Genomic DNA, 57,671 nt, shown 5'->3' with positions numbered 1-57,671 from the left:
CTTCAAGGCAAATGAGATAATCAGGAAATACTGAACGCTTCGGATTAACGGCAGGCCTTTGTTTTTCAACTTCGACTTCTGTTAACTCTAGATTCCCTGCTTTACGAAAAGCAGCATGGACATCAGCAATTAAACTTGGCACTTCAGTCGGTCGAATAGAATTATTACTCACGTAGGCAGCAACAATATCAGCAACCAATGTAATAACTAAATTGCTTTCAGTCTCTAAGACTGCACGATGTTCCATTCTTGTTTCCTTTAATTTAAAATTGAGTAATTCAAAATCGAGATATAGTGCATATACTCATGATATAAAGATCTCATGCACATGAGTTTCATATTGTACAAAAATCTTTTTTGTCAATTCAATTATTCTATAAAATTGCCAAAACACAAAAAAATCAAATAAATACCCATTTTTTGTCATAATATACAATAAGAAAAACGAAATTATTACATGATAAAATATATTTTTACCCTATAACATATCATACATAATATATAATACATCACAAATATAAAAAAATATATGATAAAATTTATTTATTTTTTTTGAGAACGTAAAAATAAAATTACTAATTATAAAAAATATAATATATAAATTATTATATTTTGTTTTGAATACTTATAGTTTAGTAAGTTTATGTTTAATAAGTTTTAAATTTATTTTTATTATTTATATTTATAAAATTTAATAATAAAAACATACTATATTATAAATATGACATAATAGTATTGTTTATAATATAAAACTATTCGTTAAAAGGAGATGGAACATTTTTATTTTTTATACAGTAATAATAATATTTTAGATATATTTATTCCTTTCTGTAAAATTATGCGATTATACTGTTTCAAAAAAAATCAATTCTTTTTCTAATAGTTTAATTGTTTTACCCGTCACTTTCATTATAAAAGTGGTATTATATCCCTAGAAAACAATAGCTGTGATATGTAATGAACAGAAAGGTATTAGTTTTAAAAATTATCATGGTGCTATTTTTGCAAGTGAATAGAACTTATAGATTTTTACACTTTCATCAATCATTGTGATTCTAACATATAAACGAAGCTATTAACATATTTTAATATAGGATTGTGTATGACTCGCACTTTTGCAATTCCTCCCAAAGCATCTAGAATCACTCATAAGGAAATATATCATGGTATTTTTCGTGATGATCCCTATCATTGGCTACGTGCGTCTAACTGGCAAGATGTTTTTAAAGATCCTAACTGTCTTGACCCCAATATTCGACAGCATCTTGAAAAAGAAAATGCTTATCAATCAGCTCAAATGGCTGATACAAAATCATTACGAGATTTGCTTTTTACAGAAATGAAAAACAGGATACAAGAGAATGATAGTTCTGTTCCTATAAAACATGGTCCTTTTGCTTACGGATTCTCTTATGTTACCGGAGGCCAACAACCACATTATTTTCGGACACCAAGGAATGGCGGAGAAAAAAACGTGTACCTTAATGGTGATGTCTTGGCAGAAGGCAAAGAATATTTTAAATTTGGTTCAGTTCAAGAATCTCCTGACCATACACATGTGGTATGGACCTATGATGACAAAGGATCAGAATTCTATACAGCTAAAATTCGTAATTTTGAGACATTGTCTGACTGTACGGACACAATTACTGATACATCTGGTCAAATTGTATGGGATGCTAGGTCTGAAGGTTTTTTCTATACTAAGATGGATAAAAACCACCGACCTTCAGAGCTCTATTATCACCAATTAAACACAGATCAATCACAAGATAAGCTTATTTTTCGTGAAGACAATCCAGGTTTTTTCTTAGATGTAAGCGGTTCTAAGCTTAATGATGTTATTTATATTAATATTCATGATCATGAAACATCCGAGATCTGGTTAATTCCTGCTGAGGCACCTTTTACTGTTCCCCAATGTGTACGGAAACGACAACAAGGTATTGAATATTCACTTACAGAGGGTGGTGATGTCTTTTATATTCTAACCAATTTAGATAATGCAAAAGATTTCAAAATTATGGTAGCGCCATATACATCTCCACAATCAGAAAATTGGTCTGAGTTTGTCCCACATCAGCTTGGGTGCCTAATATTATCCCATGATGCTTATCAAGATTTTCTTGTCTGGATCGAACGTTTTGAGGGGCTTCCACGTATAAAAGTAATGGAACGTACCACTAAACAAGTTAATTCCATCGCTTTTACTGAAGAGGCTTATTCTTTAGGTCTGCAAGGAGTTGCAGAATATAACAGTCCAACTATTCGTTTTTCCTATTCGTCTATGACAACACCTGATCAAGTGTTTGATTATGAGATGAAAAGTTGTAAACGAATGCTTTTAAAAACGCAAATAATTCCCTCTGGGCATAATAAAGATGCATATGTAACACGACGGATTATAGCAATAGCAGACGATGGTGAGAAGATTCCTATTTCACTTTTTTACCACAAAAACACTCCCCTTGATGGTGGTGCGCCTTGTCTGCTTTACGGTTATGGTGCTTATGGGATTTCTATTCCTGCCAGTTTCAATAGTAATGTACTTTCTCTAGTAAACAGAGGTTTTATTTACGCTATTGCTCATATTCGCGGAGGAAAAGAAAAGGGAGTAGAGTGGTATGAGAAAGGAAAACATCTCTTTAAGCACAATACATTTACAGATTTTATTGCTTGTGGGCGTTACCTTGTAAACAATAAATTCACTTCTCACGACCGGCTGATTGCCCATGGTGGTTCAGCAGGGGGGATGTTGATGGGAGCCATTGCCAATATAGCTCCCCAGGATTTTGCTGGGATCGTAGCGAATGTGCCTTTTGTTGATGTCTTAGCGACAATGTTAGATGCTTCATTGCCACTCACACCTCCAGAATGGGGCGAATGGGGGAACCCTCTTGAATCAGAAGAAGATTATAAGCTTATTGCTTCCTATTCCCCTTACGATAATGTCAAAGCTCAAAACTATCCCCCTATACTTGTGATGGCAGGATTAACAGATCCTCGTGTAACTTACTGGGAGCCTGCAAAATGGGTGGCAAAATTACGAGACCTAAAAACAGACGATAATGCAGTTTTATTACGTATTAATATGGATTCAGGGCACGCTGGTGCAGCTGGACGTTTTTCAAAGCTAGAAGAAGTTGCCTATATCTATGCATATATTCTAAAGATAGCAGGAAAAGACTTTTGCTAATCCATAATACTTCTGTATGAAAGTCTCCGATAATTTATTGGATTATAGAGACTTTCATACACTAAAAAGTTATCTAGATAGTTTAAAATTCACATTCTTCATAAAGTTCTAAAACATAGTCCCAATTAATTAAATGGTCTACAAAGGATTCGAGGTACTTCGGTCGAGCATTGCGATAATCAATGTAATAGGAATGTTCCCACACATCGACACCCAAAATAGGGCGAGCATTGTGCACTAAGGGATTTTCACCATTAGGGGTTTTCATAATTTCAAGCTTGCCATCTTTAACAGCAACCCACGTCCATCCAGAACCAAATTGGGCACTAGCAGCAGCAATAAAATCAGCGCGGAATTTGTCATAACCACCTAGATCAGCGTCAATAGCTTTTGCTAACTTTTCAGGAAGTTTTTGGCCACCACCATTTTTTTTCATCCAAAGCCAAAAGTGGTTATGATTGTAATACTGCGCTGCATTATTAAACAAACCAATATTTTTTCCAAAACTTTTTTTAACAATATCTTCAAGGCTTTCATTTTCTAAGCCTAACTCTTTCACAAAATTATTGGTGTTGGTAAGATAAGCAAGGTGATGCTTATCATGATGATATTCAAGTGTTTCGCGTGACATATAAGGCGAAAGGGCATCGTAATCATAAGGCAACGGGGGCAATTCAAAAGCCATTTAAAAATCTCCTCGATTCTAATTGTTAAGCTTATTTCATAAGCCTAATTTGCCATTTACCGAATTTAAAAGCAAATGTTGAATACCTAGTTTGTATGAAATAGTTTTAATGTCTCTCTTTTTGTAAAAGAAGCTTTTAGGAAATGTATATTCATCAATCAAAAAGGGTATTGGTCTACATAAAGATTGCTTCTGAAGATTTTTTATATCTATGAGCGGGTAATGAATATCATTATCTTTTGAATAAAAAGTAAATGGAAATAGCTATTATTCCTTGTTTTTGTATATCTATTTTTTCAAATACCATATAAAATGTTTTTAATTTTTGCAAAACTCTTCCAGTTTATTGGTGTATCATAATGTTTTCAACAGAATATTAAGTGTTATTTTTTAGGAAATATTTTTCAATGTGCTTGATTTTATTTTATGGTGCTACCCATGAATAATATAATGTAAAAATTAGTGGACATTACCATCTTTATGCTTAATGCAAGAGCACAGCAGCACTATCATACACTTACCGGTTACCAATGTGGTGACAGCTTTTTTCTTAAATTGAGCAAGATGAGATTTTAATATATCAAGAAAATTAAATCATATGCAAATTTATTAGATACATGAGTAAACTGAAAGATTTTCATGTTCTGTTCCTAAGACATCAATACAAAGAGCAAAATAATTGGTGGATAAATGGTTGCTACTTATGTTAAAATCACAATTGTATATCAGTTTCTGCTACGAATTTGTATCGATGGCAATGCCATACAAGACTCAGAAATTTTATGATAAAAAAGTAAGGTCTTTGATTTTCAGATATTGCGTCCAATCACAGGAATCGCTATAAGGTGCAGGAGTCGCTATAAAGCGTGTTTTTTTGGGGTATAGCCAAGCGGTAAGGCACCGGTTTTTGGTACCGGCATTCCCTGGTTCGAATCCAGGTACCCCAGCCAGTCTTTGGTGAAATGAATCAACCATAAACTTGAGAAATCATAGAGTTGAGAGTGGATTAAACCTCTTAATTATCTTTAGCCATTCATATCGGATTGGTCAGAGGGGAAATACGCGTCTGTAGCGGAGTGGCTCTTACTATAACTATAGTCAAAATAGTTATTTTAGGGATTTTTCTTTATAAGAGTGGGGCTTAAATGGTTTATGCGCACTTGCTTTAGAAAAACTATTTGGCTGGATTTTGCGCTCTATAGCAACACCAGCGTGCAATTTTTCGTATTCCACCATCTTCATTACGTCGTACAGCATAACAATAACGCTGATCAGGAAATATATTTCGTTGCATATCACGTACAATATGAGCAGTATGGCCATAAGGTGCTACACAATCAATAAACCATACGTATTTTCCATTTTGCCAATTGGCATCGGGTAAAAATTCTCCCTTTTCAAGCATAGATTGATGATTTTTCTCATCTAAAAAAGCCCAAGTGATAAAGGCGCAAAATTCTCCACGTTCATTTTTATAGAGCTTGTATTGCCCAGTCTGTAAAGCTGGACCTAAGTTTCGGTCTATATCCCAAATTCGCCAGCGGCGGTATAAGGGAGATGTAAGCATTAAAACAACCATGGCACCCAAAGCCGTAAGAGGATCTATGAATGATGGTGATGGATTTTCATTTACAGACATTATCTTTCCTTTAGAGATTGTTCTAAAATTTTGGTGATAGGTTCAAAGAAATAAGAAATGAGACGCCGTTTTGAGGTAATGACATCCGTTGTTACAGTCATGCCAGGGATAAATTTAAATTGTTTGTTATTCAAAGTGATGTGATCTTGGTCAATTTTGATTAAAACAGCATAGACACCATTAATTTCTTTATTATAGCGCGCTGTAGCGCCTACATTAACGACTGTACCGTGGATAACACCGAAACGTTCAGGTGGAAAGGCAGAAAACTTGATGTAAGCACGTTGACCCTTTTCTAAAAAACCAATATCTCGATTATCAAAAAACGCTTCAACAATGAGACCACCTGCATCAGGGACAATACGCATAAGCGTTTTACCAGCTTCTACAAAGCCGCCCAAAGTATGGATACTTAAATCATCGATACGTCCATCAACAGGCGCATAGAGTGATAAGTGGTCAAGATGGTATTGAGTGCTATCAAGTTTTGCTTTTAATCCTTGAAGATTCAGTTCTGTTTCACGCGAAAGTTGGCGATAGCGGGCGATTTCATCGGAAATGAGACTTTTCCGTTGTTGGCGGAGGGTGTTTATTTCGGCGGCATTTTCTTCCAAACGTCTTTGATTGGTTAAAATTTCATGCTCGACATTTTTAAAATCATGTAAACGCTCTAAATAAACGGCTTGGCTAATGACTTTTGTTTCCATCAGGCTTTTTGCAGCTTTTAATTTTCCTTGGCTTAATTGACGATCATCTTCCAACCTATCTAATTGCGCATGTTGTGTTGCACCGCTGCGCTCGACGCGGTCCGCTTGTGCTTTTAGCGCTCTTAATTTATCTTGGAGAGATTGAAGGGTAGCGCTAATGAGTTTTTCACCTTCTATTCTTGCAGTCGTGTTGCCAGAAGGAGGAGCTGGCAGATAGGCAAGCCCTTTGGTCACAAAATCTTTATCCAAAGGATCACTTTCATGCAAAGCTGTTAAAATAGCTGTTGCGATTTGTGCTTGAAGAGTTTGTTGCGCGATATCTGCTTGAACACGTGCGCACTCATTGAGGGCTTCACGGGGATCTAATTGAATAAGGAGATCGCCTTGATGAACAAATTGCCCTTCTTTTACAAGGATTTTTTCAATGCGTCCTGTATTTTGCGCTTGGACAAGCTGAACGTAAGCGGTGGGAATAACACTTCCTTGCCCCCGTGCAACAATCTCTGTTTTTGCGATAAAGCTGCCGATCACAATAAAGAGAAATAAAGCAATCAAAACAGCAACCACCATATGAAGCGTTGGTGACAAAAGGCGCAAATAAGGAGCTTTATCTGCCATTTTTTGCCTCCAAATCAGTAAAGTTTAAGACGGTTGCATGTTGAGGAAAGAGGTCACTTTTGTGGGTAATAACAAGAACAATACGATCTTGCGAAAGTTTATATAAATGCTCAACAATTTGTGCACTGACAGCGTCATCCAATGCGGAAGTAGGTTCATCCAAAATAAGAAGGCTTGGGTTTATCAGAAAAAAACAAGCCAAAGCCAAGCGTTGGCGCTGACCACCTGATAAAAAACCACCTTGCTCTCCTACTTGAGTATGGAGTCCTAGAGGTAATTGAGTGATCAAATCATGGCAAGCACTAATATATAGTGCAGCGTCGATTTCATCTTTAGTGGCATCTGGTTTTGCAAGAAGCATATTCTCAAGAATGGTTCCGGAAAAAAGGCAAGGATTTTGAGGAAAGTACGCGATTGTTTCACGCACGCTACGGACATCAAAATTCTGTAAAGGTTGGGCGTTAATCAATATCTTTCCGCTTGTTGGGGGATAGAGTCCACAAAGGAGCTTCGCCAAGGTTGTTTTTCCGCACCCTGAAGGACCAAGTAACATAATTGGTTGCCCAGGTTGTAAACAGATATCAAGATGATTGATAATGGACTTATCTCCATAAGAAAAACAGAGATCGTTGGCTTCAAGATGAGGAGGAGCACTGAGTTGAAGAGGCGGTTTTTCTTCTTCCCATTCTGGAGGGGAGTTAAGAATATCGCCCAAACGAAGACGAGAGATTTTCAAATGCTGCCATTCTTCCCATAGGGATGCAAGGCTTAAGAAAGGCAATAAGATAATAAAAATAGTGAAAAGATCACCAAAAATATGGCTCATGGCTCCATTGAGAAGATGCAATTTACTGGTTGTAAGGCTTTGATCTAAACTACGAGCTAAAGTTTCTTGCATGCGTACCGTATGAGCAGATTCTTTTACGTGTGCTTTAATGGCTTCAAGATTGGTAAAACTTTCAATAAGGCGCGATTTATGGACAGCTTGCAGAGTGAAAGCACGGCGTAATTGGCGGCGCAAGAAGGGACCGACCAACGCTAAAGACCCCATTTGTAAAGGTAAAATGATAAGGACAATGAAGGTAAGTTTCGGACTAATGGAAAAGAGTGCAACAATATAAATAATGGCAAACAGAACATTTAGCACAGTTGTGGCGATGGTTCCTGTTAAAAAACCGCGAATTGTATCAACCTCTCCAATACGTGAAAACAATTCTCCCACTTGCCAACGGCGTAAAGTGGGCAAGGAGAGACTTAAAAGATGGGTGTAAATGCGCCGTCCAAATTCTAGCGTAAGCCGATTGGCTAAATAGGCACCTAAGTAACCTGAAAGAGTGCTAAGAGCTGTGCTAAACAGCATGATAGCAACCATCAAGACAACGATAGCATAGAGACTTTCAATACGCTGAAAAGGGAGAATACGGTCGATAATCGCTTGAAAAATAAAAGGATTTACCAAGCCCAACAAACGCAAAACAACAGCAACGCAACTGAGTTCGATGACATAATAAATATATTTCTTTGTTGTTCTTGTAAACCAAGAGAAGGCTACAGGTTTTTCTTGTGAATGACTCATTTGAATTTATGATTTTGTTTAAGAGAAAGAGTGATGGATGCCGCATATTTTAACAGTATTGTAAATAGTATTATTACTAAACAAAATATACATTTTGTATGAATATAATATAAACATAATGTATTTATTATTTATACAGTATTTTTATTGTTATTTATACAAATTATATTTACTTATTATAAAGTAAGCAGTAGATAATTTCTCACTGCATCATTACGATACAGTATTTTAAATATATATATAATGGATAATAAAAAGGGTAGTTCAAGCTCATCGCATGATTCAAATAGTAGTTCACATCCAAAAAGTTGGCTTTTTCCAGAAGAAGATGATTGTAGCGCAGGTGCTCATTCCCAAGCAGCAGGTGCAGGTGGCATCGTAGGAGAATTAATAGGAGGTATTGCTGGTGCAGTTGGAGGTCTTTTTTCTGGACCGGGAGGTGTTGGTTCTGGCTTTGTCAATGGAGCAATAGGAGGTGGACTAGCAGGAGCTGGTGACGCTGTGGTAGATAAATACAATGCATGCTATACGGCACCAAGTTGTGAAACAAGCGATTATGTTGAAGCAGCTGCCATACACGGAGGCATAGGACTAGCATCTGGTGCATTATTTGGTCCGGAAGGAGCAGCAATAGGCGGATTAGGAGGAGCGGCTGACGGTTTTATAGATAAGTACAATGAATGCCATCCGAATCCAAGTTGTGAAGTAAGCGATTATGTCGAATCAGCAGCCATAAAGGGAGGCGTAGGAGCATTAATTGGTTTATTAGGTGGTCCGGAAACAGCAGTAGCAGGCGGAGTAATGGGAGCTGTTAGCGGTTTGATAGATAAGTACAATCAATGTCATCCGTAAAGTGGAGGGACATTGTTTCTAATTTATTTAGAAAATAGCTAGTAAGATATTTCTGAGATCAGTGATATTGTAAACATACTTTAAAGCTATGGCTAAACTGATTTCAGGGATATTTTTGTGTGTAATAATAGATATTTTATTTTGGATTTTTTTGTTATGAATACTTTTACTGGCTCCTTATTGGCAACGTTTATATGTGGATTTTTAATGTTCTCTTACAATAGATTTAAAGGTGAGAACTGGAGTATAAAAAGGACAATATTATCAACAATTATGTTTTTTATATTATATTATTCTGGAAATCTATTAGTTAAATATATGGGAATTTTATAAAAATTATTTATATATAAAATTATAATTATTTGAATTATAATCTATTGCTCTCTCTTAAATCATTCATAAAGTAGATGAAATTTCAGTCTGGATTTTTTGTTATGCATACTTTTACTGGCTCCTTATTGGCAACGTTTATATATGGATTTTTAATGTTTTCTTATAATAGATTTAAAGGTAAGAACTGGAGTATAAAAATGGAAATATTATCAACAATTAGGTTTTTTATACTATATTATGCTGCAAATTTATTAATTGAATATACGGGAATTTTAAAATAATATAGAATTACGTTATTATCAGCATTTTATTATTTATCATAATTTATACATTTTACAAATTATATTTGATTTTTTTGCTAAATAGCATGCATCATCAGATGATTAAAGTAGTAACTCACATCCCAAAAGTTGGCTTTTTCCAGAATAAGATGGTTGTAGCGCAGGCTCTTATGCTCAAACAGTAGGCACAGGCGGTCTCGTGGGAGCCTTATTAGGAGGGGGGGCTGGGTGCAGTAGCTGGTCTACCTAGAGTAGTAGGAGGCGGATTATTAGGAGCTGCTACAGGTTTAATAGATAAGTACAATGAATGCCATCCGTAAAGTGGAAGAACACTGTTTCTAATTTATTTAGAAAATAACAATAAAGATATTTCTGAGATCAGTGATATTATAAACATACTTTAAAGCTATGGCTAAACTGATTTCAGGAATATTTTTGTTTAAGACAATAGATATTTTATTTTGGATTTTTTTGTTATGAATAATTTTACTGGCGCCTTATTGGTAACGTTTATATATGGATTTTCAATTTTTTTACAATAGATCTAAAGGTAAGAACTGGAGTATAAAAAGGAAAATATTATCAACAATTACGTTTTTTATATTATATTATTTTGGAATTTTATTAGTTAAATATATAGGAATTTTAAAATAATATAGAATTATGTTATTATCATTATTTTATTATTTATTATGAGTTATATATTTTTACAAATTATATTTGATTTTTTGCTAAATAGCATGCTTATCAAATGATTAAAGTAGTAACTCACATCCAAACAGTTGGCTTTTCCAGAAGAAGATGATTGTAGCGCAGGCTCTTATGCTCAACAGTAGGCACAGACGGTCTCGTGGGAGCCGTATTAGGAGGAGGGGCTGGTGCAGTAGCTGGTCTACCTAGAGCAGTAGGAGGCGGATTAGGAGGAACTGCTAACGGTTTGATAGATAAGTACGATCAATGCTATCCATAAAGTGGAAGAACACTGTTTCTAATTTATTTAGAAAATAATGATAAAGATATTTCTGAGATCAGTAATACCGTAAACACACTTTAAAGCTATGGTAATTGATTTCAGGGATATTTTTGTTTAAGACAATAGATATTTAATTTGGATTTTTTTGTTATGAATACTTTTACTGGCGCCTTATTGGTAACGTTTATATATGGATTTTCAATTTTTTTTTACAATAGATCTAAAGGTAAGAACTGGAGTATAAAAAGGAAAATATTATCAACAATTATGTTTTTTATATTATATTATTTTGGAATTTTATTAGTTAAATATATGGGAATTTTATAAAGATTGTTTATATATAAAATTATATTTAATTAAGTTAAGTTTATTATTTGAATTATACTCTATTGCTCTCTCTCTTAAATCATTCATAAAGTAGATGAAATTTCAGTCTGGATTTTTTGTTATGCATACTTTTACTAGCTCCTTAATGACAGCAATTGGATTTGGACTTTGCATGTTTTTTTACAATAGATTTAAAGGTAAGAACTGGAGTATAAAAAGGACAATATTAACAACAATTAGGTTTTTTATATTATATTATGCTGCAAATTTATTAATTGAATATATGGGAATTTTAAAATAATATAAAATAAAGTTGTTATCAGTATTTTATTATTTATTATAATTTATATATTTTTACAAATTATAGTTTATTTTTTGCTAAATAGCATGCTCATCACATAATTCAATTAGTAACTCACATCCAAAAAGTTGGCTTTTTCCAGAAGAAGATGATTGTAGCGCAGGCGCTCATTCCCAAGCAGCAAGCGCAGGCGGCATCGTAGGAGCATTAGTAGGAGGTGTTGCTGGTGTGCAGTCGGAGGTTCTATTGCTAAACTAGGAGGTGCAGGTGCTGGCTTTGTGAGTGGAGCAGTAGTAGGTGGACTAGAAGATCTGGTGACGCCATGGTAGATAAATACAATCAATGCCATCCGAATCCAAGTTGTGAAGTAGGCGATTATGTTGAATCAGCGGTCATAAAGGGAGGCACAGGAGCATTAATTGGTTTATTAAGTGGTGTCCGGAAGGAGCAGCCGCAGGCGGAGTAATGGGAGCTGTTAACGGTTTAAAAGATAAGTACAATCAATGCCATCCGTAAAATGGAGGGAGGCTGTTTCTAATTTATTTAGAAAATAGCTAGTAAGATATTTCTGAGATCAGTGATATTGTAAACATACTTTAAAGCTATGGCTAAACTGATTTCAGGGATATTTTTGTGTGTGATAATAGATATTTTATTTCGGATGTTTATTATGTATATTGGTGATAATATTATTTCACTATTAATGAGTAATGTTTTTGATAATGAGTAATGTTTTTGATGTGTTGTATTCAATATTTATTTTTATATTTTTATTTGCATTAATTTATAGATACAGTGGTGACAGTTGGAAAAATAGTATAAAGGAATCGCTTAAGACATTTGGTTTGTTCTTTTTGTTCTTTTTAGGATTTTTTTATTTATTTTTCTTTTAAATATATTAGATATTAGTATCTATATTTAACTTATTATAAAAAATAACTTTCATATAAATAAGTTTATATTATTTTTAATTATATATATTATGTTTTTGACTTTCTTATTGTGTATAATTTAAAAATTTTTTCTTATATACTTATATTAAGAAGTTGAAAAGAATATAAAATTAGATTTATTTGAGTTAAGTTTATTATTTATAGCATTCTAAATTTCTATCTATATCTCTCTATATATAAAATCATTCGTAAAATAGATAAATTATTTTAAATTAAAATATTATTATATATGATATGTTTTTTATCAGGTTAAATAAGATTTATTTTTAGTATTTGTTTTATATCTATGTAGACTTTTTACATTTCAGAAAATGAGCTGACTTAGTTAAAAAGAGATAGAAAAAGCAACATTCTATACGAAAATTCTATTTTTTGTTATAGATTGTTTGCGTATCTATAAATTTATGTAGCTATAAGTTTATTTTTTTACAGAGTTTTTTCTTAAAAAACACGAATTGTATTAATCTTTCCAATACGTGAAAACAGTTCTCCCATTTGCTAATGGCGTAAAACAGGCAGGAGAGCCTTAAAAGATGGGTGTAAACGCGTCGTCCAAATTCTAGCGTAAGCCGATTGGCTAAATAAGCCCCTAAGTAGCTTGATAGAGTGCTAATAGCCGTGCTAAACTGCATGCTAACCATCTTAATTGTATCGTTCTGATATGTTTTTTTACAAAATATAAAGGGGGATTTATATGTTTGGTTCATTTAGTTCTATTTTTTCTAATGGTTGGTCTTATGTTTCTAATACGTGGTCAAATATTTCATCAATGAATTTTTCAAGCAGTGAATCACGACCTGGGTGTACTGTTGGAGATTATCTCTCAGCAGGATTTTCAATGGGACGTAGGGGATAGAATATGGGAGTGGTAATTGGTGGAGTTATGGGGGGGACAGTTGGAGGACCAATAGGCGCTGTGTAAGGTCTAATGTTAGGAGGAAGAGTTGGCTCTGCAGTAGGATTTGGTACAGGTTTGGGATATACAGCCTATGAATGTTATCGCTAATATAAAAATTAGCAGATATTTCTAAAATGAACAAGCTTGTAGGCATAATTATGTGTCTACAAACTTGACTGGAAGGTTTAGGTGCATAATTTTACAAAATTATATATTTATTTTGGATTTTTTTTATGAATGAGCTTATTAGTATTATTGTAGAATTATTATTTTCTATAGGTGCTTTATTTATATTTTTCTATACATTGTTTTCATATTATAAATCTAAAGGTTATAGTAAAAAAGAAATTTGGAAAAAAATTTTGTTAAGAATATTTTTGTTCTTTATATTATTTTCTATGACATTTTTTATTTATATACGTTATTTCTATGAACAATGATTATTCATTATTAATTTATAATTATAGATTAATTTGGAAATTTTATTTGTTATCTATATTTTTAATATATTTTATGAATTATTTTTTGCATTTTTTGTTTAATTATATTTATTTAAATTGTATTATGTATCTAAGGTATGTAATGAAAAAAATATTAAAATTAAATCATTAATTAATAATAAATTCGTTTTTTATATTATTTTAAATTATTAATTTTTATATGAAATAATATATATTAATGTTTATTGTTTTTATATGTTTTTAATTTGGATTTTTTATGATTGATATTATTCGTATTATTTCAGAATTATTATCTTCTACATTTTTTTTCATTATATTTACTATATTACTTTCTATAACAGTTTTTATTTGTATACGTTATTTATATGAAAAATGATTTTTATAATAATTTATAATATTAAACTTTAAAAAATATTTACTGATTACATTTAGACAGAGACTTTAATATTATTATCAATATTTCTGTTTTTTTATTTCCTATTTTTTTAATCTTTTTCATTATTTCAAGAATGGTTAGGTTTAAGAATATTATCTTTTGTATAAGAATTTTTAGTTTATAGTTTTTGAAAAGTGATTATTTCCTTATATATCATAATTTATTGAAAAATAAGCTGATTTACTAATATAACTTACTATACTTCTAGTTTCTACTCATCATCTTGAGAAAGAGGAAGTGACGAGATTTCTGTATCAAGCGCATCCATAAAATCGATAATAAAAGCAGCATTGGTTCCCAAATCTCTTGGCAAATAACGAGAAGCAGAACGCATATCAACAAAAGTTGTATCCCCTTCATTCGTTAAACGAATAACAATATCTGAAATAAAGCCAAGGTAAAAAGTTTTGGCCATTGTTTCAATATAAAGCGCATCTTCTTCACCTTTAAACTTTTTTTGAGCTACAACAGGCCAATCATAGGCTTCTAAAACATTGAGAACAGATTCGCGAATACGGTCAGGTGATCCATCATAACGGCGCCCTGACATTTCTGGCCATTGTGAGATCTGTAATGTTGCTTGTTCAGTCAAAACACTTTTGAGCGGTAAAGCATCGCTGGGACGTATTGTGCGAAAAAAAGCCGGTGGTCTTTGTGTATCGGTAGAAATATCGTAAAGAGCTGGTAAGGTAAACCAAAGTCCAAAAAAGAGCATCAATGGTGTCGCAGTTATTAATGAATAAATGATCCCTTTTAAAGCTTTCATTCCCCCTAGAGCACCATAGACCCACAAACTATGAAGTGCTTTAATAGCCAGAAAAAGAGAAATAATTACACAGCCAGTAGAGATACCTATCAAGATTATGAAGTCGCTTACGTTAAGTACGGAAAAACGTTGTAAAATGACCGAAAATAATAAAATAAAGAAGGCTAAACCACCAAATCGAGGGGACCATACTGCTGCTCTTGAAACGAACCGAACATATCTCTTCTTCATGAAGTTTTTCCCCTCAATTGTAAACTATAAGCCAAGTTTTTTCAGAGTGCCTATCGTACAAAAAGCTTCTGCTCATAAACCAAAAATAAAGCACTTATTTTTGAGGTCAAGGATGCGTAATGTCTTATAAGTTTCCAGCGGTTATTTTAGCACTTCATTGAAGGTAAACAATATTTCTTCTATAATTTATCATGTCATTGATGCGAATTTTATGGGAATTTTTGTAAATAAAAAGAAGTAAACTCAAATAACAAGTTCTACGGTTGTTAGCAGCATATATTTTTAGAACTTTACTCTTGATTTTTCTCTTCTAATGGCGGGGAGTTTTTTCTGTCAGATAATGCGTCTCAAATAGGATATGATTATGTGCAATAGAGATTTCATTCTACCTCAATAAAAAATTTAGGGATCTACAATCAGATAAATCTGAATTCGAATATTTGATTAATAGAGAAAAAAGATAACCATTTTGATAGGCTTCATGTATTTTGTACAGAAAGTAAGGTATTGTACAAATGAGAGGTTAGTCCGTTTTTATTCATAAAATATGCGACAGGTCGCAGATGAAAGAAAAGCTTCACTTTCTTTTTTTGCAAGGGAAGAAGGGACAAAAATACGTAAAATAACAAACCCTTCATTCAAATTTTTAGCAACCAAAACTGAATTGGCATTTTTTTTAGGTTTTGATTTTTTGAGTTCTATGATTTGTATTGGTTTTCCAATGATAAGATCAAGTGTCGCATCAGGGGCTGTTCGGTCATTAAGGCTATAGAAAATAATTCCGTCGTGTGTGTAGGCTGCTAGTGACCAAAATTGTTGTGTTTTCAAAGCTTTTAAATGAACAGGTCCATTTTCAAGATTAAATCTGCAGACTTTAAGAAGAAAGAGTGGATCAGTAGATTGCTGAATAGGATTATTGGGCGTAAAATCGACAAATTGATAAGAGGTTCCAGATTTTTTTAGTGCTGTCCATATATTATCTTGTGCCCAATAGGGGATCAGAAAGAGAACGCAAATATGAACGATAATAGCGCCAATGATTGCAAGAAGTGCGGTATAAATAAATCTAATCACAATTTATTTGTCCTGATGGAATTTGTTCTATAGAGGGCATTGTGAGCTTTTGTAATGCCGTTGCTGAGATGATTGGAGTATCGTATAAAGTAAGAATAAGCCCGAATTCTTTTTGACTAATTGTTGCAAGCCAATTACCGGTTTGCGGTGTGGGTGAAATATTGATGCGCAATGAGCCGTCATGCTCATAGATAATATTGTTAGTGTGAAGTTCAAAAGGTATTTCTTTGGATGAAGTATAGGGTTTAAGGGATTTGTCAGCTGTATAAAGGGTAAAAAGACGGGTTTCAGGGATGGTGCCTTTGAGCAAATAATGACAGTGATGATGAAGTGGACGCCCTTGGTTATCTTGCCAAATCTGGAATTGAATACCTTCAGTTCGTCCGAGTGAAACAATGCCTCGTTTGGCGGTGCGAGCGCGGGTATAAGGATCCATATTGGCGGTTCCTACTTGTGGATAAGCGCTCCATTTTCCAATTCTAAAGCGTCCAAAATGATGAAAGGAATTGAGCACATAATCGGCACTCAGTGTTCCACATAAAATGGAAAAAGCGAAGATAAAAAAGAAAATGGTGATATTAAAAAACATCAGTGAATATCTTGAATTCAAAATGTTGAATCTCCAGTTGTTTTCATCTTCAAAGAGATTGCAGAGTTTTTTTTCAGATCTTTGTTAATCAATCGCACGATATTTAATGTTTCAGGAGAAAGCGTAGAGGGTATTGGAGAAGGAACTTCAGAATCTACACGGGAAGAAAGTACTGGAGGCTGATAAGGAAGGAGAGAATCTTTAACACCATAGAGCTGTTTGAGCATAATATTTTGATGCGCAGCAAGCATGATACGATGCCATATCATGGCAGGAACGCCACCCCCAAAAGCATGATTCATCGGTGAAAAATTATCATTTCCCATCCATACCGCTCCCGTATAATTTCCCGTAAAGCCAACAAACCAAGCATCACGATAAGATTGTGATGTTCCAGTTTTCCCAGCGACAAGAGTCATGGGCAACGCAGCACGCTTACCAGATCCTCGTGTTGTGACACCCACCATCATTTGATTCATATAAGCTGCTGATTGTTCACTCAGAACTCGGTGTAGTTTTTTTCCGTTATGTTCGAAATCCCACACAACACGACCATCAATTGTTTTGATTTGCGTAAACCCATGACGATTACCCGCTATTCCTCCATTGGCAAAGACATTAAAGCCTGTAGCTTGATCCATGGGGGTCATGTTGGAAGTGCCAAGAACCATCGTTTTGTGTGATAAAATATGCGCGTTAATCCCCATATTTTTAATGAGATCTATGATAGGTTGGGTATCGCGGTTAAGATATTGGTAGGTGAGATAAACAGGGACTGTATTAATGGAAAAGGCTAAAGCTGTTGCTAAGTCAATTTTTCCCAGATAACGACCAGAATTATTTTTGGGTGTCCAACCTCCCCAATTGATGGGAGCATCTAGAACGATTGTTGAGGGTGATAATCCATGTTCCATTGCGGCTGCATAAACATAAGGTTTGAATGAAGAACCAGGTTGTCGACCGCCCTGTGTTGCTCTGTTAAATTGGCTCTTTTTGTAATCTAGTCCTCCAACAATTGCACATACCGCACCGTTATTATCGAGTATAACGGTGGCTGCTTGTGTTACACGATATTGTTGACCATATTGATGTAAATGATAGGCAATTGATTCTTCTGCTGCTTTTTGAATATTCGGATCAAGGGTCGTTTGAATAATTAAACTATGGCTTGGAAGTTGATTGCGCATTTTTTTGACTTCCTCGAATGCCCAATCAAGAAAATAATCAGGCTGATTATTGTCTATTTGGGGAAGGGGCCTAGCAGGGTGGCGATGCGCATTGATAATCTGGCTTTTCGTCATAAAGCCACTATTAACAAGATTAGAAAGGACGACATTGGCACGTGTTTGAGCAGCAAAGAGATGACTATGAGGGGCATATTTTGTTGGAGCTTTAAAGAGTCCTGCTAACATAGCAGATTCACTCAAAGATACATGACGGATATCTTTTCCAAAATAAAATTTTGCAGCGGCTGCAATACCAAAATTGTTTCCTCCCATATAGGCTCGGTCAAGATAAAGTTGCAAAATCTGCTTTTTGCTAAAATTTGCTTCTAGCCAAAGAGCAAGATAAGCTTCTTTGATTTTACGTGTTATGGTTCTCTCGTTTGTTAAGAATAAATTTTTAGCCAATTGTTGTGTGAGAGTTGAACCACCTTGCACCACCCCTTTAGCTTGAATATTTTGTGAAATTGCCCGTGTAAGTCCTTGAAAGTCAACGCCCCAATGATCAAAAAAACGACGGTCTTCTGTGGCAAGAACGGCTTTAATAACAGTGTCAGGCATTTCTTCAACAGGGACAGAAATAGCCGGCATTGCACCACGGTGTCCAATTGGATTTCCATAGAGATCGAGAAAAAGAATGGAAAAGTTTTTAGGAGAAGACCAATCTGTTTTGGTAAGTTCAAAAACAGAAATGCCCAAAATGGTGAAAAGAGTAAATCCCATCAACCCTAATGTTAGTATTTCATCGAGAACTTCAACAATAAAACGTTTCCATCCTTGAAGATGAAAATTTTGTGAGACGATTTTTGCCTTTTTCCAGAAAAAACTGTTAGCAGAACGAATGTGATAAAGCGCTGTGTCTAATCGTGCGTCTAATTCAATGAGAGCAGGACTATGAAATGGCTTACGGTGTTGCCCTTTCTTTTTTTTAAAAAAATCAAACATTTAAAGAGAGCCTATGGCAAAGCAATACAACCAAACAAATCTACAATAAGTATATGGAGTAGAAGTATTTTTTTTCTATAGTTATAACAGAGAAAGAATTTGTTTTAGAATTATGCATTTTTTGTAAGATAGTATATTAATATTTTATTATTTTATTGAATAAATTTTATTCTCATTATTAAAAATATTTTTTTGATTTTTTAAAAATTTGGATTAATGTTAATATGTTACTTCTGTAAGATAGAGGATAAAGTTTTTCCATTTGTGATTTTTTAATCGACCAAAAAAAACCATTATTTCTTTTATCCTTTATCAAGGAAGAGAAGAGATGGGTTATTGAAATATTTATGATGAAAAAAAAATTCTTGTTTGTAATAATAGCAGCTTTTTTAGAAGCAGATTATGTTCTAGCCTCGGGGTGTGCTGAATTAGGTAAGAAGGCTGCTGCGCAAGAGAGCGGGGTTCTCGTCCGTTCAAAACCGGTTGTTCAGGATGGAAAGGACATGTGTGCAATTGTGGTTGTTGTACCAGCCCGTAATGGTGAAAAATTACGTCGTGTTGAGTTTTTTGTTCCTGCTGATTAGTTTTTGGCAGATGGTGTTGTGATGCGTATCTTAATCGTTGAAGATGATCGGAATCTTCACCATCAATTAGCAGAAGCTGTAAGACGTGCAGGATATGTTTCCGATAGTGCTTTCGATGGTGAAGAGGCTTATTTTTTAGGTAGCACAGAGTCTTACGACGCGGTGATACTTGATATAGGTTTACCGCAGATTGATGGTATTCGTGTTGTTGAAAAGTGGCGTCAAGAAGGGCTCTCCATGCCTGTTTTAATGCTAACAGCGCGAGACCGTTGGTCTGATAAGGTGCAAGGTATTGATGCTGGAGCTGACGATTATGTTGTGAAGCCATTTCATTTGGAGGAAGTGATGGCGCGCTTGCGAGCATTAATTCGTCGCACTACGGGACATGCGACGAGTGCATTATGTTGCGGAAATGTTTTGTTGGATACAAAGACGTCTCGTGTTTTTGTGGATGGTCAATTGATTAAACTAACATCTTATGAATTCAGACTGCTTTCGTATCTCATGCATCATTGTGACAGGGTCATTTCAAGAACAGAGCTTACTGAACATCTTTATGATCAGGATTTTGATAAGGACTCGAATACAGTGGAAGTCTTTGTAGGTCGGTTACGGAAAAAGCTTGGAGTGGATTTGATTGAAACTATTCGAGGAATGGGATATCGCGTGAGAACGCGAGGTGATTAATGAATGTTTTTGAAGAGAATAATTGGTATAGGAGGTTCTTTTTTGTAATTACTCGATCTCTCAGTTTACGTGTTATGATCTTATCAACATTATGGGTTGTTATTTCTCTTTTATCGATTTCTGCAGTAAGTATTTTATTTTATAAGCGTTCAACTGAACAAAGCCTAGAGCGTATCCTTTCTGCTCAACTCTACAGTCTTATTGCAACAGTGACGGTGTCATCGGAAGGTACCTTGATAGGAGGGGCTGGGATTGATGATATTCGTTATTCTGATCCAACAACAGGATGGTATTGGGAAGTTGTTTCGATATCCCATAATTTAAAAGGAAGATTGACATCTCCTTCATTGGGAACAGGCGAGATATTTACACCAAGTGATGTTGATATACCTTTTGACAATAGATTCTTTCGCTCTTATCGGATAACGGGGAACAATGGTCAAAAGCTACAAGTGATTGAGAGTGATGTTGTTCTTGATAATAAAAATCATATTGCACGTTTTCGGCTTGTTGGGAATATCAATGAAGCTCATGCCCAGGTAAAGGGATTTAAGCGAACTTTGCAAATTTTTCTTTGGAGTTTCGGTCTCGGGAGTGTTCTTATTAATATTGCTATTATTTTCTTTAGTTTTCAACCGTTAAAGCTTATTCGACGTGCATTGAATGATATTTGCGAAGGAAGAGTTCATTATGTGAATACGGATTTAGTAAGCGAAGTGATGCCGCTTGTACAAGAGATGAATGCTCTCATTAATAATAATCAGCGTATTATCGAGCGATTTCGCACACAGGTTGGTAATCTCGCGCATTCATTGAAGACGCCTCTATCCGTGATTATGAATGAGACAGATAAGATGCGCGGAGAAAAGGCTAGTTTGTTGAGAGAGCAAACGCAAATAATGCAAGCTCAAATCAATCATTATCTTCAGCGTGCGCGGATTGCAGCACAATGCGATAGTGTTGTCTATCATACGTCTGTTCGCAGTGTGCTTGAACGCTTGGTGCGGGTTATGAAAAAGCTTAATCCTGAAAAACAAATTCAATTTATTATGGATGTTGATGATATTGTTTTTTCTGGAGAGAAGGAAGATTTAGAAGAAATTATAGGAAATTTGATTGAAAATGCTACTCAATGGTCTCGCGCAAAGGTTTTGATCTCTTGTTGTTTAGAAGAAAATGCTGAAGAAACAGAATATTTTAGTATCTTTGTAGAAGATGATGGTCCTGGTTTAACAGAAGACAAAATTGATGAGGCATTAAAAAGAGGGCGGCGCTTTAATGAAAGTAAACTAGGGTCAGGCTTAGGGTTAGCAATTGTTTCAGATATGGTCAGTGAATATGGAGGCAATCTCTTTTTATCACGTTCTGATTTGGGTGGGTTGTATGCAAAAGTTTTATTACCTAAGATGGGAGAATAACATATTTTCTCCTTAAGCAAGAAATGTCTATAAATTTTGTAAAGCAGTATTTTCAGACAATACATTAAAGAGTAAGGAAACATTGTTTTTAGTTTCTTTGTTTAATTGATATATATATAATAGATTTTATAATATTCTCCATGAAAAAATGAATTTTTATTAATTCACATCACTCTTCTTATGAAGAGGATAAAAGGTAAGCGAGAGATTCTCTGTTGGTATTGGAAAAAAGTGATATGCTCTTATTCATTTTTGCAGCATTTTTTCTGGCTTTTCTGGCAAGTGTTCTTTTTCTTTCACTCCGTTTTGACGATAGGATAAAGAAAGAAGGAAAAGTTCAAACCATGGATGGTGATAGAAGTCATAGGCATACGATTGAGTGTAACAAGCTTTATATGCATTATAAAAAAAGGAATATTCTTAAGGCCTTAAGTGTTTTATTTGTTCTTCTCATCACATGGAGTATTTATGGGCTGACAGGTAATCCGGAAGTGAAAAGCTATTTTTTTAGCGAATTAATGGATAAAGATCCTAAAATTCTAAGTCAGCAAGAAAAGCTTGTTCGCTTACAAGTGCTGTTTTTCCGATCACCTCGTGATGGCAAGCTCGCAGATGCGTTAGCGGTAGGGTATCTTGAAGAGCGCCATTTTCAAGAGGCGGTCAATGCTTATTTAGATGCACTTCGTTTGAATGGAGAGACAGCTCCAAGGCTTGTAGGGTATGGTTTAGCATTGGTTGGTTATGAAGGAGGTATGATAACGCAAGAAGCACAAAATGCTTTTCAAAAAGCAGCGGATTTAGCGCCAACAGATTTTTATCCGCGTTTATTGTTGGCTGATGCATTGCATCAAGCAGGAAAAACTGCGCAGGCAGTGCAATTTTTACAAAGCTTTCTTGACACAATGCCTGAAAATTTTTCAGGACGATCACGTGTTGAAAAAATGATGATTCAGTTACGTGATTTATCGAGTGGGCCATACAAAGAAAAGGAATAGGCGTCAATTGAGATGAGAAAATAAAAGAGAAAAGCTGTTTAGGAAGATAAAAGAGGGGGGCATTCTAGAAGAGAAAGGTATGTGTAGAGACGATTAAAGAACAGAAATGAAGAATGGAAAGAGCGCAATATAAGTGGTTATATATTAAATAAAAATTGATGAAAAAAGTAAGAAAGCTATTGGTAAGCTTATTAGCAAAGGTGAGAGATTGGATAAAAAGTTGCACCTATGTAGAAGATGTGCAAAGCTCTTAAAAAATAAAATATTGATACTTAATTATAACGTATTTAAAATTTTTTCGCAGAGTGTCTATGAACAATCAATCTTTAAAAAGTTCTACTTCGTTGAAGGTTATTTTAGAGCAGCGGAAAAAAAAGCGCTTACTGATCATATTATTATGTTGTTTGGTTATGACAATTGCAGCAAGTCTCATAGTGTATGCAATGCGTCATGCGGTCAGTTTTTTTAGAATGCCCTCTGAAATTACAAGAGAAGATATTTTAACGGGGCGCCCTTTGCGTTTGGGTGGCTTTGTTGAAAAGGGAACTGTTCAATATGTTGGAGAGAGAGGCGTTGTTTTTTTTGTAACGGATAACAAAAAACATGAAAAAGTAGTTTTCAATGGTGCCTTACCGGATCTTTTTCGTGAAGGTCAGGGGGTGATCGTAGAAGGGCATTTCGATAAACAGGGCTTTTTTATTGGGATGCGTATTTTAGCAAAACATGATGAAACTTATATGCCTAAAGAAACAGCTGATCGTTTGAAAAAACATTACATTATGGAGAAATAATTCGATTGTGCTTGTCGAACTGGGTCATATTTTTTTAGCTGCAGCATTTTCAGTAAGCTTATTAGGGGCATTTTTACCTGCTTTAGGTTTTTGGTGGAGAGAGCGTTTGTTAATGCAAACAGTTGTTCCTCTAACATATATCACTTTTACATTACTGCTTTTATCTTTTTTAGTGATAATTTATGCTTATGTCGTGTCTGATTTTTCTGTTTTGAACGTTGTTGAGAATTCTCATTCAGAAAAACCGATGCTCTATAAAATTACAGGTGTTTGGGGCAACCACGAAGGCTCTATGTTGTTATGGGTTTTAAGTCTTGCTTTTTTTAGTGCATTGATGGCTTTTTTTAACCAACATTTGCCAGAAGATTTTAAGACGCTTGTTTTAATTTGCCAAAGTTGGATTACAACTGCTTTTCTTTTATTTATTCTTTTTGTATCCAATCCATTTTTACGCGTAAATCCACCAGCATTGCAGGGAAATGGTCTCAATCCTCTTTTACAAGATATCGCATTAGCAATTCATCCACCGCTACTTTACTTAGGGTATGTCGGTTTTTCACTTTGTTTTTCTTTTGCCGTTGCGGCATTGATTATGGGACATATTGATAGAATTTGGGCGCGTGGGATTCGTCCGTGGCTTTTACTTTCTTGGTGTTTTTTGACATTGGGTATTATGGTTGGCTCTTATTGGGCTTATTATGAGCTAGGATGGGGGGGCTACTGGTTTTGGGATCCTGTTGAAAATGTTTCGTTTATGCCTTGGCTTTCAGGAACAGCTCTTTTACATTCTATTCTTGTTCTCGAAAAACGAGAAATATTAAAAAGTTGGACTTTGTTTTTGGCTCTGCTAACTTTTTCTCTTTCTTTAATGGGAACTTTTCTTGTTCGTTCGGGACTTTTAGTTTCTGTTCATAGCTTTGCTATTGATCCAGCACGGGGGCAGGCAATTCTTGCACTTTTATTTTTCTTTACGGGAGCTGCTTTTCTTCTTTTTGCTTTGCGTACCCCTATTTTAAAAACAGAAAGATTTTTTCAACCAATTTCACGTGAAGGGTTTATTGTTTTAAATAACTTGTTACTGACAACAATAACAGCAACAGTATTGATTGGTACGCTTTATCCTTATTTTATTGAGATATTAACAGGGCAAAAAATTTCTGTAGGGGCTTCTTTTTTTAACCTTACCTGTGGACCGCTAATGGTTTTGCTGTTGTTGTTTGTTCCGTTTGGGACAATGATGGCATGGAAACGCGGTGATTTTCTTGCAGTTTTTGAACGGTTGTGGTTTGTTTTTGTATTGGTTGGTATCGTCTGTTTTATAATATTTTACGCGACATCTGTGCGTGATATTTTTGCAGTTTTAGGGATTGGGCTTTCAGCGTTTGTTTTTTTAGGCAGTTTAGCGGATCTATGGGGAAAGAGTGGATATGGCAAGAGAGCTTTTTCAGTACGCGTTAAGAGATTTCTTGGATTGCCATGGTCTACTTTTGGTGCAGCAATAGCACATATGGGATTAGGCGTTACATTATTTGGTATTGTTTGCGTGGCAAGTTTTGGGCAAGAACGTATTTTAATCATGAACGTAGGGGATAGGGTGACGATAGCGGATAAAACGCTTCATTTTGATGCAGTGTATGATGGTGTTGGTTCGAATTATTCGACAATGGAGTTTTATTTTAAAATATATGAAAATAAAAACATTGTAGGTCATGTAACAGCCTCAAAGCGATTTTATTCAAGCCAAAATACATCAACAACAGAAGTTGGTCTTAAAAATCATGGCTTATCACAGCTCTATATTGTACCGGGACATATTGATAATCGGGGTCTCGTTGTGCACATATGGTGGAAGCCTTATGTAATATGTATTTGGTTAGGGGCATTCATGATGGCTATGGGAGGATGTCTTTCTCTTTTGGGGTATTGGTTTCGCATTGGCATGTACAATAAGGTAGTGCTTGCTTTAAATTTTTGGAAAAGACATTGAGATGAAAAAAAATTTTTGGATTGTATTTTTTTTAATGGCAGCGTTTCCTTTTCGATTAGCAATAGCAGTAGAGCCGGATGAGATTTTAAAGGATAAGATTCTTGAAGCGCGAGCACGCCATATTTCATCGCATTTACGTTGTCCGGTTTGTCAAAATCAATCAATTGATGATTCAGATGCTGCTTTAGCACGTGATTTACGGCTTTTAATTCGGGAAAGGCTAAAAATGGGCTATAGTAATCAGCAAGTCACTGACTTTCTTGTTGAGCGATATGGTGAGTTTATTCTCTTGAAACCACCGTTGAATAAGATAACTTGGTTTTTATGGTTCTCGCCTTTGATCATTATTATCATTGGCGTAAGTATCATATTTTTCCACTTCAAACGGAATAATCATGAGTTATGTGAATGAAAAAGGACAGTCAAAAATGTCATTGCATTAAAAAAATGTTACATAAAAGAAAAAATAAGATTATCTGCAATGAGCAGACAATCTTATTGTAATTATATTAGGGAATACTGAAACCTTACAAAACTTTAATAATTTAGACAGAAAACGGTAAGGTCTGGTATTTTATAAGTGATCGGAATTGAAATAAAGGTATGATTGAATAGGAGCATAGAATAAATGGTTAAAAAGGCTTTCTTTAAAACGTTTGTCGCAGTGAGTTTTTCTGCGATATTGGAAAGTGCACTGTTTTTTAGTGGATGTACATCAAGCTTGTGGATGACAAAGGCTCATGCAAGTTCTGTATTTACTTCGTTAATGCAACAACAGGGATTTGCCGATATTGTTGCTCAAGTGAAACCAGCCGTTGTAGCAGTACAAGTAAAGAGCAATAAAAAGAAAGAAGATAGGTTCTTTAGCAACTTTTTTAGTGGTCCAGGACTTGATCAATTACCAGATCAGCATCCTTTAAAAAGATTTTTTAAAGAGTTTTATGATTTTGATAAACCTAAAAATAAATTTCCGCACCAATCGCAGAGACTCCGTCCTGTTGCTTTTGGATCGGGTTTTTTTATTTCATCTGATGGTTACATTGTGACCAATGATCATGTGATTTCTGATGGAACAAGTTATACTGTTGTTCTTGATGATGGTACAGAATTGAATGCAAAGCTCATTGGGAAAGATCCCAAAACCGATCTTGCCGTATTAAAAGTGAATGATAAAAGAAAATTTTCTTATGTTGATTTTGGTGATGATTCAAAGCTTCGTGTTGGGGATTGGGTTGTTGCCATTGGGAATCCATTTGGTCTTGGTGGAACTGTGACAGCAGGTATTGTTTCTGCACGTGGACGTGATATTGGCACTGGTGTGTACGATGATTTTATTCAGATTGATGCTGCTGTTAATAGAGGAAACTCTGGTGGTCCAACGTTTGATCTTAATGGAAAGGTTGTTGGGGTTAATACAGCAATTTTTTCTCCTTCTGGAGGAAATGTTGGGATTGCTTTTGCTATTCCAGCAGCGACTGTAAAACAGGTTGTACAACAACTTATTGAAAAAGGTTCAGTTCAACGTGGTTGGTTAGGTGTTCAGATTCAGCCGGTAACAAAGGAGATTTCTGATTCAATAGGTTTGAAAGAAGCCAAAGGCGCTTTGGTTACTGATCCGTTAAAAGGACCGGCAGAAAAGGCTGGTATTAAAGCGGGTGATGTCATTATTTCAGTGAATAATGAAAAAGTTGCTGATGCGCGTGAGCTAGCGAAACGTATTGCAAATATTAAACCAGGAGAAATGGTAACCATAGGGATTTGGAGATCAGGTAAGGAGGAGAGCATCAAGGTTAAACTCGCTTCAATGTCTGAAGATGAAAGTAAGAAAGAGACTTCAAAATATTCAAATGGACAGAGTGATTTAGATGAAACATTGGAAGATTATGGTCTGATTGTTATGCCTTCTGATGATGGTGTAGGGGTTGTCGTAACGGATGTCGATACCGATTCAGATGCTGCAGATAAAGGGATACGCCCTGGTGATATCATTGTGACAGTAAATAATAAACCGGTTAAACGAATCTCTGATATTATTAACACAATCAAAAATGCTCAGCAGTTAGGACGAAAAGCTATACTCTTACAAGTGCGAACAAATGATCAAAATCGTTTTGTTGCTCTTCCAATTTTCAAAAAATAAAGCTTTAGTTGTAGGACAAATGTTTATTAAATATTTGTCCTACAACATAATAAAATAATGGAGATACGTTTTATGAAGATACTCGTTATTGAAGATGATCATGAGACGGGGCATTATCTCGAAAAAGCATTTTTGGAAGTAGGGCATTCTGTTGATGTTGCTTATGATGGAGATACGGGATATGCTTTAGCAACCACGGAAAATTATGACGTTATGGTTGTTGACCGAATGCTTTTGCATCGTGATGGTCTTTCTATTATTGCTGAATTGCGCGCTAAAGGCAATGAAACACCAGTTCTTATTCTGTCTGCTTTAGGGCAAGTTAATGATCGTGTAACGGGGCTGCGTGCAGGGGGAGATGATTATTTGACAAAGCCTTATGCTTTTTCTGAACTTCTTGCGCGTGTTGAAGTTTTACAACGGCGGAAAAATCCTAAAGAAGCAGAAACTGTTTACTGTGTAGGTAATCTTGAGCTTGATCGGTTAGCACATACGGTAAAACGAGGTGATAGAAACATTCTATTGCAACCACGAGAGTTTCGTTTGCTTGAATATTTGATGCGTTATGCGGGGCAGGTTGTTACACGCACTATGCTTTTGGAAAACGTTTGGAATTACCATTTTGATCCACAAACGAATGTCATTGATGTCCATATCTCTCGTTTGAGAGCCAAAATTGAAAAAGATTTTGATGTTCCCCTTCTCCATACAGTGCGTGGAGCTGGATATATGCTGAAAGTACCAGATAACAAAGCATGAATCGTTTGATTAATATAATGCGCACGACGGCGCTAAGGCTTTCAGCACTTTACATTTTATTGTTTGGATTGGTGGCAACAGGACTTTCTATTTATATGACGGCATTTTCTGCTTCATTGTTAACAGAGCAAACTGAACAGGCTTTACATGAAGAATTAAAGTATATTGAAAATGCTTATAATTATGGGGGATTATCCTTATTAATGCGCACTATTGATTATCGTTCAAGACAACCAGGAGCATTTCTTTATCTTGTTACAGATTCTATGGGGCGTATTTTAGCAGGAAATGTAGCACGTATTGAATTAGGTCTTTTGAATCAGAGTGGTTTTATTTCTACCTCTTTTTTGTATTCCCGTTTTGGAGAACATGGCAAAACAAGTGAACATCGCGCTTTGGCGGTTATTGTTGATTTACCTAATGCTATGAAGATTCTTATAGGACGTGATTTGGATGAGCCAGAACGTTTTGCTGTTGTTATTCGCAAAGCTGTGATCATTGCACTTGCTGCAATGGTTGGAGGCGCTTTACTCATATGGTTTTTTGTTGGCAGGAGAGCTTTACAAAGGATTGATCATGTAACGGCTGCATCACAGCGCTTGATGGATGGTGATTTCAGTGGGCGTTTACCTGTTTCTGGAGTAGGGGATGAGTTTGATCGATTGTCAACCAATCTTAATGTTATGTTAGACCGCATTGAAGAGTTAAATATTGGTTTACGTCAAGTATCAGATAATATTGCTCATGATCTGAAAACGCCGTTAACGCGTCTTAGAAATCGCGCTGAAGAAGCGCTTTCAGGAAATAAGACAAAGCTTGAATATCGTCAGGTCCTTGATAGGGTTATTGCAGAATCAGATCAACTTATTTGTACGTTCAATGCGATTTTAATGATTTCACGTATTGAGGCCAGCAGTGCAATTGAACATCTTGAAATGATGAATATGAAACTGATTATTGAGGATGCTGTTGAGCTTTACGAACCTTTTGCTGAAGAGTCAGGTGTTTTACTTCAGTTGGGAGATATATTTGATAAAGAGCTAAAATTGAATCGTGAGCTTGTTGCACAATCAATTTTTAATCTTATAGATAATGCAATTAAATATGCGCCTAAAGGTGGAAGGCAAGCGAAGGTTTGCTTATCAATGGAATATCGTGATGAACATTTATTAGTTGTTGTGAGCGATAATGGACCAGGAATAGCAGAGGATAAACGTGAAAAAGTGACAGAACGATTTGTTCGTCTTGAAGAAAGCCGCACACAACCTGGGTTTGGGATTGGTTTAAGTATAGCAAAAGCGGTTATGAAGCTTCACGGGGGTGAATTGTTACTTGAAAATGCAAATCCAGGGCTTAGGGCTGTTTTGTTATTTCCTTAAAGATATTTTTCTTCACTTTCATACGTAACAACTATTTTAAAAGTATAAAGCAATAGAAAGGAAAGCAAAATGCTTTTCAAGGGAGCAGAGATGAAACAAGCTTTTTTAAAAACACAGCTTCTCCCTTTATGTCCTCTCGATAAAAGTGGTTCCCAATGGTTAAAAGACATGGAAGAACAAGCAAGGAAAGAAGGTTTAGAATCGCTTGTTTCCATCATTTCAGAGAGTGGAACGCAGATTGATTTTATCAGTTCGGTTATGACCTTATCTCCTTTTTTGCGTGAGGTTTTAATTGCCAACCCATCATATCTTAGTGCTTTATTAAATGTTGATATAGAAACAAGGCTGAGCGAAATTATAGATGATATTACAGCTATTGATAAAGATGAAGCTATAAATGAAACTTCATTGATGGCTGCTTTAAGGCGCAAAAAACGAGAAGCGCATGTTCTTATTGCTTTAGCTGATTTGGGTGGTGTTTTTACTTACGAAGTTTCATGTGCTTGGTTGACACGTTTGGGCGAAGCAGCATTAAGTGTAGCACTACGTTTTCTATTAAGAGAAGCGCATGATCATGGTAAGATCAATTTATTAAGCCGTGAGAATCCAGAAAAAGACTGTGGTTTAATTATTTTAGGGATGGGAAAGTTAGGAGCAGGGGAACTTAATTATTCTTCTGATATTGATCTTATTGTTTTCATTGATGAAACATCACCTCATATTGGTAATCTTTCTGAAAGTGTTGACGTATTTTCTAAAATGGTACGCCGATTAATCCGTATCATTCAAGAACGCACTGCGGAAGGATATGTTTTTCGTCTTGATTTTCGTCTTCGTCCAGATCCAGGATCAACCCCTTTGGCCTTACCAGTAAGGACTGCATTGCGTTATTACGAAGGGCGTGGGCAAAATTGGGAACGAGCAGCCATGATTAAAGCACGTCCAGTTGCTGGCGATAAGAGGGCGGGTTTTAACTTTCTCAAAGAGCTTTTTCCCTATGTGTGGCGGAAGTATTTAGATTATGCTGCTATTGCTGATATTCATTCGATCAAACGTCAAATTCATGCGCATAAAAGTTATGGTCAAATTGCAGCTTATGGGCATAATATAAAGTTAGGTCGTGGGGGTATTCGTGAGATTGAGTTTTTTGTTCAGACACAACAACTTATTGCTGGTGGGCGTTTTCCTCAATTGCGTGGACGTCAGACGGTTGCAATGTTGGCAGAACTTCATGCGCTTGGTTGGATTAGTGAAAAAACGAGAAATAGCCTTATAAAAAGTTATGCATTTCTTCGAAATGTGGAACATCGTATTCAAATGCTTTTCGATGAACAAACACATCTTCTTCCAAATGATACTGTTCAATTCACGAGTGTTGCTTATTTAATGGGTTATCAAGACAGTAGCAGTTTTATCCGTGATTTATTAAAAACACTTCAGGTTGTTGAAAAACATTATGCTGCACTGTTTGAGAATGAGCAAGAACTTGGTTTAGAAATTGGTAATTTAGTTTTTACAGGTGAAGAAGATGATCCAGAGACATTAATAACGTTAAGCCGTTTAGGCTTTGAAAGAGCAAGTGATATTTGTCGTATTATGCGCACCCTTCACTGTGGTCGTTATAAAGCAACGCAATCAGCCGAAGCACGCGAGAGATTAACGGAATTAACACCTGCTCTTTTGAAAGCTTTTGGCGCGACAAAGCGAGCTGATGAGGCGATGTTGCGTTTTGATAGTTTTTTACAGGGCTTACCCTCAGGAATTCAACTTTTTAGTCTTTTGCAATCTAATCCCTCTCTTTTGGATATGCTTGTCCTTATTATGGGGGCTGCTCCACGTCTTGCAGAAATTATTGCACGCAGGTCCCATGTTTTTGATGGAATGTTAGATCCGAATATTCTTTCAGAATTACCGACCAAAATGTACTTAGAAAAACGGCTTGAATATTTTCTTGAAAATGTTCTTTCTTATGAGGAAATTCTTGACCATTTAAGAATTTTTGCAGATGAACAACGTTTTTTGATTGGTATTCGAATTTTGAATGGTACAATTACAGGAGAAAGAGCGGGTTTTGCTTTTACTGCGCTTGCTGATCTTATGATTACAAAAACATTTGCTACCGTTCAAGAGGAATTTTCTCGTCTTCATGGTCGTATTAAAGGGGGGCGTGTTGGCATATTGGGTATGGGGAAGCTTGGAAGTCGCGAATTAACAGCAGATTCCGATGTTGACCTCGTTTTGCTTTATGAACACGATGATGATGCAGAAATATCTGATGGAGAAAAGCCTCTTTATATCTCTCAATATTATACGCGTTTAGCACAACGCCTCGTTTCTGCTTTATCCACTCTTACAAGCCAAGGTATTCTTTATGTCGTTGATTTAAGGTTACGGCCATTAGGCAATAAAGGACCTATTGCTGTTTCTTTTCCATTTTTTAAAAAGTATTATCGCCAAGAAGCATGGATATGGGAATATCTTGCTTTAACAAGGGCTCGAGGCATTGCAGGAGACCCTGATTTTTTACAAAAGCTAGAAAATGAAGTGTGTGCAATTATTGCTATTTCTCGTGATAAGAAGGAAGTTGCAAAAGAAGTATGTGAAATGCGTGCCTTGATTGCAAAAGAAAAGCCGCCAAAAAATCAATGGGATTTAAAAACGATGTCTGGTGGCATTATGGATTTGGAGTTTATTGCTCAATTTTCTCTTATTACGCATGTCATTGAGTTTCACATTGGAGAGACGACAGCGGATATTTTAGATCACTTACCAAACAGTTTTCTTAATCAGTCATGTGTTGCTGATTTACATTATGCCTATGGTCTCTATACAAATTTGAGTCAAATTATACGACTTTGCTTAAATGATTCTCTTGATCCCAATGATATGCCAGCTGGATTAAGTGATCTTTTGTTAAAGAGTGTTGGGGAACCTGATTTGCTTCGTGTTGAAAAATTAATTGCAGAAACTGGGCAATTAGTCTGTTCAGTTTTTACGAAAGTCATGAAACATTAAATGTATTTTATAATGCTTTTATGAAATTATTGAATGCGATTATTAGATAAAATCATAAAAAGATATTATAGAAGCTTAAAAATTATTAATTCCATTTTTATATATTAATTTTGATATTTTATGTCATATAGGTTTGAGAGATCTAGAGAGTAAAAACCATTCTCTACTTATTTCTTCAAGTGTCATGAAAGAGTTTCTCTATCAAAAAAAGTCATTCTAGGTGTTATTCTTTATACAAAAAGAAATAAGGACTAGATTTTAGCGAATGATGTTGCTCATGTATATGATACAAGAATATGGATCAGTTATAAATCAGTAGTATTATATTAGATATACTTATCAAGTTAGATATATTAAACACAATAATTATATTCAATAATGTTTTTATCATATTAGATTTATATAAAATATTATAGAGGTAGTGGATATATATTATTTATTATTATACAAATATATTGAAGTAAATATGATAAAAAGTTTTATTGATTATATATCTCATTTTTTAAAAAAATTGATATTGGAGTTGTTTATATTATTATGGATAATAATGAAATATCCATCTATGAAAGCTATTATAAAGTAATAATTTAAGAAAATTATAAATAATTTTTTTAAAGTATTTATAATAATTATTTATTAAAAAATAATTTTATTTTTAAATAGGAGTTTAAAGTTTTTAACTGTGTCATTTTTGCTATAGATTTTTTGCAAAAAATGTGAAACGATTTACTATTATTTATGTATCACATTAGCTTTTAGGGGAGCAATTATGATTACAAAGTATTTAATCTCAACATCTATATTTTCTTTAATTTCAATTTCTATCGTACAGGCAGCGGATAGCGTTATTCCTGAACAGCCTGTTCCTGTTATTGCAGCGCCTTCTTTTTCTTGGACAGGGTTTTATCTTGGAGGGCAGATTGGAAACTTTTCAGGCAAAACGACTGCAAGTTATTTAAAAAAAGAGACAGGGATATGGAATCCAGTTGGAAAAGAGAATTTGCCTAAACTTTCTGGTTTTATCGGGGGCGTTTATGCAGGTTCCAATATTGATATCGATAATGGTTTTATTATAGGTATTGATACGGATGTTATGTGGTCTAATAAAAAAAGTACGAAGGATATCCCTCTACCAAAAAATAAACCTGAAGAAACATCAAAATCTTTAGAAAGAACAGGTTACACGAGAGATTCTCATGAGGAGGAATCTCCAGCGTTGCCTATTGAGGCTATACAGCATACTTTAAAACAAAAATGGTCTGGTGCTACGCGAGTGAAAGTTGGTTTTGCACTTGAACGTATGATGCCTTATATTTCTGGAGGAATTGCTTATACGCAACTTCAGAATATTTTTGCGACAGTAGCTGATAGCAAAAATGGAGAAGTTGATTTTTCTGATTGGTTGCATGATGAAAAAAAGACCATGATTGGTTATACCCTTGGAGGTGGTATTGATTTTGCAATGACTGATAATATTATTGTACGTGCAGAATATCGTTATTCAGATTTTGGCAAAAAGAAGTTCATACAGGATAAATTTGAAATGGGCTACAAGACAAATGATTTTCGTGTGGGTGTAGCTTATAAATTTTAATTTTTTGCAGAATTAAACACTTCAAAAGTCTCATTTTCGAATGAGGCTTTTATTTTTCAGATATGTTCTAGTAAATATCCTTTACTCAAAAGAGCTACTATTTTATTCGAACAATACTTTGATTTGTAAACATAAATTACTTTTTGTCATGTTGAGTGAGAGACCCAAGTGTCATAAGATTTTCTCATTTTTAACCTATACCATATTGAACCGATCAAAACCATGTCTTTTGCACGTCAAAAAGAGGGGACGTCGTGAGATAAAAACATTCAAGAAAGAATAAAAATGCTTCTTATGAACCATTTTAAGTGCTAAAGGCTGTCGCTACATTAGGGGGTGGCAAAGTGTGAGATTTTGATACGAGCTTGCTTTTCCATAAACGTGAAGATGGTGTTGCTAAATGGACTTAACATTACATCATTCATAGGTGCCGTCGGGAAATGGGTTTGGGTGCTTTAAAAGATGCTTTTTTAAACCAACATGTGAATTGGCAAGCTAATGGCATTTTATTTTATTTGAAAGATTTCTCATACAATCAACTTTTCTGTTTTGCGGTATCGTAAAATATTTTATTTAATAACAAAAAGCTCGCAAAAAATTCTAAAGAACATAAAATTACATCCGCAATGTAACTCAATAATAAAATAATTATCAAAGAGTATTATAAAGTGATTTATAGGAAAAAATAGATAGAAAATTAGGAATTTATTGAGACATAAAAAATATTATTACCTATGTCTTTTATCGAAACATAATCTATTATTTTTCCTAATTTTTTAATGTACGATAATAAATTTTGAGTGAAATAGTAATGGATCATTTCAAATCTATTTACGATAAATCAATCAACATCATTTGTTTATGAATCACAAGTATATTGGGTTATTTAAATTATATACTTTAGTTATTATTTGGCTTTTTTAGCCATTGATTTTCAGGCATAGAAGCTGAATGAGCTTCTCTATTATTCTATAAAATATCATCATTGTAATAATATAAGGATTTTACGCATTAGATGCTTTTGGAGGAGTGGATGATGAAATTCAAAGCAGGGTTTATGTGTAGAGCTTTGTGAAGTAAATCACATGCGCAATTAGCAGCTGGAACCCGTGAGACAAGAATCCGAATTATTTATAAATCAGATGTGGTAGAATTTTCGTCCTTTAGAGCGGGAAGGAAGAAAACCGATAAGTTTGTAAAAAGCTAGTCACATAAGTGGGGCAGCAGATGGAACTGTCTGAGAAAAATTGATCTATTGACAGAGAAGGTGAAACTTTATCTTTTAAGGAGAAAAAGGAAATAAGAATTATGATTTCCAAAGGGATATGAAATAAAAATATTTTCATTTTTGGTTGTTTGGGCAACTATGAAGGTGTTTAAAGATTAATTGTTTCAGTACATGCAATCTCGTTTTTGGGGTTGATAATGCTATAACGTTGTAATTGGCAGTGCCATTGATTTTGTAAGCGTTCAATGGAAAATAAATTAAAACCTGCGGGCGGTTTTTTATCACCAAAAGCTTGTGATGCGGAAGGAACACCAACAATAGGGATTTTTTTAATTGGTCCTTCAATGTAATTCAATGTGGGTAAATGAGTATGTCCGTGAAGAATAAGCTCACAACCGTGGTATTTGATAACGTCTAGAAAACGTTTTATATCCCGTAGTTTTTTATGCCAAGACGTTGCCTTTGGAAAGGGGGGGTGGTGAATCATGACGACACGAAAAAGGTTGCGCTGTGCTGCTTCCTTTAAAAAGAGCGGTAAAGTTTGCGCTTGCATTTTACCAAAATAACCGGAAGCTTGAAAAGGCAATGTCGCAATGGCTGAAGAAGCTGCTATGATGGCAACATCTTTACGAATGCGCATATAAGGAAAGACGCTTTTTTGAGGGATGTCACCTGTAATCCAAGGTTTAAAAAGAGTGCATGCTTTTTGTAAAGCGCCGCGGACATAGGCATCATGATTTCCAAATGTCAAAGAAATATCTTGGGGTTGTCCTAAGTTAAGGAGCCAACGATACGCTTGTTCAAATTCCTTATCGAGAGCAAGATTGACAAGATCACCAGAGATCACCAGGTGATCAGGCTTTGTTTTTTTCAAGGCATCCATTAAAGTTTCTAAGACATTTGTTGCCATCTGACTCTTACGTTTTTTTTGCCAGTTCAGATAACCGGTAAGACGCTTCCCAGAAAGTTCAAAAAGGGAAGGTTGCGGGAGAGGGGAAAGATGTACATCCGATATATGGGCAAGATAAAACATAAAAGCTCGTAGAGTATTAAAAACGATTTAAAGAATAAACATAAGATAACTTAGTGTTTAAAGGCAAGAAAGATGGTAAAATGAAAATTAGCTTGCAAAAAAGAATGTCTCAAGCGGAATTTTCCAAATAGAATATCCCTAATAAAATATCATTGTGTCGTACATTCACATATTTGTAAAAAACATTTCTCAATGCGTTTGAGCTAATTTCAAGACGGTACTCGATATTATAATGGAAAGCTTCTGTGAACTATATAGGGCTTACTGTACACTACCATCTCTACGCTTATACAAGGTGCAAATAAAAAACATCATACTATTTTCCCCCAATTTTATGAAAATTCTTGCTTTGCTTTAAGAGGATTCATAAGAGGTATTTCACTCTTTTCTTCAATGGTTTCTATCCATACAGCATTTCTTCTAATAATACGCAAGAGAATGTTTTTTATTATTTTAATATGAGGATATTGGAAATAAGGAGAATTCCACTGTATTTTGAGTTATAAATCAATACGTTATATAATTATAAAAGACAAGTAAATACGTAAAAGGATAAGCTAAATTTAAAAACTATTATACTAAATTTCAGATTTTTTAACGGCCTTCACGATACCACATGCTGCTCAACAGTAAAAGGCAGGCAAGCAGTGCAAAAAAGCCAGAAAATATCGAAAAATAAAAGGTATTGATTAAACGGGTTTCGGTTGCTTCTTTCAGAACAATTGAATGTGCTGGGGAAGAGGACGGACTTTTTTTTGATTGAATCAGCTTGAATGGAGGAAGATGAAAATTTTCTTTTCCCTCAGTGTGTAAACGTCCGATGTAGCCACCAGTGTGCTTAATAATGGGGGCCAGTTTTTCTTGTGTTGAAATCAAGTCAAACAACTCAAGATTATCGAGCATCCCTACAGAAGAAAGTATTGTTAAATCGCCATTTTTAATGGTAAAAACTCCTGTCTCATCAGTGGTCACAGTTGCAGTAAAAAGGCCTTCTTGTTCTTTGGTGAGAGTAATATTTTCTTTTTTTCCAGAGGGAAAGATTATTTCGACGGGCTCTGGATGCTCTTTGAGGGTTTGGCGGCGAATTGTTAAATGATGATTGCTGCTGGTTGCACTTAATTTTTCTTCTTCAAGTTCTGGTTCTTTCATAAGCCAATGGGCAATTCGTCGATAAAGAGCAGCATAAGGACCTCCGCCTTCGAAACCTCTAGCCCAAAGCCAACTTTCATCGGAAAGCAACATGCCTACACGCCCTTTATCAACATGGGAGAGAATTAAAAGTGGTTGTTCATTGGCTCCTTTCATGAGGGCGATTCCGTTATTTATATTTTGAATAGCAATTTGTCGCAACCATTGTCCCCATTGAGAAGCTGGAAGGTTAAGTGTTGCAAGACCCCTTGTGACAGGATGGCGCTCACCTTCTTTGGTTAATGTGGGGCGAAAAGGTTTTTCAATAATAGTTCCATTGGGCAATGCCGGTAGAATGCTTATTAAAGGTGTTTTCGCAAGTGAGTTTTTTTGGGTAAATTCAGGTCCTGTTACCATCAACAATGCACCCCCCTTTTGTACATATTGGGCGATATAATCATAATAGATTAAGGGGAGAACAGTAGAGTGCTGGTAGCCATCAAGGATGATGAGATCAAAGTTATTAATTTCTTCAACAAAGAGTTTTCTTGTGGGAAAGACCACTAAGGATAATTGGCTTGAGGGCGTATTATCTGCTTTGGTGGGGGGACGCAAAATAGTAAAGTGAACAAGATCAATATTGGAGTCACCTTTCAAAAGGTCTCGCCATGTCCGTTCTCCATTATAAGGAGCACCTGAAATAAGAAGAACGCGTAAATTTTCTCTGATTCCTTCAATAATTGTTATAGCGCGGTTATTTTCAAAGCTTAGTTCACCTTTGTATGGATCAGTTATAACTTGGATAATATTTTTTTCAGCATGAGGAAGAGTAATTTCAGTTTGAAAAATCACGCCAGGAGTTACAGAATAATGGCCAATGTCTTGTCCATTGACGCTTAGTGTAATATTTGCTTTCTGTGGTATTGTTTTTTTGGCGGGGCCTTTATCTTCTACCAAAATGGAGAGCGTTTGTGGTTTGTTGACAAGGGCAAAGCGTGGAGGAGAAATAAACTTGATTTGGCGATCAAATTCATCTGAGTATCCTGTAATCAAAGCATTGAGAGGTGCTTCATGATGAAGATCTGATAGGTCAGGGATGTCATGCACTTGTCCATCAGTGATAAAAATGGTTCCTGCATAACGAGAGAATGGTACATCAGATACTGCTTGTGTTAAAGTCTCAAACAAATTCGTTGAGGGCGCATACTGATTATCAGCAAGTTTTCCAGCTTCAATAAAACGTGGTTCAAATTGTGGATAATGCGCCAATACTTGAGTTAATTGCGCGCGCGCTTCATCACTGTCGTTTGTACGTGTTCCAAATGTTTGGCTTTTGCTGCGGTCAATAATAATTCCCACTGTGCTTTTCAGTGGTTCGCGCTGTTCTTTTATGATCATTGGATTAAGCAAAGCAAGGATGAGGGCGCTTAATGCCATCAGACGAAATATAGAACCTTGACGTTGCGTAACAAGACCAACAACGACAAAAAGAAAGGATATTCCGCTTAAGAGCAGAATCCAAAAGAGTGGTAAGAAAGGCTGAAAAGTGAAAAGTGGTATCATTGCCTTCTTTCTCTTTTAAAGCGTTCCAAGAGCGCAGGAACATGAACTTGGTCCGCTTTATAGTTTCCTGTAAGCACATAAAGAACAATATTTAAACCTGCGCGAAATGCCCATAGACGTTGCATTGGATCATTGGGAACAAGGGGATATTTCCATGTTCCTTTTTCATCGAGTGCCCAAGCACCGGCAAAGTTATTTGCGGTGATGAGAAGAGAACTTACGTTATCACCACTGGCAAGAGAATTTTTATTTTTTTTGTTTGTTGATGAGGATTCAACCCATAAAGGTGAACCACGGTAGAGACCAGGAAAATCTGGCATAATATAAAAGGAACGTGCAACAACGTGATCGGTTGATGCTGGCTCAATGGATGGAATATTTAATCCTTTTAAGATGGTTCGTAATCTTTGCGTTTCTGGAGTGGCATCTCCTTCAAGATTAAGATTGCTCTTTATCTGATCGCGTGTGTCAAATAAAATTGTTCCCCCATGTTTCATAAAATTATTTATTTTTTCAAGGCTTTTGGGAGTTGGTATAGGACTCTCAACATCAATTGGCCAGTAAATAAGAGGATAAAAGGAGAGTTCATCTTTATCGAGATCAAGTGCTGTAACAGAGCCAGGGGAAAGCATTGTGCGCTCTGCAATAAATTGGCTTAAGGCTTCTAGACCACTTTTACTCGTTGTATCAATTTCACGATTGTTGGTTATAACGTAGGCAAGATGTGTTGCACCAGCGGCTTGTACACTATCATGATGATTTTCTGTCGTTTGTGCATGAAGAATTGGAGCATATGCAAACAAGGCAATAAGAATTATGAGAGGGAGGAAAAACATATTATGCCGTTTATTGAAAGAAAAAATACCTCCCATCCATAAAATGAGAAAATTATCAAAGGCGAATAATAAGATGGCTAATCCTAAAAGTGGACCGGTAAGATTTTTTTCTTGTGTATCGTAAGATAAAGGACTCTTGTTAAGAGAAGGTGGCAATGATGATTGTTTCACCAAGCGCGATGAATGAGTTAAGAGATTAAGCGCATAAAAATTGTTTTTGACACCATAAAGTCCTGGTGGGGTATGATAGGAAGGACGGGGTGGATTTTGAGCATCAAAGACCAGTGGAACAATATCAGAGGATGGTACTTGTAATTGTCCGTCAACGGCTATAGTTCGCCAAGGGTTTTGTACCACTGTTCTTTTTTCTCTGTGTGTTAGGTTTGTGTTTTCGTTAGAACCTAATGTGATTAATTTTTGCAGCATTTGTGCAAAAAAGCCAGAAAGAGGAAGATTAGACCATGTTGGGTCAGGAGCAACATGAATGAGAATGAGGGTTCCTTTACCACGTTTTGCTGCGGTAATAAGAGGAGTTCCATCCGAAAGGCTAAGCCACGTTTTTTCAAAAAGATCTGGGGTTGGTTCTGCGAGGATTTGGCGAGAGACAGTAACATCTCCTGGAAAGGGAAGACCAAAGAAAAAGCTATTTTTTGCAAAAGGTGCAAGCTTTTGTGGTTTTGTCCAAGACATAATACTTCCAAGGGAACGTTGGCCTGGGCGCAGTGGTATCGGAAGAAGGTTATCGTAATGTTCTGCGCTACTGAGTTTTTCTCCTGCAAAGCGGATGAGTGTTCCCCCTTTATTCACAAAATCAGAAAGTTTTTTTTCTGCATTTTCGGGCATGTTAACAATGTCACCCATAATAAAAACAGATGGATTTTGTTTAAGCAAATGATCAATATCCGTTGAAAGTTCTCTTCCACCGGCTGTTATAAGCTGTGTATGACCTTGTAAGGCTTTAATAATGTAATAAAATGGAGCAAGTAAAGGCTGTGCCATTTCATTGGTATCGGGTGAGAGAAGAGCAACACGGCTTATCCTGTTATGGCTGTCTACCAAGAAGGTTGCAGCAGCATGGTTTTGATTGTTTATTTTTATCCAAGCGATATCATTGCGTAGTTCAAGTGGTACATTAAAAGGAACAAGTACTGTTGTTTCTCCTTCAGAGAAATTGTTCGTAAATTGACCGAGAAGTTGATTATTTGAATCGTAAAGGCTGAGTATAGCGGGAGTATTACTGTGTGTTGTTGAGCGGATAATACGCGCGCCCATGTTTCCATTATTATTTTCTATGGATGTTATGCCGGTTAAATCGGAAATATCAGTCAAATACCACAAGAAGTTTCTAGGTTTTAGTTCTTCAAGAAGAGCAAAAGCTTGCTCATCTTCATTTGTTTGTAATCCATCACTTAAATAAGCAATATCAAGAGGTTTTCCTTTGGTTATTTCGCTGAGTTTTTTGAAGGCATGCACACGGTTGACAGGCCAAGGACGCGGTTGCAAATGCATTAAATGCTGTTTTATAATCTTGGCTGGTTGGGGCTCTATATTGGAGATATCATGTTCAGCCGTTGCAACAAGATAAATATCTTTTTGCTGTTTTTCTGCCTGTGCAAGGAGTATTTCAGCGATAGAGATGCGTTTTTTCCATTCTTTTACAGAAACCCAACCATTATCAATAATGAGTGCAAGGGGTTGAGACCCAGAAAGGCTTATTGGTTTTTGATTCCAAGTGGGGCGTGCTAGAGCTATGATAACAAGTGCCGCTATGGTTAAACGCAACAAGAGCAACCACCAAGGTGTATGTTTTGCTGTTTCTTGTTGATGAGTTGGTTTGGGTAAGAAGCGAAAAGGGGGAAAAAGCTCTTTACGCGGAGATGGAGGAGTTATCCGCAATAGCCACCAAATGACCGGTAGGAACAAAAGCCCTAGTAACAGAAAGGGAGCAGCAAAACTCAAAGTGCCCTCCTTTTTTGCAATGGAGAGTCGCTCATTGTATTTGCGAGATGAAAAATGGTCTCTGTTAAAGGTTGATCCGTTGTACTAACGTGATAAGACCATCCTTGGCGTGCGCAAAAATTTACCAATTCTTGTCGCCTTGCGTGATATAGTTTACAATAGCTCTTACGAAGATCTTCTGCTTTAGTGGAAACATGTTTCTCTTTCGTTTCAGGATCCAAAAATGCTGTGTGACCTGTGTAGGGGAAGCTTTCTTCTGCGGGATCAGAAATTTCAATTAAATGAGCTGTCACCTGTTTTGTAGTTAAAACGGTTAAATGTTGGATGATTTTTTCAGGATAGTCGAGAAAATCACTCATTATAACGACATGTGAAAAGCGTGTAATCGTTGAAAAATCCGGAAATGAATTTTCATCTGAATGATTTTCTAAAGCAAAGGCTATTCGTTCTACGACATTGGATGTCATTGTGGGGGACATTAAGTTGGGAATAGCAATATGTTCGCCACTGCGTGCAAGAAGGGATGCCAAGGTAAGGGTAAGAAGAGTGGCATGATTACCTTTAGAGATTTTAGAAAAGCGCGAACAGTAATGCATTGATGCGCTCTGATCAGGACAAAGCCAAACGGTTTGTGTCATTTGCCATTCATGTTCACGGAGATATGTATTTTCATCACGCGCTGAGCGACGCCAGTCAATGCGGCTAATGGATTCTCCTTCCATATAGGGACGAAATTGCCAAAAGTTTTCCCCATTACCGCTTTTACGTTGTCTATGCCATCCGGTTATCAATGTATTAGCGATATGACGCGCTTGTAAAAGGAAATATGGCATTTTGCCAGTATCCTTATGCAGTTCATTTGCAAGCGACAATGGAGGCTTTTGTAAAACTTTTTTGCCAAGAGCCATTCAAAGAGCATCTTTCACAAGGTTATTAATAATATCTTTTACGGTTATATCTTCAGCACGGGCAGAAAAATTAAGAGCCATGCGGTGTTGTAATACGGGATAGGCCAATGCTTCAACATCATCAAGTGAAGGAGCTAAGCGTCCATAATAAAGAGCACGAGCGCGAACACAAAGTGAAAGGGCTTGTGATGCCCGTGGACCAGGTCCCCAAGATACATAAGTATTAGCAAGACTATTGTCTTTATGAGGGCGAGATGAGCGGACAATTTTTAAAATAGCTTCAATCACATTTTCTGAAAGAGGCATTTTGCGAACGATATTTTGAATTTTTTGCAATTTTTTGCCGGATAAAATTGGTTTTGCATTTGATTTTTTTTCTTTTGTTGTTTCTAAAATAATCCGTCGCTCTGTTGTGAGGTCAGGATAGTCAATATCGATTTGCATCAAAAAGCGATCCAGTTGTGCTTCAGGAAGTGGATAGGTCCCTTCTTGTTCGAGAGGATTTTGCGTTGCAAGAACATGAAAAGGTTGTGGCAAATCATAACGGGTACCTGCAACAGTAACATGATATTCTTGCATAGCTTGTAAAAGGGCTGACTGTGTCCGTGGGGAAGCACGATTGATTTCATCGGCCATGAGAAGTTGCGTGAAAATAGGACCTTGAATGTATCGAAAAGAACGTTTACCGTCTTTATCGGAATCCATAATTTCAGAACCAATAATATCCGATGGCATTAAGTCAGGAGTGAATTGGATGCGTTTTTCATCAAGCCCTAAGACTGTTCCCAATGTTTCAACAAGACGTGTTTTTGCAAGTCCTGGAGCACCGACAAGAAGGGCGTGACCACCAGCAAAAATAGCGATTAAAGCATATTCGATTACCTGATTTTGCCCAAAAATAACTTTGTCAATTTCTTTTTGTAAAATATCCAACTCTTTGTGTGCCGTATCAATATCATCAATAATGACTTGAGCTTCATGATTGATATTGACCTTTTTTATAGAATTGGATGATGGATCATGTTGACTCATATTTCTTCCTTAAGGCGTTTGTCGCAAAAATGGTAATTTTCTCTGCATGATAATGGATATCTTATTGTTTGTAACAGAAAATGAGAAGAAATGAAGTATCATATGCCGTTTTTTTTCATATTCATATAGAAGAGAAAAGTTTCTTTGGAAGAATAGACGTGCTTTATAAGGGATGTCTTAAAAAAATTGTTTTATGAAGAGAGTTTTTTAAAGAAATGAAGACAACTTTTTTGAAAGGTTAAAGGGTGAATATAAGACAGAACTTCAAACAGGTTGCGTGGTTACAACAAAGTGATATCCAAACACTTCTTCGTGTTTTGTCTGTGGAGGGGGAAGAGGCGCGTATTGTAGGGGGAGCAGTACGCAATCAACTGCTAGGGCAGCCTATTAGTGATATTGATATTGCCACAACCTGCTTGCCGCAACAGATTATCGCACGTGTAGAAGCAGCAGGATTTAAAGCTATTCCTACAGGGATTGCGTTTGGTACAATAACAGTAGTTGCTCATTCATGTTCTTATGAGGTTACAACGCTTCGCTGCGATATTGAAACGGATGGTCGTCATGCAAAAGTGGCATTTGGTCGTGATTGGAAAAAAGATGCTGAACGGCGAGATTTTACGATAAATGCGCTTTATTGTGATGCTGCTGGCAACCTTTATGATGATGTGGGAGGTTTGAGTGATATTGCTAGCCGAACAGTTCGTTTTATTGGGGTTGCAGAAGATCGTATTGGCGAAGATTATTTGCGTATTTTACGGTTTTTTCGCTTTTTTGCGTGGTATGGAGCAGGGCGACCTGATGTGCAAGGATTGAAGGCATGTGTTCGTTTAAAACACGGTTTAAAAAAACTTTCTTCTGAACGTATTTGGGCAGAAATGAAAAAGCTTCTTGCGGCGTTTGATCCAACGCGTGCTCTTTTATGGATGCGACAAAGCAGAATTTTGGCACTCATTTTCCCTGAAACAGAACGATGGGGTATTGATGCAATTCACGCATTGGTGAAGACAGAACAGGCTCTTGGTTGGAAAGTTGATCCATTGTTACGGCTAGAAAGCCTTCTTCCTCCTGATCCCATGCGTCTTCATGAAATGGCACAGCGCTTGCGTTTTTCTCTTAAGGAAACAACGCGATTAAAAGAATGGGCAGAGTTAGAAATAATAAACCAAAACTGTTCTGATCATTTTGTGCAAAAACTGATTTATTTTCATGGACGACAGCCAGTTTTAGATCAATTATCGTTGTCTGTCGCTGCATCACATCTTGATCATCTGGAAAAAAGTGATGCTTTGCAAAAAGCAGAGGGTTATATTAAGCTTTACCAACTTGCCAAAAAATGGCAAATTCCAACTTTTCCTATTAATGGTAACGATTTAATAAAAAAAGGTTTTACGAAAGGTATACTTTTAGGAAAAAAGCTTAAAGAGCTAGAAATGATATGGATTGAAAGCGGATTTTTAATGGATCGTCATGCACTATTAGAAAAAATTGATTTATAATATTTCTGTTTATAAACCCACTGTTGTTTATATTTTTTAAGTCAACATATTAATTTATAATAATCATTATTCATGTGAAAGAAGAGTTCACAATATTGTAAGGTTATTTCAAACCTATTCATATTACATCAATCAAAATTATTGCCTTACGTGTCACGAGGGGGAAGCTGTATGAGTAAAAACGATTACAGAGAGGAAAAATGTCTCTTATAAACCATCTCAAAGATAAGGATTCTCGAAAATGAGAACGAATAAAGAGAATAGTGATAGCGGTTTGCACCTTGTATGACCATAAAGAGGGGGATGTTCACTGGATTTTTACTATGAGGAGTATTTAATCATTCATAGGTGGTGATATGAGGTGATATGAAATGGATGTGATGGGCACTAAGAAATGTTTATTTTACAAGCACTTAATTGTTTGAAAATGATAGGCATTATACGCTCTAACTGTTCTTTATATGTTGTATTATTGTTTTTCGTGATAATTTATATTTTTATAAAATACATTTTCTTTCATAATAACCAATTTGGCGCAATGCTTCTCCTGTTGTTATAGCCACGCTCATGGCGAGATTGAGAGAGCGTGCCTGTGGTTGCATGGGAATTTTCAGTGTGTAATCGGCCGTTTCATGAACATAATCGGGAACTCCAGCTGATTCCCGACCAAAAAGTAAAACATCATTTCTTTGATAGCATATCTGCGTATAGCATGTTTTTGCTTTTGTACTTAAAAGCAACAGGCGGCGGTTAAAGTGTTTCATGGAGCTTATAAAATGTTGCCAATCAATGTGTCGTTCTAAGGAAGCATATTCGAGATAATCCAATCCTGCGCGTTTGAGATTACGATCCGACAGATTGAAGCCTGCAGGTTCAATAATGTGCACATGTAAACCAAAGCAAGCGCTAAGACGTAAAATCGTTCCAGTATTACCAGCAATATCAGGTTGGAAAAGAGCTATATGAAGTGTCATGTTCTCTGTAATATGATTTTTCTTTCGACTTTGTAAAGAAATACCACAATTTATTCGAAAAATATGCTTTGAGAAATACATGTTTTTTACGGTTAATTTTTATTCCCTTTAAATTTCAGGGAAAAAGTTATGTATACAGATCTGTTTGGGATAAGAGAGAAGCTCCCTATTCGGGACTTCATTTTATTGAGCGATCCATGAATGGATTGGCTCATTATGTTGAAAAGTGGGATATTTAATGAGGTTAGATCATCCATTTTAATTAAAATCAACAAAATATGCTTTTTATGCAAAAACAGAAGCGAAAAAAATACTCATACAACCAGTTGGAATTGAGAGAGGGAGAGATGCTGTAAATGTGTTAAAGAAATAACCGATAAGCTCAACTTGTTTACAGAGATATGGTCATAATAAGACTATCTTTCTTTAGAAGTGTTTATTTACATGCTATCTCTGATTTTCACGGGCGGGGGAGTAATTTTGATTGATTAATATGAATAGGTTGGAAATGAAAAAACCTTACGGTGTTTCAGGATTTCATTCACTCTGTAAAATGATGAATTATCATTATAAAACAGTTTTTTGTATAAACCATACAAATGGCAGGAGTTTTTACGGGGATGTTTTTATGATTGAGGTAACTGAGTGATCAAGCATTGTACAATGGGAGAGGGTATGGTAAAAAGGGTGTTTTAGCAAAGTGTCTCTTTAAGTTAAGGCCATGGGTGAGCAAACGAGGCGGGATTTTCTGTTTTTGGTAACAGCTGTTGCAGGAGCAGTTGGAATGGGAGCGGTTATGTGGCCTTTTATCCGTCAGTTGCGTCCAGATGAAGCTGTTTTGGCATCTTCCTCTGTTGAGGTTGATCTTTCTGGTATTGAAGAGGGGATGTCGATAACGGTAAAGTGGCGAGGACAGCCTGTTGTTATTCGAAATCGTACGGCAAAAGAAATTGCTGATGCGCGCGCTACTGAAGTGAGACTTCTAAAAGATCGTCAAGCGCGCAATCCTAATCTTGAAGGTGAAAAGGAAGCAACAGATTTTGCGCGTTCAGCAGGTAAAGGACGTGAAAATTGGCTTATTGTTATTAATCTTTGTACGCATCTAGGCTGTGTAACACTTGGGCAATCGGGTAAATTTGGAGGATGGTTGTGTCCCTGTCATGGGTCTGTTTATGATACAGCTGGAAGAGTGCGTTCGGGTCCAGCTAACTATAATTTGGCTATTCCTCCTTACCAATTTCTTTCTGATACTTTGCTCAAAATAGGATAAGGTTATGACAAGGTTTTCTCCTTATTGTCCTAAAAATGCACTTGCTCGTTGGTTTGATAAGCGTTTTCCTCTTCCTCGTTTTTTTTATAATGCATTTGTGATTTTTCCTGTTCCGCGTAATCTTAATTACTTTTACACATTTGGCGGTATTTTAACCATTATGCTTTTATCACAGCTTTTGACCGGTATTGTCTTAGCAATGCATTATGTTCCAGATATTCATTTGGCTTTTGAAACGGGAGAGCGGTTTCGGCGTGAAGGGCAATTTGGTTGGCTTTTTCGTCCATGGCATTGTGTAGGCTCTTCGTTTTTTTTTATTGCTGTTTATATCCATTTGGCACGTGGACTTTATTATGGTTCTTATAAAAATATGCGAGAAATGGTATGGGTTACAGGTATTTTTATTTATATCATCATGATGGCAATAGCGTTTTTTGGTTATGTGCTTGTTTGGGGGATGATGTCTATTTCAGCTGCTTCAGTGATTGCAGGGCTTTTCAAAACGATTCCTTTAGTGGGGTCTTGGTTGCATGAGACACTTCTTGGTGGTTATGTCGTAGGACAACCAACGTTGAATCGTTTTTATGTTTTCCATTATGTTTTATCATTTGTTTTGCTTCTTTTTGTGGGGCTTCATATTTGGGCAATTCATTGTGTTGGGCAAGGAAATCCAACGGGTCTTGCTATACAGTCAGATAAGGAAACGGTTCCATTTTCGCCTTATGCACTGATCAAAGATATTTTTGCTATTACTGTTTTTCTCATCTTCTTTGCCTGGTTTTTGTTTTATATGCCCGATTATATGGGGCAGGTTGAAAATTATAGTGTGGCAGATCCTTTAAAGGCACCTCTTCGTGTAGTTCCAGAATGGTATTTTTTGCCTTTTTATGCGATGCTTCGTGCTATAACTTTTGATATTGGTATTTTCTCTTCAAACTTTGTTGGCTTTGTTTTATTCGTCAGTTCGATTTGCATTTTAATTTTTGTGCCATGGTTGGACCGCTCTAAAATATGTTCAGCAAGATATCGACCTGTTTATAAAATTTTCTTTTGGGCGTTGGTTATTGATGTCGTTTTTCTTGGTTGGTTGGGGTCAAGAGAAATAAGTGACAAAATTCTTTTATGGACACAATTGGCTACGGTTTATTATTTTATATTTTTTTTGGTTATTTTGCCGATTTTGCCAGCGTTTGAAAAAAATTATTCTCTTCCTTCTTCAATTATGCAAGATTTAAAACAGAAAAAAAAGAGACTATGGTAAATGTTTTTGTCGGGCTGGTTGTTATTGTTGCTATGAGTTTTTCTGCTCAGAGTTTAGCGGGTGGTGCCTCTGATCAGGAAGAGGGATTTATTTCTTTTCCTTTACAGGTTCCTAAAAAACAAGAATGGAGTTTTTCAGGTCCATTTGGGTTCTACGATAAGGCGCAATTGAGGCGCGGATTAAAGATTTATAAACAAGTTTGTTCCAGCTGCCATGGGCTAAAATATGTGGCTTTTCGCAATTTAAAAGCTCTTGGGTATGATCAAGAACAGATTAAAGTTTTGGCGGGGCAGTATGAAGTGCGTGATGGTCCTAATCGAGAAGGAAAATTTTTTAAACGTGCTGGGGTTGCAACGGATTATTTTCCTTCTCCCTTTGCGTATGAAGAAGAAGCAAGACAGGTTTTGAATGGTGCTTATCCTCCAGATTTGTCATTGATGGCACGTGCACGTGGTGTATCTTTACCTTTTCCTGCTTTAATTACGGATGTTTTGACTCATTATGATACGGCTGGTCCAGATTATATTACAGCTCTTTTAACAGGATATCAGGAAGCGCCGAAGAAGGTAAAAGTTGCTGATGGTTATTGGTATAATCCTTATTTTATTGCCAGTAATTTTTTAACTATGGCACCTCCTTTGAGTGATGGTGTAGTTGCTTATGAAGATGGAACCCCAGAAACCGTTGAACATTACGCCCGTGATGTTTCTGCTTTTTTGATGTGGGCTGCCGATCCTCATATGGAAATTCGTAAAAAAACCGGTTTTCGTGTTATTTTATTTTTAATCATTTTTGCAGGGCTTGTTTATATTTTAAAAGGTCGTATTTGGCGTAGTTTAGAAGAAGAGTTTGAGAAAGAAACAAAAGATGAAATAAAGAAAGAAGGATAAGACGACTGGTTTTGAAAGAGTATAAAAAGCATAAGGAACAAATCTGTTTATAATGCATTGAGGTTTTATAAAGTAAAAGCAAAGTAAAAACGGAGATGTTAAAATGAAAAAAATTTCATGTACTACTCTTATGTCAATTTTGATGATTTCTAGTACTTATGCGCAGTCTTTTGAAGGACCTTCTAAACCTGAAATGATTTCTTCAACAGGTATTGTACAGGTAGGGATAGATAATTCTGTGCGTTATGTAACACCTTTAGCAACGGATTTTGTTGCTTCTAGCCTTATAGGTGCTAAGGTATATAATATAGAAGATGAAAATATTGGTGAAGTAAAAGATATTATTTTACGTGAAAATAATATTGCGGGATTTGTTGTTGCAGTTGGTGGTTTCCTTGGTATAGGGGAGAGTTATGTGGTCGTTTCTCCAGAAACAATCCAGATGACAAATGATTATGGTAAGTGGAAACTTATTACAAATGCGACAAAAGATTCTTTAAAGGACGCTCCAACATTTAAATACGAAGGGCGTTGGACGCGCTAATTTTATATTTCCATTCTTGAATGGATAAAACAGTTGCTGTCACAATAATGGTAGCACCTGTTTTTTGTTCAGGAGACCTTTAGGAACTTTTGCGGTAAGCTCTCATGAACTTAATACAAAATTTTCAAGATAAACTATTAAGATAGAGTGAAGATTTAAGTATTATGTTTAAATAACATGATATCGCCATCTTGCACAATGTATTCTTTTCCTTCATCGCGGGCTTTTCCTGCTTCTTTTGCACCGCTTTCTCCACCCAGAGCAATATAGTCATTGTAGCTGATGGTTTGTGCACGAATGAAGCCGCGCTCAAAATCTGAGTGAATAACGCCAGCTGCTTGGGGAGCTTTGGTACCACGCGCAATTGTCCATGCTCGCGTTTCCTTAGGCCCACAGGTGAAGTAAGTAATGAGATCAAGTAAATGATAACCAGCGCGAATAAGGCGATTTAAACTTGGTTCAAAGAGTCCTAGAGCATTGAGATATTCTGAGGCTTCAGCATCACTCAGTTGCGTGATTTCCGCTTCGATAGAAGCCGAAATGATAATACTTTGCGCATTTTGCTCTGTTGCCATTTTTTCAACTGTTTGGGTAAAACTATTGCCATGAGCGGCGTCATTTTCGCTTACGTTGCAAACATAAAGTACAGGTTTGGAGGTTAAAAGATTTAAACTTTTAAGAATGTTCTTTTCATCAGAAGAGATATCTTTGAGTAATAAGCGGACAGGGTTTCCCTGTTGCAGTATGTTTAATGCTTTTTCCATAATGGGTAGAATTGTAAGGGCTTCTTTATCTTTTCCAGTTGCTCGTTTACGGATTTGTACGATTCTTCTCTCAAGACTTTCAAGATCTGCAAGCATAAGTTCGGTTTCAACCGTTGTTGCATCACTAACAGGATCAATACGTCCTTCTACGTGGGTAATATCTTCGTTTTGAAAACAGCGTAAAACGTGGACAATGGCATCGACTTCACGAATATTGGCTAAAAATTTATTCCCTAAACCTTCGCCTTTTGAGGCTCCTCGTACCAACCCCGCAATATCAACGAAGTTAATGCGTGTAGGAATCGTTTCTTTTGAACCAGCAATTGATGCAATTTTTTCCATTCGTAAATCTGGAACAGCAACTTCACCGGTATTGGGTTCAATAGTACAAAAAGGATAATTGGCAGCCTGTGCAGTGGCTGTTTTTGTTAATGCATTAAAAAGAGTTGATTTCCCGACATTAGGTAATCCGACAATACCGCATTTAAAGCCCATGAGAGTCTTTCTTTTCTACTGATTTTATGGTTAAGATAAAGCTTCCTTTTTATAGCATATTTTCAGAAGAGTTATAGTCCTTGTCTTGCGATAAGTGAGAAAAAAGTCTAAAGTAGTAGGTATCTACTTTTTTACCTTAGTTCTTCTTATCTTAATGCTCTCCTTAGTTACAAGGATAAGAAAACTTCGAATTAATGTTAATAGTGTGCTAAGTTTTTCATGGTATGCAAATCTGCATAAATAATTAATCGGAGAAAATAGAAGAGTGTTATCTCGTTGTGCCTTTTTAATTGCAGCACTTTTGGCTTTGGCTGGATGTGCTACACGTCAGTCAGATATGTCATCGGTACCTTTTCAACAAGTTCGATACATTCCACCAGAAATACAGGCTTTGTATGGTCCTGTAACGAATGAGGCCTATTCGTTACCTGCTGTTGATCTTGCGACAATTGATCCAAAATATTGGCGACAAGAGGTGATTTATTATACATCTTATGCGCCTGGAACATTGGTTATAGATACGCAAGAGTGTTTTCTTTATCTTATTGGTGAAAATGGAAAAGCTTTGCGTTATGGGATTGGTGTCGGTAAAGAAGGCCTAGCATTTGAAGGTGAGGGGGTTATACAGCGCAAGCGTCGGTGGCCAAATTGGGCTCCTACTGCAGCTATGATGGCTCGAGAACCAGAACGTTATGGTCATCTTGGGAAAGGAATGCCACCAGGGCCCGATAATCCATTAGGTGCGCGGGCACTTTATTTGTTCAAAAATGGGAAAGATACACTTTTCCGTATTCATGGCTCACACGAATCGTGGTCAATTGGGCGTGCTATTTCAAGTGGGTGTATCCGTTTGCTTAATCAAGATATTATCGATCTTTATGATCGTGTTCCCGTTGGTTCGCGTGTTGTGGTATTGCAAAACAATAGGAGTATTCCTACAGTTTATAGTCAACAATCAAATGGTTACGATCCGCTACAATCGACCATTCAGCCAAATGATTTTTTTTAATTTAGGGGAGAAGATTGGAGAGAGCCGTTTGGGTATTTTGGTTTGCTGTTCAATCTTCTCTTCCTCCAAAAAAAGAGTATAGACCTCTTCTCTGTTTCAAAAGATATGTACAAATATCATTGTTCTATTTGCTAGCTTTCATATTTTCCCAACAGGTTTTGCCTTTGAGGAAATTTATAAGAGGCATTTTTCTTTCTTTTTTCAAAAGTTTTTATCCATATGTCCTCCAACTTGTGAGGTGTAAGCCAATGGTTTTTATGGTTTCATTATTAATAGATTTAAAATAAATCTTGTGATATTTGGCATTTCTATTCAAGAATATAAAACAATTAATTCTTATAAATCAATAAGTTATATGTATAGATTTTATAGAGAAAAGTTGTTTTTTTATTGATGAGAGAAATAAGCTGTTAGGGTCAGTTCTTATTTTTTATTGTTTGTGAAACTTCATTCATAAAGAGGGATTTGTCATCTTTTATAAGGAGAGCGATATTTTTTGCGATTGCCTCTAAGAGAGGGGGAAGCCATTCTTGATCAGATTTGGTAAAATTTCCTAGGACATGCTGATGAACAAGTTCTTTGCTTCCAGGATGACCAATTCCTATGCGTATACGGCAATAATTAGTACCACAATGGGTATCAATAGATTTAATACCATTATGTCCATTATTTCCTCCACCAATTTTTACACGGACTTTTCCCGGAGGCAGGTCTAACTCATCGTAAATGATGATCAAATTCTTCAAATCTAATTTATAAAATCGCAAAGCTTCACCGATTGCTTGACCCGAGCAATTCATAAAAGTTTGCGGTTTTATAAGAAAAATTTTCTCATTATCTATGAAACCATTGGAGATTTCTGCTTGAAACTTTTTCGACCATGGAGAAAAAGAGAAGGACTGATAAATGGCATCAACAGCCATAAAACCGATATTATGGCGGTTATTTTGATATTGTAAACCAGGATTGCCAAGACCAGCAATAAGCCACATGTGTATTTTCAGTCAAAGTATGAGTAAGGGTAATGTCTCATAAATTAAGGCGGAAAAAATTTCCGCCTTTTGAGTTTTATGAAGTTTCCGTGTCTTCTTCATCATTTTCTTGTTCAGAGGTTTCATCGCTGACATCCATGCCAGCAGGAGCTGCAATGGTTGCAATGGTAAAGTCTCGATCTTGGATGATGGGAGTCACATCTTTTGGCAGTTGCACTGCTGAAATGTGAATAGAATCACCAATAGAGTAGCTGGAGAGATCAATTTCAATAGCTTCAGGAATAGCACTTGCTGGAGCTGTACATTCAATTTCGTGCCGAACAATATTGAGGACACCACCCTTTTTAAGTCCAGGGGCCGTATCTTCATTGAGGAAGTGGACAGGAATATTCACTTCTACAACGGATTTTGCTGAAATGCGTAAGAAATCTACATGGAGGGGAAAGTCACGCACGGGATCTAATTGATAATCTTTTGGCAAAACCATAATTTTTTGCTTGTCAAGAATAATCGTTGCAATGGTGGTACGAAAGCCACCAGCGTGAATTTTATAGAAAATTTCTTTATAGGGAACTGTTATTGCCAAAGGAGGTTGTTTTTCACCATAAATGACAGCAGGAATAAGACCGTTGCGGCGAAGTTCACGGGAGGACCCCTTACCAACCCGCTCGCGTTTTTCGGCCTTAAGAGTGTAGCTTTTGCTCATAATTTAAGTCCTTTTTACATGATTGGAGATCCTTCAAAAACAATAACAGTTTTTGCATGGATATGAAGATATGCGCTGATAAGCAGCGATTGCTCCATTCTGCGTTGCCTCCAAGGGTGTCTACGCAGAAGTCTGTTCTATAATTCAAACTATTCATAGATGCAAGAGTTGTGGGAAAAATCGATGATTTCTATCGTTAAAAAAGAGGAAATGTTACACATTATGGTACAGGATGGAGAATCAACCAATATGCGCTGATATGTTCAAAATCAAACACTGGAGATGTTATGAAGGTTGAGATTGCTTTGGGTGAGATATCAGAGAGTCGTGCTTTGCATAAATCGATGCCAGCATTTCTTGATTTGGAAGAGTTATTGGCAACACGTCTTCTTGTTCAAGGTAATTCTGGTTCAGGTAAATCACATCTTTTACGCCGTCTTCTAGAACAAAGTGCTCAGTGGGTACAGCATTGTGTGATTGATCCAGAAGGTGATTTTGTAACTTTGGCAGACAAATTTGGTCATGTTATTGTAGAGGCTCAACGGAGCGAACTAGAATTGACGCGTATTGCGCATCGCATTCGACAACATCGGGTTTCTGTAGTATTTAATCTTGAAGGTTTGGATACTGAACAACAGATGCGTGCTGTGGGTGCTTTCCTTGGGGCACTGTTTGATGTGGAACGTGATTATTGGTATCCTATGCTTGTCGTTGTTGATGAAGCACAATTGTTTGCTCCAACTGCTGCAGGAGAAGTTTCTGATGAAGCACGTAAAATTTCACTGAGTGCTATGACTAATCTTATGTGTCGGGGGCGCAAACGTGGTCTTGCTGGTGTTATTGCGACACAACGTTTGGCTAAGCTGGCCAAAAATGTTGCTGCTGAAGCTTCAAACTTTTTAATAGGGCGGACTTTTTTAGATATTGATATGGTGCGCGCTGCTGATCTTTTGGGAATGGAGCGTCGTCAAGCAGAAATGTTTAGAGATCTTGAGCGGGGAAATTTTATCGCTTTAGGTCCCGCTTTATCACGACGTCCCTTACCAATCATTATCGGTTCTGTTGAAACTTTGGCACGCTCTTCTAGTCCTAAATTAATGCCACTTCCAACAGAGCGGGATGATGTGCAAGAGCTCGTTTTTACTGCTTCACCAGAGGAAATTTTAACGCCATTTAAACAAATACGAGAGCCGATGAGGGAAAAATCAATGCACGAGATGTTAGAGGAGGTAGTACATAAAAAACAAGAGCTGTTGGAAGAAAACTTGAGTTTATTTCCTGAACTTTCTGATGTTGAGCGTGACGGCCAAGCAGAACATATTATTCGGGAAATTCTTGAGGATTCTGAATCTTTTTATCGCTCAACAGCGGTGCTTTATCAAGATTTTTCGGTTCGTTGCCGTATCCATGGTATGTCAAAGGTTCCTTTTAATCTTTCGCAATTTCGGCGTAAATTGGCTATTGCTCAGGCTTTTGTTGATGAACAAACGGCTGTCAGTGAACATTGGAAACATATTTTGCAGATATCAGAAAGTTTGGAAGAAGATGTTCAAGGAGTCTTCTTGAACGTGGCTCAAGCCGCATTGGGCGGAAAGCCTTGTCCATCCGATGCATTTTTAGCACGTCTTTATGGGACTCATTCTTTAAGCCGCGTCCGTCGGCTTTTAACCTACTTTGAAGAACGCGGTCTCATTGTTATTCATACGCATTTTAGTGGCCAACGCATTGTTGCATTTCCTGATCTTGGTGTTGAAACAGCACCAGGAGATCCCAAGGAACCACTTTAACCAAATAAGCTTGAAACGGATTGTTCTGCTGCTGTCCTTGCTATTGCTTCTCCCATAAGGTCGGCAATGGGCAAAACACGAATATTATGGGTTTTCTCAATAGCTTGTGTTGGCATGATTGAATCTGTAATAACCAATTCTTTCATCTCTGAATTGGCAATTCGCTCGATTGCATTACCAGAAAGAACACCGTGCGTGATATAAGCTGTGACACTATTGGCACCATGTTTAAGCAGAGCACTTGCTGCATTGCATAAAGTTCCACCTGAATCAACAATATCATCAAGCAAAAGGCAATCTTTTCCCGATACATCTCCAATGATATTCATAACTTCTGATTCACCGGGGCTTTCGCGACGTTTATCCACAATAGCGAGCAAACTGTTCAAGCGCTTGGCGAGTGCGCGCGCGCGCACCACACCACCCACATCAGGTGAAACAACGATAACATTTTCAAGAGAATAATGCACTTTGACATCGCGAGAAATGACAGGAACAGCATAGAGATTATCTGTAGGGATATCAAAAAAACCTTGAATTTGTCCTGCATGAAGGTCCAATGTTAAAACACGATGGGCCCCTGCTTCAGTAATGAGGTTGGCAACAAGTTTTGCAGAAATAGGAGTTCGTGGTCCTGGTTTTCTATCTTGGCGTGCATAGCCAAAATAGGGGATAACAGCTGTAATACGACGCGCAGAAGAACGACGAAGGGCATCAATCATGATGAGTAATTCCATCAAATGATCATTTGCGGGATAGGATGTAGATTGCAAAACAAAAACATCTTGTCCACGTACATTTTCATGCAGTTCTACGAAAATTTCTTGATCAGCAAAGCGCTTTACAGTTGCTTTGCCTAAGGGGATGTTCAAATAATTTGCAACATCTTCAGCTAGGCGTGGATTAGAATTTCCGCAGAAAAGTTTCATAGTAGAACCTCTGAATCATCATGGTAGGAATGCGACACGGTTTTTAATTTCTTTTTATTAAATTGCAAGAAAACAATTACAAAACCATTACAATTTTATTGATTATTATTAAAGAGCTATGCAGTATGTTTTCTCTTTTTCCAAAAGTTTGTTACTTTTAGAGCAAAGTTTTTTCTCCATGCGGCAAAGAAAAACATATTGATTAAGCTTTTTGGTTATTACTTTATAAAAATACTTTCAATATGGGGAATGTTTCATATTTAAGATGAATGAAAGGGAGTAATAAAAAGAAGTATTATCTTGCCTTCAATCATTATAACCAAACATTGAAAATGATCATAGCGAAGGCTATCATATTTTATGGGCTGGTAGATAATTTCGTGAAAAAAGCAAAGTATAATGGGATTTATTTTTCCATTTGGGTAAAAAGTTTAGTTTTGCAGTTTTGGTA

Annotated in this window: 41 protein-coding genes and 1 tRNA gene (1 of these 42 cut by a window edge); 23 read left to right on the top strand and 19 right to left on the bottom strand. The window is 36.3% G+C overall.

What is annotated here, in order from left to right:
- A protein-coding gene (locus ACFILZ_RS02195) for a MucR family transcriptional regulator (protein WP_012754848.1) crosses the window boundary here: on the bottom strand, positions 1-247 show its 5' portion. Its footprint begins 191 nt before the window's first position; 247 of the gene's 438 nt are visible here — the first part of the coding sequence; its start codon is at positions 245-247; the stop codon falls past the left edge of the window.
- Between the two features lie 855 nt (positions 248-1,102).
- Here ACFILZ_RS02195 and ACFILZ_RS02190 point away from each other — a divergent pair.
- Entirely contained in the window at positions 1,103-3,196 is a 2,094-nt protein-coding gene (locus tag ACFILZ_RS02190; RefSeq protein ID WP_375610098.1) for a S9 family peptidase, read from the top strand.
- An 82-nt stretch (positions 3,197-3,278) separates the two neighbouring features.
- Here ACFILZ_RS02190 and ACFILZ_RS02185 read toward each other — a convergent pair whose 3' ends face one another.
- The gene (locus tag ACFILZ_RS02185; protein WP_375606385.1) at positions 3,279-3,881 is read right to left on the bottom strand and encodes a superoxide dismutase; all 603 of its coding nucleotides are present in this window, start codon (positions 3,879-3,881) and stop codon (positions 3,279-3,281) included.
- An 875-nt stretch (positions 3,882-4,756) separates the two neighbouring features.
- On the opposite strand from ACFILZ_RS02185, the gene ACFILZ_RS02180 reads away from it, so the two are divergent.
- Positions 4,757-4,831 (top strand) — tRNA-Gln (locus tag ACFILZ_RS02180).
- 224 nt (positions 4,832-5,055) lie between these two features.
- On the opposite strand, the gene ACFILZ_RS02175 is transcribed toward ACFILZ_RS02180, so the two are convergent.
- Genes ACFILZ_RS02175 through ACFILZ_RS02165 form a run of 3 tightly spaced genes read right to left on the bottom strand, consistent with a single transcriptional unit; the run spans position 5,056 to position 8,421 of the window.
- Positions 5,056-5,520: a toxin-activating lysine-acyltransferase gene (locus ACFILZ_RS02175; protein WP_375610099.1), complete on the bottom strand. Its 465-nt coding sequence runs from the start codon at positions 5,518-5,520 to the stop codon at positions 5,056-5,058.
- Entirely contained in the window at positions 5,520-6,845 is a 1,326-nt protein-coding gene (locus ACFILZ_RS02170) for an HlyD family type I secretion periplasmic adaptor subunit (RefSeq protein ID WP_375610100.1), read from the bottom strand. The genes ACFILZ_RS02175 and ACFILZ_RS02170 overlap by 1 nt, the downstream gene beginning before the upstream one ends.
- Positions 6,835-8,421, bottom strand: a complete 1,587-nt coding sequence (locus ACFILZ_RS02165) for a peptidase domain-containing ABC transporter (protein ID WP_375610101.1) — start codon at positions 8,419-8,421, stop codon at positions 6,835-6,837. Before ACFILZ_RS02165 ends, ACFILZ_RS02170 begins: the two co-directional genes overlap by 11 nt.
- 243 nt (positions 8,422-8,664) lie before the next feature.
- On the opposite strand from ACFILZ_RS02165, the gene ACFILZ_RS02160 reads away from it, so the two are divergent.
- Both ACFILZ_RS02160 and ACFILZ_RS02155 read left to right on the top strand, forming a co-directional pair.
- Positions 8,665-9,273, top strand: a complete 609-nt coding sequence (locus ACFILZ_RS02160) for a hypothetical protein (protein WP_375610102.1) — start codon at positions 8,665-8,667, stop codon at positions 9,271-9,273.
- Positions 9,274-13,135: 3,862 nt separating this feature from the next.
- Positions 13,136-13,297 carry a hypothetical protein gene (locus tag ACFILZ_RS02155; RefSeq protein ID WP_375607786.1) on the top strand — a complete coding sequence of 54 codons (162 nt, stop codon included), beginning with the start codon at positions 13,136-13,138 and terminating at the stop codon, positions 13,295-13,297.
- Between the two features lie 1,150 nt (positions 13,298-14,447).
- Here the strand turns inward: ACFILZ_RS02155 and ACFILZ_RS02150 are convergent.
- The 4 genes from ACFILZ_RS02150 to ACFILZ_RS02135 form a co-directional block, all read right to left on the bottom strand.
- Entirely contained in the window at positions 14,448-15,233 is a 786-nt protein-coding gene (locus ACFILZ_RS02150) for a DUF1499 domain-containing protein (RefSeq protein ID WP_375610103.1), read from the bottom strand.
- 534 nt (positions 15,234-15,767) lie between these two features.
- Positions 15,768-16,307 (bottom strand): hypothetical protein, encoded by a 540-nt coding sequence (locus ACFILZ_RS02145; protein WP_375610104.1) that lies wholly within the window; start codon positions 16,305-16,307, stop codon positions 15,768-15,770.
- Positions 16,300-16,896: a DUF1214 domain-containing protein gene (locus tag ACFILZ_RS02140; RefSeq protein ID WP_375610105.1), complete on the bottom strand. Its 597-nt coding sequence runs from the start codon at positions 16,894-16,896 to the stop codon at positions 16,300-16,302. Before ACFILZ_RS02140 ends, ACFILZ_RS02145 begins: the two co-directional genes overlap by 8 nt.
- A 17-nt stretch (positions 16,897-16,913) precedes the next feature.
- Complete coding sequence (locus ACFILZ_RS02135) at positions 16,914-19,064, bottom strand: transglycosylase domain-containing protein (RefSeq protein WP_375610106.1); 2,151 nt, start codon at positions 19,062-19,064, stop codon at positions 16,914-16,916.
- A 347-nt stretch (positions 19,065-19,411) separates the two neighbouring features.
- Here ACFILZ_RS02135 and ACFILZ_RS02130 point away from each other — a divergent pair, with 347 nt between their 5' ends.
- From ACFILZ_RS02130 to ACFILZ_RS02075, 12 genes are all read left to right on the top strand, one after another.
- Positions 19,412-19,648: a hypothetical protein gene (locus ACFILZ_RS02130; RefSeq protein WP_375606372.1), complete on the top strand. Its 237-nt coding sequence runs from the start codon at positions 19,412-19,414 to the stop codon at positions 19,646-19,648.
- A 21-nt stretch (positions 19,649-19,669) separates the two neighbouring features.
- Positions 19,670-20,335, top strand: coding sequence for a response regulator transcription factor (locus ACFILZ_RS02125; protein ID WP_375610107.1), 666 nt, complete (start codon positions 19,670-19,672; stop codon positions 20,333-20,335).
- Entirely contained in the window at positions 20,335-21,753 is a 1,419-nt protein-coding gene (locus tag ACFILZ_RS02120) for an ATP-binding protein (RefSeq protein ID WP_375610108.1), read from the top strand. The genes ACFILZ_RS02125 and ACFILZ_RS02120 overlap by 1 nt, the downstream gene beginning before the upstream one ends.
- A 236-nt stretch (positions 21,754-21,989) precedes the next feature.
- A complete protein-coding gene (locus tag ACFILZ_RS02115) occupies positions 21,990-22,748 on the top strand; it encodes a tetratricopeptide repeat protein (protein WP_375607780.1) in 759 nt (252 codons plus the stop codon).
- A 311-nt stretch (positions 22,749-23,059) separates the two neighbouring features.
- Positions 23,060-23,539 (top strand): cytochrome c maturation protein CcmE, encoded by a 480-nt coding sequence (gene ccmE / locus ACFILZ_RS02110; protein ID WP_375606368.1) that lies wholly within the window; start codon positions 23,060-23,062, stop codon positions 23,537-23,539.
- A gap of 7 nt (positions 23,540-23,546) precedes the next feature.
- Positions 23,547-25,526 (top strand): heme lyase CcmF/NrfE family subunit, encoded by a 1,980-nt coding sequence (locus ACFILZ_RS02105; protein WP_375610109.1) that lies wholly within the window; start codon positions 23,547-23,549, stop codon positions 25,524-25,526.
- Between the two features lies 1 nt (position 25,527).
- Positions 25,528-25,938 carry a cytochrome c-type biogenesis protein CcmH gene (locus ACFILZ_RS02100; protein WP_375610110.1) on the top strand — a complete coding sequence of 137 codons (411 nt, stop codon included), beginning with the start codon at positions 25,528-25,530 and terminating at the stop codon, positions 25,936-25,938.
- Positions 25,939-26,154: 216 nt separating this feature from the next.
- Complete coding sequence (locus ACFILZ_RS02095; protein ID WP_375606365.1) at positions 26,155-27,666, top strand: Do family serine endopeptidase; 1,512 nt, start codon at positions 26,155-26,157, stop codon at positions 27,664-27,666.
- A 72-nt stretch (positions 27,667-27,738) separates the two neighbouring features.
- Entirely contained in the window at positions 27,739-28,425 is a 687-nt protein-coding gene (locus ACFILZ_RS02090; RefSeq protein WP_273791552.1) for a response regulator transcription factor, read from the top strand.
- Positions 28,422-29,804 carry an ATP-binding protein gene (locus ACFILZ_RS02085; protein WP_375610111.1) on the top strand — a complete coding sequence of 461 codons (1,383 nt, stop codon included), beginning with the start codon at positions 28,422-28,424 and terminating at the stop codon, positions 29,802-29,804. The genes ACFILZ_RS02090 and ACFILZ_RS02085 overlap by 4 nt, the downstream gene beginning before the upstream one ends.
- A gap of 90 nt (positions 29,805-29,894) precedes the next feature.
- On the top strand, positions 29,895-32,819 hold the full coding sequence (locus ACFILZ_RS02080; RefSeq protein ID WP_375610112.1) for a bifunctional [glutamine synthetase] adenylyltransferase/[glutamine synthetase]-adenylyl-L-tyrosine phosphorylase: 2,925 nt from the start codon (positions 29,895-29,897) through the stop codon (positions 32,817-32,819).
- A 769-nt stretch (positions 32,820-33,588) separates the two neighbouring features.
- Positions 33,589-34,413: an outer membrane protein gene (locus ACFILZ_RS02075; RefSeq protein ID WP_375610113.1), complete on the top strand. Its 825-nt coding sequence runs from the start codon at positions 33,589-33,591 to the stop codon at positions 34,411-34,413.
- Between the two features lie 1,376 nt (positions 34,414-35,789).
- Here ACFILZ_RS02075 and ACFILZ_RS02070 read toward each other — a convergent pair.
- The 5 genes from ACFILZ_RS02070 to ACFILZ_RS02050 all read right to left on the bottom strand — a co-directional run bounded on the left by ACFILZ_RS02070 (position 35,790) and on the right by ACFILZ_RS02050 (position 44,100).
- Positions 35,790-36,674 (bottom strand): metallophosphoesterase family protein, encoded by an 885-nt coding sequence (locus tag ACFILZ_RS02070; RefSeq protein WP_375610114.1) that lies wholly within the window; start codon positions 36,672-36,674, stop codon positions 35,790-35,792.
- Between the two features lie 594 nt (positions 36,675-37,268).
- The gene (locus ACFILZ_RS02065) at positions 37,269-39,365 is read right to left on the bottom strand and encodes a glutamine amidotransferase (RefSeq protein ID WP_375610115.1); all 2,097 of its coding nucleotides are present in this window, start codon (positions 39,363-39,365) and stop codon (positions 37,269-37,271) included.
- Positions 39,362-42,160, bottom strand: coding sequence for a DUF4159 domain-containing protein (locus ACFILZ_RS02060; RefSeq protein WP_375610116.1), 2,799 nt, complete (start codon positions 42,158-42,160; stop codon positions 39,362-39,364). Before ACFILZ_RS02060 ends, ACFILZ_RS02065 begins: the two co-directional genes overlap by 4 nt.
- Positions 42,157-43,068, bottom strand: a complete 912-nt coding sequence (locus tag ACFILZ_RS02055) for a DUF58 domain-containing protein (RefSeq protein ID WP_375606358.1) — start codon at positions 43,066-43,068, stop codon at positions 42,157-42,159. The genes ACFILZ_RS02060 and ACFILZ_RS02055 overlap by 4 nt, the downstream gene beginning before the upstream one ends.
- Positions 43,069-44,100: an AAA family ATPase gene (locus ACFILZ_RS02050; protein ID WP_375606357.1), complete on the bottom strand. Its 1,032-nt coding sequence runs from the start codon at positions 44,098-44,100 to the stop codon at positions 43,069-43,071.
- Positions 44,101-44,345: 245 nt separating this feature from the next.
- Here ACFILZ_RS02050 and ACFILZ_RS02045 point away from each other — a divergent pair, with 245 nt between their 5' ends.
- Positions 44,346-45,599 (top strand): CCA tRNA nucleotidyltransferase, encoded by a 1,254-nt coding sequence (locus tag ACFILZ_RS02045; protein WP_375610117.1) that lies wholly within the window; start codon positions 44,346-44,348, stop codon positions 45,597-45,599.
- Positions 45,600-46,096: 497 nt separating this feature from the next.
- On the opposite strand, the gene ACFILZ_RS02040 is transcribed toward ACFILZ_RS02045, so the two are convergent.
- Positions 46,097-46,573 (bottom strand): tRNA (cytidine(34)-2'-O)-methyltransferase, encoded by a 477-nt coding sequence (locus ACFILZ_RS02040; protein WP_375606355.1) that lies wholly within the window; start codon positions 46,571-46,573, stop codon positions 46,097-46,099.
- Positions 46,574-47,294: 721 nt separating this feature from the next.
- Here ACFILZ_RS02040 and petA point away from each other — a divergent pair.
- From petA to ACFILZ_RS02020, 4 genes are all read left to right on the top strand, one after another.
- Positions 47,295-47,843: a ubiquinol-cytochrome c reductase iron-sulfur subunit gene (gene petA / locus ACFILZ_RS02035; RefSeq protein ID WP_375610118.1), complete on the top strand. Its 549-nt coding sequence runs from the start codon at positions 47,295-47,297 to the stop codon at positions 47,841-47,843.
- Between the two features lie 4 nt (positions 47,844-47,847).
- Positions 47,848-49,104: a cytochrome bc complex cytochrome b subunit gene (locus ACFILZ_RS02030; RefSeq protein WP_375610119.1), complete on the top strand. Its 1,257-nt coding sequence runs from the start codon at positions 47,848-47,850 to the stop codon at positions 49,102-49,104.
- Positions 49,098-49,994, top strand: coding sequence for a cytochrome c1 (locus ACFILZ_RS02025; RefSeq protein WP_375610120.1), 897 nt, complete (start codon positions 49,098-49,100; stop codon positions 49,992-49,994). Before ACFILZ_RS02030 ends, ACFILZ_RS02025 begins: the two co-directional genes overlap by 7 nt.
- A 103-nt stretch (positions 49,995-50,097) precedes the next feature.
- Positions 50,098-50,538 (top strand): PRC-barrel domain-containing protein, encoded by a 441-nt coding sequence (locus tag ACFILZ_RS02020; RefSeq protein WP_375610121.1) that lies wholly within the window; start codon positions 50,098-50,100, stop codon positions 50,536-50,538.
- 155 nt (positions 50,539-50,693) lie between these two features.
- Here ACFILZ_RS02020 and ychF read toward each other — a convergent pair whose 3' ends face one another.
- Complete coding sequence (ychF, locus tag ACFILZ_RS02015; RefSeq protein ID WP_375606350.1) at positions 50,694-51,797, bottom strand: redox-regulated ATPase YchF; 1,104 nt, start codon at positions 51,795-51,797, stop codon at positions 50,694-50,696.
- A gap of 265 nt (positions 51,798-52,062) precedes the next feature.
- Between ychF and ACFILZ_RS02010 the strand changes: the two genes are divergently transcribed.
- Complete coding sequence (locus ACFILZ_RS02010; RefSeq protein WP_375606349.1) at positions 52,063-52,806, top strand: L,D-transpeptidase; 744 nt, start codon at positions 52,063-52,065, stop codon at positions 52,804-52,806.
- Between the two features lie 416 nt (positions 52,807-53,222).
- On the opposite strand, the gene pth is transcribed toward ACFILZ_RS02010, so the two are convergent.
- Together pth and ACFILZ_RS02000 are read right to left on the bottom strand one after the other, a co-directional pair.
- Positions 53,223-53,798 (bottom strand): aminoacyl-tRNA hydrolase, encoded by a 576-nt coding sequence (gene pth, locus ACFILZ_RS02005; RefSeq protein WP_375610122.1) that lies wholly within the window; start codon positions 53,796-53,798, stop codon positions 53,223-53,225.
- Positions 53,799-53,874: 76 nt separating this feature from the next.
- A complete protein-coding gene (locus ACFILZ_RS02000; protein ID WP_375610123.1) occupies positions 53,875-54,504 on the bottom strand; it encodes a 50S ribosomal protein L25/general stress protein Ctc in 630 nt (209 codons plus the stop codon).
- 287 nt (positions 54,505-54,791) lie between these two features.
- Between ACFILZ_RS02000 and ACFILZ_RS01995 the strand changes: the two genes are divergently transcribed.
- The gene (locus ACFILZ_RS01995; protein ID WP_375610124.1) at positions 54,792-56,291 is read left to right on the top strand and encodes a helicase HerA domain-containing protein; all 1,500 of its coding nucleotides are present in this window, start codon (positions 54,792-54,794) and stop codon (positions 56,289-56,291) included.
- Here ACFILZ_RS01995 and ACFILZ_RS01990 read toward each other — a convergent pair.
- Positions 56,288-57,220 carry a ribose-phosphate pyrophosphokinase gene (locus ACFILZ_RS01990; protein WP_375606345.1) on the bottom strand — a complete coding sequence of 311 codons (933 nt, stop codon included), beginning with the start codon at positions 57,218-57,220 and terminating at the stop codon, positions 56,288-56,290. The two genes, ACFILZ_RS01995 and ACFILZ_RS01990, sit on opposite strands and share 4 nt — an antisense overlap.
- Positions 57,221-57,671 lie beyond the last annotated feature (451 nt).

This window comes from Bartonella sp. AP40SXNS (assembly GCF_042195825.1).
In the GTDB taxonomy this organism is placed as follows: domain Bacteria; phylum Pseudomonadota; class Alphaproteobacteria; order Rhizobiales; family Rhizobiaceae; genus Bartonella.
Note: the sequence above shows the minus strand (reverse complement) of the source record. Positions and strands in the feature narration are given on the sequence as shown.

Coding starts and splice junctions, on each gene's coding strand:
- ACFILZ_RS02190 (WP_375610098.1), top strand. CDS start 1,103: ATGACTCGCACTTTTGCAATTCCTCCCAAAGCATCTAGAATCACTCAT.
- ACFILZ_RS02150 (WP_375610103.1), bottom strand. CDS start 15,233: ATGAAGAAGAGATATGTTCGGTTCGTTTCAAGAGCAGCAGTATGGTCC.
- ACFILZ_RS02175 (WP_375610099.1), bottom strand. CDS start 5,520: ATGTCTGTAAATGAAAATCCATCACCATCATTCATAGATCCTCTTACG.
- ACFILZ_RS02065 (WP_375610115.1), bottom strand. CDS start 39,365: ATGATACCACTTTTCACTTTTCAGCCTTTCTTACCACTCTTTTGGATT.
- ACFILZ_RS02025 (WP_375610120.1), top strand. CDS start 49,098: ATGGTAAATGTTTTTGTCGGGCTGGTTGTTATTGTTGCTATGAGTTTT.
- ACFILZ_RS02020 (WP_375610121.1), top strand. CDS start 50,098: ATGAAAAAAATTTCATGTACTACTCTTATGTCAATTTTGATGATTTCT.
- ACFILZ_RS02075 (WP_375610113.1), top strand. CDS start 33,589: ATGATTACAAAGTATTTAATCTCAACATCTATATTTTCTTTAATTTCA.
- ccmE (WP_375606368.1), top strand. CDS start 23,060: ATGAACAATCAATCTTTAAAAAGTTCTACTTCGTTGAAGGTTATTTTA.
- ACFILZ_RS01990 (WP_375606345.1), bottom strand. CDS start 57,220: ATGAAACTTTTCTGCGGAAATTCTAATCCACGCCTAGCTGAAGATGTT.
- ACFILZ_RS02170 (WP_375610100.1), bottom strand. CDS start 6,845: ATGGCAGATAAAGCTCCTTATTTGCGCCTTTTGTCACCAACGCTTCAT.
- ACFILZ_RS02140 (WP_375610105.1), bottom strand. CDS start 16,896: ATGTTTTTTAATATCACCATTTTCTTTTTTATCTTCGCTTTTTCCATT.
- ACFILZ_RS02090 (WP_273791552.1), top strand. CDS start 27,739: ATGAAGATACTCGTTATTGAAGATGATCATGAGACGGGGCATTATCTC.
- pth (WP_375610122.1), bottom strand. CDS start 53,798: ATGTGGCTTATTGCTGGTCTTGGCAATCCTGGTTTACAATATCAAAAT.
- ACFILZ_RS02130 (WP_375606372.1), top strand. CDS start 19,412: ATGATGAAAAAAAAATTCTTGTTTGTAATAATAGCAGCTTTTTTAGAA.
- ACFILZ_RS02070 (WP_375610114.1), bottom strand. CDS start 36,674: ATGTTTTATCTTGCCCATATATCGGATGTACATCTTTCCCCTCTCCCG.
- ACFILZ_RS02185 (WP_375606385.1), bottom strand. CDS start 3,881: ATGGCTTTTGAATTGCCCCCGTTGCCTTATGATTACGATGCCCTTTCG.
- ACFILZ_RS02120 (WP_375610108.1), top strand. CDS start 20,335: ATGAATGTTTTTGAAGAGAATAATTGGTATAGGAGGTTCTTTTTTGTA.
- ACFILZ_RS02135 (WP_375610106.1), bottom strand. CDS start 19,064: ATGTTTGATTTTTTTAAAAAAAAGAAAGGGCAACACCGTAAGCCATTT.
- ACFILZ_RS02040 (WP_375606355.1), bottom strand. CDS start 46,573: ATGACACTTCATATAGCTCTTTTCCAACCTGATATTGCTGGTAATACT.
- ACFILZ_RS02100 (WP_375610110.1), top strand. CDS start 25,528: ATGAAAAAAAATTTTTGGATTGTATTTTTTTTAATGGCAGCGTTTCCT.
- ACFILZ_RS02115 (WP_375607780.1), top strand. CDS start 21,990: ATGCTCTTATTCATTTTTGCAGCATTTTTTCTGGCTTTTCTGGCAAGT.
- ACFILZ_RS02050 (WP_375606357.1), bottom strand. CDS start 44,100: ATGAGTCAACATGATCCATCATCCAATTCTATAAAAAAGGTCAATATC.
- petA (WP_375610118.1), top strand. CDS start 47,295: ATGGGTGAGCAAACGAGGCGGGATTTTCTGTTTTTGGTAACAGCTGTT.
- ACFILZ_RS02000 (WP_375610123.1), bottom strand. CDS start 54,504: ATGAGCAAAAGCTACACTCTTAAGGCCGAAAAACGCGAGCGGGTTGGT.
- ACFILZ_RS02080 (WP_375610112.1), top strand. CDS start 29,895: ATGAAACAAGCTTTTTTAAAAACACAGCTTCTCCCTTTATGTCCTCTC.
- ACFILZ_RS02030 (WP_375610119.1), top strand. CDS start 47,848: ATGACAAGGTTTTCTCCTTATTGTCCTAAAAATGCACTTGCTCGTTGG.
- ACFILZ_RS02165 (WP_375610101.1), bottom strand. CDS start 8,421: ATGAGTCATTCACAAGAAAAACCTGTAGCCTTCTCTTGGTTTACAAGA.
- ACFILZ_RS02095 (WP_375606365.1), top strand. CDS start 26,155: ATGGTTAAAAAGGCTTTCTTTAAAACGTTTGTCGCAGTGAGTTTTTCT.
- ACFILZ_RS02125 (WP_375610107.1), top strand. CDS start 19,670: ATGCGTATCTTAATCGTTGAAGATGATCGGAATCTTCACCATCAATTA.
- ACFILZ_RS02085 (WP_375610111.1), top strand. CDS start 28,422: ATGAATCGTTTGATTAATATAATGCGCACGACGGCGCTAAGGCTTTCA.
- ACFILZ_RS01995 (WP_375610124.1), top strand. CDS start 54,792: ATGAAGGTTGAGATTGCTTTGGGTGAGATATCAGAGAGTCGTGCTTTG.
- ychF (WP_375606350.1), bottom strand. CDS start 51,797: ATGGGCTTTAAATGCGGTATTGTCGGATTACCTAATGTCGGGAAATCA.
- ACFILZ_RS02055 (WP_375606358.1), bottom strand. CDS start 43,068: ATGGCTCTTGGCAAAAAAGTTTTACAAAAGCCTCCATTGTCGCTTGCA.
- ACFILZ_RS02160 (WP_375610102.1), top strand. CDS start 8,665: ATGGATAATAAAAAGGGTAGTTCAAGCTCATCGCATGATTCAAATAGT.
- ACFILZ_RS02155 (WP_375607786.1), top strand. CDS start 13,136: ATGTTTGGTTCATTTAGTTCTATTTTTTCTAATGGTTGGTCTTATGTT.